This window comes from Blautia sp. HCP3S3_B11 (genome assembly GCF_052064435.1).
Lineage (GTDB): Bacteria > Bacillota > Clostridia > Lachnospirales > Lachnospiraceae > Blautia_A.
In genome coordinates this window covers 1-57,671 of sequence record NZ_JBQHVP010000007.1, presented here as the reverse complement: position 1 = coordinate 57,671, position 57,671 = coordinate 1, and the positions used below count along the sequence as shown (strand labels likewise).

The following is a 57,671-nucleotide window of genomic DNA, read 5'->3' as shown; positions in this document are numbered from 1 at the left end:
AATGTAGTGGTTGTATCTTTTAATATGGGCGATATTTGGGAAAAAAGTGCTTTTGACAGAGTGGCTGATAAACCCCTTTCAATTGGATATATTGCAGATGAAAATAACAGGATCATTTACCATCCAAATGAAGAGTACGATGGAATGACAGTGGAAAACTATAGAAAAACACTGGACAGTACCGAGAATATCAGCAGATCATTAAAATGTTTTGGATGGACAGTATATATTACCACTGATCTTGGAAAAATGCGTGCACAGGTTAATCAGATGTACACCAGAAGCATTTATGTATATTTGTTCTTATTGTGCATTTGTGGATTTTTATGGCAGTTTACAATACGAAAGATATTAAAACCAATAGATATTATCCGAGATTCTATGCAAAATATTAAACTTTCCAAAAATCTTCCTAAGATAGAAGTAAAAGGAACTAATGAAATCTGGCAGTTGGCTGGCTATTATAATGAAATGTCTGAGACTCTGGAACGGCAGTACAAGGAAATCCGCAGATACTATCGGGAAAAGAATCTTTCTATCCGTCAGAAAAATAAAGCAGAGAAAGAAGCTCTGGAATCACAGATCAATGCACATTTTCTCTGCAATACACTGACTGCAATCAATTATAATGCGATAGATAATGAAGATTATGAGGTGGCAGATCTTCTGAAAAAGCTTTCCAGTATGTTGTCGTATACATTCTCAAGGAAACTTGTGTCAGTAAGTCTGGGGCAGGAATTGAAATGGGTAGAGCAATATCTTTATCTGCAGAAGTTCAGGCTCATGGACGTATTTGATTATGAAATTGAATTTCAGGAAGAGTACGGAGAATGGCCATGCTGTAAACTTTTTATTCAGCCATTTGTAGAGAATTCTATTTTGCATGGTTTTGAGGGAAGAGAAAGAGGGGGAATGATCCGTATTACGGGGTACATTGATGGATCCAGATTCCGTCTTTGTATTGAAGATAATGGATGTGGAATGAATGAAGGTACAGAGAAGCTGATGCAGAAAATTCTTATGGAAAAACATACATTAGATCTGGCAGGAACCGGAATTGGAATTCAGAATGTAGTGACGAGACTAAGAATGTACTATGGAGAAGATCTTTCGGTAGTTCTGGAATCAGAGCCTGAGAAAGGAACTAAATTCACTTTCTGGCTTCCAATACCTGAAAACCCGGAGAAAGATATAGAATAAATACAATATGTAATGAAAGAAAAAGAGGAGGGTTATACGTTGAGGATTTTAATTGCAGAAGATGAGCAGAGAACCAGACAGGGATTAGTAAGGGTTTTGCAGAGCCTGGGGGATGAGTATGAGATTGTGGCACAGGCATCTAATGGAAAAGCAGCGCTGGAAATGATTCTGGAACAGAAGCCGGATGTGGTTTTTATTGATATCAAGATGCCGTTTATGGACGGGCTTTCAGTAATAGAAGCTGCCAGAGCTCAGGGAATTAAGGCAGAATTTGTGATTGTAAGTGCATATGCAGATTTTGATTTTGCCAAGCAGTCAATTTCTCTTGGTGTAACAGAGTATCTTCTGAAACCTCTTACAAGAGATGAGGCAGAAGCAGTACTGAAGAAAATTGAGAATAAGATCAGTGGAAAAAACAGCTATTCCCGCAGAAAATCCAGAAATTTGAGAGATAAATATCCGGATGCCCACCCTATGATTCTGCAGGCTCTGGATATCATACAGAGTGGATATGCCGGAAAAATAAGCCAGAAGAAATTGGCAGAAGATCTTGGGCTGAGCCAGGAATATTTCAGTTATCTTTTTGGAAAAAATATCGGAGAAAATTTCAGCACTTTTCTAAGGGAATATAGAATTGAACAGGCACAGTATATGTTGAGGGAAGAAATATGTGATCAGAGGGATGTTCCTTATCAGGTAGGATTTTCCGATTCTAAATACTTCAAAAAAGTCTTTCGCGAGGTGACAGGAAAGAGTCCATCTGAATATCTGTCAGAAATAAAAGAGTAAAAATATAAGAAATATATGGAAAATATCCTGAAAATCTTAAAATATTTCCTTAATCTTAAAATATTATCCGTACAAAATTCCTTTTTCCATAAAATCTTGGGTTATGCGGTGGAAATTTGAATGGTAAAATATATACAACAAAACAACAGAGAGACGACTTAAAATTGTGCAACTAATCAAAACAAAATTCAACTAAGAAGGAAAAAGGGAGGAAAAAACATGAAAAAAACATTATTTGCAGCAACAGTATTGGCGGCTTCGTTGATGGCAGCATCAACTGTACAGGCAGCTCCACAGGAAGTTACAATGTGGCATTATTTTGATCAGAAACCAGAGCAGGAAATGCTCGCAGATATGGTTGAAGAATATAACTCTTTACAGGATGATATTCACATCAATGCAACATTCGTATCCAGAACAGAGTTAATGAACCAGTACACAGTTGGAGCACTTTCAGGAGAACTTCCTGATATCGGACAGGTAGATTCACCGGATATGGAATCCTACATATCTCTCGGAGTATTCGAAGATATCACTGATGAGCTGGAATCATGGGGAGAACTGGATCAGTTCTATGATGGACCATTAAGCTCCTGTAAAGACCCTGATGGAAAAGTTTACGGACTTCCACAGAATAGTAACTGTCTTGCACTTGCTTGCAATATGGATCTTCTGAAAGCAGCCGGATATGATCATATGCCGCAGAGTCTTGATGAGTTCAAGGAAATGGTTGCAGCAACAACAGATACATCCAATGATGTATACGGATTCGCAATGTGTGCAGTATCTACAGAAGAAGGAACATTCCAGATCCTTCCATGGCTGAGATCTGTACAGAATGGAACTGGCGTTAATGTTGATAATATTACTGCTGATTCTGCTGTAAATGGATTACAGACACTTGGAGATTTTGTAGCAAACGGATACATGAGTAAAGAGTGTGTAAACTGGACACAGGCAGATGCATGGAATCAGTTCTGCGCAGGAAAAGCTGCATTTGCAGAATGTGGAACATGGCATCTGGCACAGACAGATGCAATCAACGGAGCATTTGAATATGACTTTACACTTCTTCCAACAGGCGACGAAGGAACCTCTACATCTACAATCGGTGGTGAGAACTTTGGTGTCTGCAAAGGATCAGAAAACAAAGAAGCATGTGCTAAATTCCTTGAGTGGCTCTGCTCACAGGAAAACGAAGCAAAATGGGCAGCTGTAGGCGGAAAGATTCCTACAAGACAGGATGCAACAGCAGAATATACATTTGAGGAGGATGGATTCAAAGTATTTACAGAAGAAATGAACTATGCTCAGGCACGTGGACCACATGCTGAATGGCCATCTATCTCTGAAGCAATTTATACAGCAGCACAGTCTGTGATCGTAGACGGAACATCTGCAAAAGACGCTCTTGAAACAGCAGCAGGCAAAATTAACCCAATCATAGAAGAAACACCTCTTCCTGAAAGCAACTAAAATTAATAAACAGGGAAGGATGTGGCTTTAATGGCAGCAAAGTCTAGGACTATGGCGCAGCAAAAGACAAAAGAAGCATACTGTTTCATTGTACCTGCATTTATCTATATGATCCTTGTGCTGGGATATCCAATCGTTTATAACATTATCCTCAGCCTTAAGGATGTAAATGTAAAGAACCTGAAATCAGGAACTTCCGTATTTGTCGGATTACAGAACTATATTGAATTATTCCATGACCCGACATTTCTTCTGATTTTGCGCAATACATTTATTTTTACAATAGCTTGTCTTATTTTCCAGTTTACTATCGGATTTGCATTTGCAATGTTTTTCAATCAGAAATTTAAACTTGCAGGTCCGATCAGAGGTTTGATCCTTGTCAGCTATATGATGCCGATGGCAGTAACTGGTCTTCTTGGCAAAAATATCTTTTCCAATGCAGGTCTTATCAATGACCTGCTTGGAAAAATCGGAATCAGCGGTCCAGAGTGGCTGGTCAATACCAGTACAGCACTGATCGCAGTAATTGTTATGAACTGCTGGGTAGGTATCCCGTTTAATATGCTCCTTCTTGTATCAGGACTTACAAGTATTTCACCGGATGTATACGAGAGTGCATCCATGGATGGAGCGAACTGGGGACAGCGTTTCATTTATATCACACTTCCACTGATGAAGGAGTCAATTCTCGCAGTATTGATGTTAGGATTCATTTATACGTTTCGTGCATTCGACCTGATGTATATCATGACAGCCGGAGGTCCGTTGAATTCAACAGATGTACTGGGAACATATTCCTATATGTTATCATTCACACAGTTTAACTTTTCAAAAGGTGCGGCAGTTGCGATGGTACTGTTTGCCTGCCTGTTCCTTATTGGTCTGTTCTATCTGAAACTGTTATCAAAAGAAGAGGAGGAAAGCTGATATGAATAATATGACAGGTGCTGAAAAAGCAAAAGAAATCAGAAATTCCATATTTGCGATCCTTATAGCAGCAGTTTTTTTATTTCCAATCTACTGGCTGATACAGATTTCATTTAAGTCAGATGCTGAAACATTTGGAAAGGTTCTTACATATTTTCCACATGAGTTTACATTTGAGCCATGGCTGGAAAATCTGACAGATAAAACTTTCCTGATATCATTAAAAAACAGTTTCCTTAACGGACTTCTGACAATGGCAATTGCTCTGATACTTGGTGTTCCGGCAGCTTACGGAATGGGAAGATACAAGGTAAAAGGTGGAAATGTTTTCCTTCTTACATTCCTGATCTCACAGATGCTTCCTCCGTCTCTGACATTGACACCGATGTATCTGATCTTCAGCAAACTGGGATTCCTTGGAAATCATCTGACAGCTCCGGTTGCGATTGCAGCCAGTTCGATACCTTTTGTAATCGTAACACTGAGACCTTATTTCAGAAGTATTCCGGTATCACTGGATGAGGCAGCGAGACTGGATGGCTGCGGATCAGTAAGGGCATTCCTTATGGTTATGCTTCCGGCAGTAAAGACAGGAATTATCACCATCATGGTTATCTCATTCCTGAACGGCTGGAATGATCTGGTATATTCAATGACATTTAATGTTGCAGAGACAATGAGACCTTTGACAGCGAATATCTATAAATTCCAGAGTGCATATGGTACAAGATGGAACTGTATCATGGCTTATGGTGCAATACTGGTACTTCCGGTAATTCTGATGTTTATTTTCTTACAGAAATATATTGTAGGCGGTCTTGTCGCAGGTGCGGTAAAAGACTGATAAAATAAAGCTATTATTTATATTATAAACATGTTCAGCGGATTAGAACAAAACAGATAAAACTGCAGTTCCAATTCGCTGAAACTCCATTAAGAATGAAAAGGAGAAGGCAGAAATGGCAAATCAGGAAGAAGTAAGAGACGTATATGGGTATTTTGAGCAAAAAGGAAATGCGCTGTGCTACCGTTATGAGGCTGAACGGGTAAGAATTGAGCCGTGGGGTGCTGACAGCCTTCGTGTACGTGCATGGAAAACCGCAGAGATGGATCCGGCAGACTGGGCATTGATCAAACCAGAGAAGGAAATCACACCGGAAATCGAAGTTCGCGAAGACGGAGCAACGATCCGTAATGGTAAGATCCGTGCAGAGATTAATCTGATCGGTAAAATTGCATTTTATAATCAGAAAGGAGAACTTTTACTGGATGAGTATGTCCGCAACAGAAAAGATATGTTCGGAAATACCTGCAGTTCTCTTGAAGTAGAAGCCAGAGAATTTAAGCCTATCACAGGTGGGGATTACAGACTGACAATGCGTTTTGTTTCCACACCGGAGGAGAAAATATATGGTATGGGCCAGTACCAGCAGCCATACCTTGATATAAAGGGAGCTGATCTTGAACTGGCACACAGAAATTCACAGGCAAGTGTTCCGTTCATGCTTTCTAGTCTTGGATATGGATTCTTGTGGAATAATCCGGCTGTAGGACGTGTAAATTTTGGCAAAAATATTACAACATGGGAAGCATTTTCTTCCAAGAAACTGGATTATTGGATCACAGCAGGTGACACACCGGCCGAAATCGAAGAAGCTTATGCAAATGCAACAGGCAAAGTTCCGATGATGCCTGAATATGCAATGGGATTCTGGCAGTGCAAACTTCGTTATCAGACACAGGAAGAACTTCTTGAAGTAGCAAGAGAATATAAACGCCGTAACCTCCCGATTTCTGTAATAGTTGTTGACTTCTTTCACTGGCCAATGCAGGGCGAATGGAAATTTGACCCGACATACTGGCCGGATCCGGATGCAATGATCAAAGAACTGAAAGATATGGGAATTGAACTGATGGTTTCCATCTGGCCGACAGTAGATTACAGAAGCGAGAACTTCAATGAAATGAAGAGTAAAGGTCTTCTGATCCGCGTAGATTCCGGATATCCGATATCCATGGATTTTCAGGGAAATACACTTCATTACGATGCAACTAATCCGGAAGCACGTGAATATGTATGGGAAAAAGCAAAGAAGAATTATTATGATAAAGGTGTAAAAGTATTCTGGCTGGATGAAGCAGAACCGGAATATACAGTTTATGATTTCGAGAATTATCGTTATCATCTTGGACCGGATATTCAGGTTGGAAATATTTATCCTGTTATGTATGCAAAGACATTTTTTGATGGAATGAAAGCAGAAGGACAGGAGAATATTATCAATCTTCTCCGATGCGCATGGGCCGGTTCACAGAAATATGGTGCACTGGTCTGGTCCGGAGACATCAAATCTTCCTTCCCGAGTATGAAAAATCAGGTTGCAGCAGGTCTTAATATGGGAATTGCAGGTATTCCGTGGTGGACAACAGATATCGGCGGATTTTTCGGAGCAAATATAAATGATCCGGAATTCCATGAACTTCTGATCCGTTGGTTTGAATATGGATGCTTCTGTCCGGTTATGAGACTTCACGGATATCGCTGGCCGCTTCAGCCACAGTATGGTACAACTGGTGGAGCTACATGTGTATCAGGAGCACCGAACGAAGTATGGAGTTACACAGATCAGGTTTATGAGATTCTTTCCGATTATCTGAGATTAAGAGAGCGTATGATCCCATATATTACAGAACTGATGGAAGACGCACATGAAAAAGGAACTCCTGTTATGCGTCCGCTGTTCTATGACTTCCCGGAAGACAAAGAAAGCTGGAATGTAGAGACAGAATACATGTTTGGACCAAAAGTTCTGGTAAAACCGATCACAGATGCAGATGCACGTGAGACAGATGTATATCTTCCTGGCGGAGCTTCCTGGACAAATGCATGGACAGGTGAAACATTTGAAGGTGGACAGACAGTGCATGTAGCGGCACCGATCGAGCAGATTCCACTGTTTACAAGAGACGGCTACAAACTGCCAATGGAATAATAAATATAGAATAATTTAAAGATCATAAGGGTGCCGTAAAAATTATCGAAACGGGTGATTTTCGGCACTCTTTTAAAGAGTAATTAACTGGATTGGTTTATCTGATCCAAATATATGACAGAGGAGTAGAATAAAAATGGGAAAAGCAGCAAATTCAAACATTTCTCTTAAGCAGATTCATGTTACAGACAATTTCTGGAATAAATATGTGCATCTGGTAAAGGATGTGATTATTCCTTATCAGTGGGATATTTTGAATGATAAACTGGAAGATGTGGAAACCAGTCATTGTATAGAGAATTTCAAAATTGCAGCAGGAGAAAAAGAAGGAGAATTTCAGGGTGCCGTATTTCAGGATACGGATGTAGCAAAATGGCTGGAAGCAGTTGGTTTTGTATTAAATTATGAAAGAGATGAAAAGCTGGAAGCACTGGCTGATGAGACGATTGAGCTGATCGGACGTGCACAGCAGCCGGATGGATATTTAAATACATATTTTACGATTAAGGAACCGGATGGACGGTGGAGTAATCTTATGGAAGGTCATGAGCTTTATACAGCAGGGCATATGATCGAGGCAGCAGTGGCATACTATGAAGCAACCGGAAAACATAGATTTCTGGAAATTGTATCAAAATTTGCAGATCTTATCTGTGAGACTTTCGGACCGGAAGAAGGAAAGATTCATGGATATCCGGGGCATCAGGAAATTGAACTGGCACTTGTAAAACTTTACCGTGTAACAAATGAGAAGAAATATCTGGATCTGGCAAAATATTTTATTGATCTGAGAGGAACCGGTAAAAATTATTTTCTGGAAGAGGAAAAGAGACCGGAACATAAGCGGATTTTTCCGGATTTCGTAAATTATGATACCATGTATGCACAATCCCATGAACCGGTGAGAAAACAGAAAAAAGCAGAAGGACATGCGGTAAGAGCAAATTATATGTATTCTGCAATGGCAGATCTGGCATATGAATATCAGGATAAAGAATTACAGCAGGCATGCCACAATCTGTGGAATAATATGGTGCACAAAAGAATGTATATTACAGGAAGTGTTGGATCTTCTGGTTTGCTGGAACGCTTTACAACAGATTATGATCTGCCAAATGACAGTAATTATTCTGAAACATGTGCCACGATTGCGCTTGCCATGTTTGGAAAGAGAATGGCAGATATGGAGAAAGACGCTTCCTATATGGATGTAGTGGAACGAGCTTTATATAATACTCTTTTATCCGGTATTGCCATGGATGGAAAAAGCTTTTTCTATGTAAATCCTCTGGAAGTATGGCCGGCAAACTGCATGCCAAGAACTTCACGGGAACATGTGAAACCTGTCAGACAGAAATGGTTTGGAGTTGCATGCTGTCCGCCGAACATTACCAGAACACTTGCTTCTCTTGGACAGTATATTTATTTTCAGGAAGAAAATGAGATTTATGTAAATCTGTATATTGCAAATGAAACTGAAGTTACATTTAATGGTGTTCCGTTTAAGATTACATTAAAAGGAAATTTCCCATGGGAAAATAAAATGACAGTTTCTGTGGATGGTACTCAGGAAACAGATGTGATGATCGCTTTCAGAGTTCCTGCATATGCCAAAAATTTCAAAATTTTGAGAAATGGAAAAGAGGAGAAACTGACAGCAGACCATGGATATATCAAAGTTTTCGGAAAAATGTATAAAGAAACATTTGAAATCAGCTTTGATGCACAGCCTGTATTCGTTCATGCAAATCCACAGGTAAGAGCAGACAGTGCAAAAGTGGCAGTAGTAAAGGGACCTCTGGTTTATTGTGTGGAAGAAGCGGATAACGGGGAGAATCTTTCTTCTGTTATGGTTAATACTGATCAGAAGATTGAAGAAACATATGATGACGAACTTCTGGAAGGATGCAGTGTACTCCATATAACCGGCAAAAAAATTTCAGAGAAGGGTTGGAATGAAGGAATATTGTATCAGAACAGAAAAGTAGAACTGGAAGATGTTAAATTGACACTGGTACCATATTGTTATTGGGGAAATCGTGAAAATGGAGAAATGCTTGTGTGGATGAAGGAACTTTTTTATATGTAATTCGCTGATAAAATAAAGGAAAAATAAAAGGAGATCGCAGAAAAATATGTGGTCTCCTTTTGGTCTGTTCAGTATTTGTTTGATTATAGGCTGACAATTATTTTTTCTTTTTGGAATTATGCTCCGGTTCCGGATTCATCCCGTCGATTATATGCTCAATCATCATTTTCTTTACATAGACATCAAAGCTTAACAGGCAGATAAATGAAAATCTCTTCAAATTTGCCTGATCTTCTTCATCTGCGTCCCCGAAAGTATCCTGTGCTGTTTTGTATTTGCGCAGCAGGTCTTTCTTGAGAGATTCAATCTGATCTTTCTCCATGCTGAAGACTTCGTTATAGATGTAAGTCATATCTTTCTCGGTCATGGATTTGAAATATTTTTGCGCGATCGGTGTGAGCAGAGTCTGAATATCATTAATGGAAAGAATATTCTTGAAATAATAAATAAAGATCAGCATCAGGATATGCTCACGGGAATAACGCTTCTTCTCCGGCGGAGGGAGAAGTTTATTCTTGGCATAATTGTTGATCATGGTCTTGGTGAGAATCTTGTCGTCTGCGTAACGTTTGGAAGAAACGAGCTGTTCTTCCATAAAGGTTGTCACCTGATCCATATATAAATCAATATTTGGGATGTCTTCCGGTTTAATATAGTCAATCCTGGATACACTTTCCAGAATGCTATTTATCATGTCTTTATCATCGATTGTCATCTTTTATCACCTCTGTTCTTTATTATATAGTTTTAAATACTACTTGTAAATGTTTTTTTTACTCATTATAAAATTTATTATTCAGTGTAGAGCTGCATAGCGAAGCGGATTGCGAATATCCGGTTGAATTTACAGGAATCAGTTGTAGGCGAATAGATTTTTGTGTATAATCATAAAGATATATGCCTGTTCCGGCACAAAAAATATTTTGAGAGATGTAAACGATAACCGGTACATATTTTGAACCTGAAAGATTACTGCAGGAATCAACTTGTTGATCAGCATGGTTGTTTGTAAAATAATGTACCGTACAGGAAGAAGACAGGAGAAAATATGAGTGATATTTACAGTGCATTAAATCCTCAGCAGCAGGAAGCGGTTTACCATACAGAAGGTCCACTGTTGATCCTTGCGGGAGCGGGTTCGGGAAAGACGAGGGTGCTTACCCACCGCATTGCATACCTGATAGATGAAAAGGGCGTAAATCCCTGGAATATCCTGGCTATCACTTTTACAAACAAAGCAGCCAGTGAAATGAGAGAGCGTGTAGATAAGATTGTGGGATTCGGCTCAGAGAGTATCTGGGTATCTACCTTCCATTCTACCTGCGTGCGTATCCTGCGCAGACATATTGACAGGCTTGGATTTGATAACAGGTTTGCCATTTACGACACCGAAGATCAGAAGACTCTGATGAAAGAAATCTGCAGAAAGCTGAATATCGACACCAAAATATATAAGGAACGTTCCCTTCTGGCACAGATTTCCCATGCCAAAGATGAGCTGATCACACCGGATGAGATGGAACTGAATGCAGGCGGTGATTTTAATAAGAAGAAAGTGGCTGCAGTATATAGGGAATATCAGGCATCACTGCGGAAAAATAACGCGCTGGATTTCGATGATCTGATCGTAAAGACCGTAGAACTTTTCCAGAATTGCGGAGATGTTCTTGAGAATTATCAGGAGCGTTTCAAATACATCATGGTGGATGAGTATCAGGATACCAATACCGCACAGTTTAAATTTGTAAGTCTTCTGGCTTCCAAATATGAGAATCTCTGCGTAGTCGGTGACGATGACCAGTCTATCTATAAGTTCCGTGGGGCAAACATTGGAAATATTCTTGGATTTGAGCACGTTTTCCCGGATGCAAAAGTGATTCGTCTGGAGCAGAATTACCGTTCTACCAGGAATATCCTGAGTGCGGCCAATGAAGTGATTGCAAATAATGCCTCACGTAAATCGAAGACACTCTGGACAGAGAATCCGGAAGGTGATCTGATTCATTTCCGCCAGTTTATGAATGGCTATGAAGAGGCAGAGTATGTGGTAGGTGAGATTTCCAGAGCACACAGAGAAAATGGTGCGAAGTACAAGGATTGTGCGGTTCTTTACAGAACGAATGCCCAGTCTCGACTTTTTGAAGAGAAATGCCTGCTTGCGAATATCCCGTATAAGATCGTAGGTGGCGTAAACTTCTATGCACGTAAGGAAATTAAAGATCTTTTGTGCTACTTAAAGACAATCGATAATTCCAGGGATGATCTGGCGGTGCGCCGTATCATCAATGTGCCGAAACGAGGAATCGGGGCTACGACTCTGGGAAGGATTCAGGATTATGCAGACCAGATGAGTGTCAGCTTTTATGATGCCCTGCGTGTGGCAGAAGAGGTTCCGTCTATTGGCAGAAGCCTTTCAAAGATTGACGGTTTTGTAACCTTTATTCAGGGGCTGAAGAGCAAGGCAGAATCTTATACTGTCCGTGAAATTCTGGAGGAGGTTATCCGTCTTACCGGATATGTCACAGAATTGGAAGCGGAAGGGACGGAGGAAGCAGATGCAAGAATCGAGAACATTGATGAGCTGATTTCTAAGACAGAGTCCTATCAGGAAGCTATGGAAGAGCAGGGACAGCCGGCAACCCTGTCAGGATTCCTGGAGGAGATTGCGCTGATTGCGGATATCGACAGTGTTGACCCGGATCAGGATTATGTGCTTCTTATGACCTTACATAGCGCCAAGGGTCTGGAATTTCCGAGAGTATTTCTGGTTGGAATGGAGGATGGAATTTTCCCGTCTTATATGTCAATTGTGTCGGATGATAAATCTGACCTTGAGGAAGAACGCCGCCTCTGTTATGTGGGAATTACAAGAGCCATGGAAGATCTGACACTGACTTCCGCGAGACAGCGAATGATCCGCGGAGATGTGCAGTACAATAAAGTTTCCAGATTTGTCCGTGAAATTCCGCGCGAGCTTGTAGATTTGGGACAGGAAGCGCAGGAAAAGAAGAAAATTGTTGCAGATATGATCGCAGCAGACAGCAGCCTTGCGAAAATGAAAATGACGATGGCAGCCAAGCCTTTCAAACCGAGAGAATTTAAAGTGACGAAAGCGGCATCTCTGGATTATGAAGTGGGAGATACGGTGCGCCACATCAAATTTGGAGTGGGAATTGTCAAAGATATCGTGGATGGCGGCAGAGATTACGAGGTCACTGTTGATTTTGATAAGGTCGGTGTTAAGAAAATGTTTGCAGGATTTGCGAAGTTGAAGAAATTGTAAGGAAAAGGAAAACATTATGAGTAAAAACACAAAAGATGTAGTAGAAGACAAGGATTATTCCCTTGAACGTGTACCTGTAACCGCCAGAAAAGGTTTCTGGCCGATGTTTTTTATCATGCTTGGCTTTACGTTCTTTTCAGCAAGTATGAGCGTTGGTGCAAAACTGGGAATCGGATTGAATCTGCAGGGATTTATCTGGGCGGTTCTGATCGGAAGTATTGTTCTGGGGACTTATACAGGTGTGCTTGGTTATATCGGAAGTCACACCGGTATGTCACTGGACTTACTTGCCCAGCATTCTTTCGGTAAAAAAGGTTCTTACCTGCCGTCAGCATTGATCAGTTTTACACAGATCGGATGGTTTGGTGTAGGTGCCGCTATGTTTGCTATTCCGGCAGCAGATGTGCTTCATGTATCACCGGTCGTACTTGTGGTGATCGCGGGTGCATGTATGACACTTTCTGCGTATCGTGGAATTGAAGGATTACAGATCGTAAGCTATATTTCTGTACCATTGATTGCGGTGCTTGGAATTTATTCCATGTGTCTTGCAATCAGTCAGGGCGGCGGTCTGGCATCTGTATTTGCGAAGAGCCAGGGAACGCTGACTATCGCTGGCGGAGCCGGACTTGTTATCGGTTCCTTTGTCAGTGGCGGAACTGCAACACCGAACTTCACCCGTTATGCAAAGACAAATAAGATTGCGATTGTTACAACGGTTATCGCATTCTTCCTTGGAAATGCCCTGATGTTCGCATTTGGTGCGACAGGCGGTGCTTTTACAGGAAAAGACGATATCTTCTATGTTATGATTGCACAGGGACTGACCGTTCCGGCACTGATTGCACTGGGAGCAAACATCTGGACAACAAATGACAATGCGCTCTACACTTCCGGACTTGGACTTTCCAATATCACAAAAGTCCGCAAGAAACCTATGGTAGTGATCGCAGGTATCATTGGTACTGTACTTTCTATCTGGCTTTACAATAACTTTGTAGGCTGGCTGAATTTCCTGAACGCAGCCCTGCCGCCGGTAGGTGCGCTGATCTCTCTCGATTTCTTCCTGCATAAATCTGATTATGAATCAGGTGAGGAAGCAAAGAAAGAGGTGAAATGGGGTTCTGTTATCGGCGTGATCTGCGGAGCACTGGCAGGAAACCTTATCCCTGGTGGAATTGCTTCTATTAATGCGATGATCGTGGCGGTAATCTGCTATTTTGTAGTGGGAGCAATTGCAAAAGACTGAGAAGAAAACTGATAAAATTCTATTGCAGCAGGAAAACGGAGATGAATATTATTTATACTACTGAGAATAGACAGTAAAGTATAATTTAAAGAACATGAGAATTGCGGGAGCTGCTTTGCAGCGGAGCAATTCGTAGATATCAAGTTAGGGGCAAAATGTCTTTTGACCCTAACATCAGAACATATAGTTAAAAAAGAAGTATGTGAAAGAAATAATATTGGCTTTCGACATGCTTCTTTTGACTTCATCAACTTAGTAAATTGAAACGCAAAAAAGTTATTTATATTTCTGACAGAAGTTGTGGCAGCTTAGGAAGACTGTCAAATTCATAATCCGGAATGATCTTATCAGTCTTACAGTGATTCGGGTTGAACCAGATCGTGCGGATTCCGGCATTGAGTCCGCCCTGAATATCGGATGTCAGACTGTCTCCGATGATCACAGCTGTTTCTTTGTGAAAATCTGGTATTTTGGAGAAGCAGCAGTCAAAGTATTCAATGCTTGGTTTGTTATAACCGAGTTCTTCCGAAATGAAAATATCCTCGAAGTATCGGGAGATATTGGCGCTTTTGAGGCGGCCTTTCTGGACGCTGAGAGTTCCGTTTGTTACAAGATACATGCGGTATTTTCCATAAAGAGTTTCCAGAAGTTCTTCTGCACCGTCCATAAAATAATGACCATGGGCGAGCAGGAATTCATAGATTTTGGCGGCTTCTTCGGCAGGGGCATCAATGTTTTGCTCTGAGAAAAGAAGCTGGAATCTGCGAAGCTTCACCTGTTCTCTGGAAATCTTTCCTTGTTCCAGTAATTTCCACTGGGCGAGATTTAACTCGCTGTAACGTTTTAAAATAGAAGGGGCAGGAGTAATTTGAAAATTCTCCAGTGTTTTTGAAACGGCGATACGTTCTGCCTGATTAAAATCAAGCAGGGTATTATCAAGATCAAATAAGAGCGTTTCTATCATGAGATTTGTACCTTTCTTAGTGTATTTTTTATTGTAATCTGTATTTTATACATATTATATAACGGTATCAAGTCGAAAAGTTGTTCGTGCCTGCGCGATAAAATGATACTGTTAACTACGTTTTCAGAAACGATAAATCTTTTGCATTTGATATCATTATAATGAAACAATTCTTAAAAGTATAGCAGAAACCCAAATTTAATTGAGATATTTATGGTAAAATCAGATAGAAAGTGGTATAATAATCACATTAAACAGCAGACGGCAAAAGTGTTAACAGCTATTCTATTTTAACGATAGCGTCTCGTCTGGCAGATTATTGAGAGGATGGTGCGGTTATGAATATTAAAATCGAAGAATTATTAGCAGCATTAAATAAAAAAGAAGAAGAGAAAGAAAAAAATACAGTCCTCTGGGTACTGGCAATCATTGGCGCAGTTGCAGCAGTAGCAGGTATCGCATTTGCTGTATATCACTTCTTTGCTCCAGATTATCTGGAAGATTTTGAAGAGGATTTTGACGACGACTTCGATGATTATTTCGAAGACGAAGAAGAATAATTATCGCGAGAGAATGAAAATGAGAATGGCTCCGGCTTATACCGGGGCTATTTTTATGAAAGCAATTAAGAGAAGAAGGTTTGCTATTGTTCATGGAATGGACAGTAATAAATTTTAAATAAATCTTATAGATGTTATCAGATTTATAGAGATATATGAGTAAACATAGGAGGATATATGAAGAAAGGTGAAATTTACGAGGGCGTAATTGAGAAGGTAGATTTTCCAAATAAGGGAATTGTAATGGTAGGTGACCAGAAAGTAACTGTGAAGAACGGTATGCCTGGTCAGAAGGTACGCTTTATGATCAATAAGAAACGTTCCGGACGTGCGGAAGGACGACTTCTGGAAGTGCTGGAGAAATCTTCGCTTGAGATAAGAGAACCGGTCTGCAACATTTTTCCAGAGTGTGGTGGATGCATGTACCAGACAATGTCCTATGAAAATCAGCTTGAAATGAAAGAGCGACAGGTGCGGGAATTATTGGATGGGGCGTTAAACGGTACAGAGTATCAGTGGGAAGGAATCCATGGAAGTCCGATTGAATTTGCATACCGTAACAAGATGGAGTTTTCCTTTGGGGATGCATATAAGGACGGTCCATTGACACTGGGACTGCACAAAAAAGGAAGCACCTATGATGTACTTACTGCAAATGACTGCAAACTGGTGCACGAAGATATGACAAAAATCCTGACTTGCGTTCATGAATATTTCCTGAAACGAAATGTTTCTTATTATAAAAAAATGCAGCATACCGGATATCTGCGTCATTTACTCCTGCGCCGTGGCGTAACGACAGGGGAGATTCTGGTACATGTGATCACGACCAGTCAGGAAGAACATAATCTGGAATCGCTGAAAGAGGAACTTCTTGCACTTCCGCTGGAAGGCAAGATTGTCGGAATCATGCACATTATCAATGATTCTCTGTCTGATGTGGTACAGAGTGACGAGACACGTATCCTTTACGGACAGGATTTCTTCTATGAAACTCTGTTGGGACTGCGCTTTAAGATCAGTACATTTTCCTTCTTCCAGCCAAATTCGCTGGCAGCAGAAGTCCTGTATTCAGTAGTCCGTCAGTATATCGGAGACACGAAAGACAAAGTAGTTTTTGACCTTTACAGTGGAACCGGAACGATCGCCCAGCTTGCAGCATCTGTGGCAGACGAGGTGATTGGTGTGGAAATCGTAGAAGAGGCGGTAGAAGCTGCGAAAGAGAATGCGGCATTAAATAATCTTGGTAACTGTAAATTTATAGCAGGAGATGTCCTGAAAGTTCTAGATGACCTTACGGAGAAACCAGACGTGATCATCCTCGATCCACCAAGAGACGGCATCCATCCAAAGGCATTGCCGAAGATTCTTTCTTACGGAGTGGACCACATTGTCTATATTTCCTGCAAAGCCACAAGTCTTGCAAGAGATTTACCGGCATTTCTGGCGGCAGGATATAAGGTTGAGAAGGCCTGCTGTGTGGATCAATTCTGCCAGACTGTCCATGTGGAGACGGTGTGCTTGCTTAGCAAGAAACCTTGATTTTATGCGGGTTAGCGGGCTTTTTTAGAAAATATGTACCTGTGTTTTTAACAGGAAAAAATGTATATAGAATAAAGTAATTTAAGAGGGGTGCAAAAAAAACAGAGCAGCAAAAGTTGTACGCCGGAATAGTACTGATGGAAACTTGCTGTCCGCGAATAGTTGCACCCTTGTTTTTAATTGATTTTCGGCGTCTTTCCGCTTATAATATACATAGTGGTTTATTGTTGTATTTTGTAGAGGTGAAAGATATGGAATACATGACAGTCAAGGAAGCATCTCAAAAATGGAACTTATCAGAGCGGAGGCTTCAAACGATATGTAATGAGGGGCTCATTCCTGGAGTATTGAAGTTTGGAAATGCATGGGCTATCCCGAAGAATGCTGAGAAACCAATTGACAGAAGAATTAAGTCCGGAAAATATATAAAGTCTTGATATGGGATCTTATACGTATTGTACGAGGAAGGGGGATCTTTATGGGAAATATTACACCAAATGCATCACAACTTGAAGCTATCAATTCAATTGATGGACCATTGTTGATTTCGGCAGGACCTGGAACCGGAAAGACTGCAACTCTTGTTAATCGTTATGCAAATATGGTCAATAATTATGGAATAAATCCAGAAAATATTTTAATGGCAACATTTACAGAAAAAGCAGCTAAGGAAATAGTAACTCGTATTTCAGCCGTCATTCCAGATTTTGATTTAAATGATGTTTATATAGGAACTTTCCATTCTATTTGTTTAAGGATAGTAAGAGATAATATTGCCTTTGTTCCGGGATTAAAAAAGAACTTTACTCTTATGGATGACTTTGATCAGAAGTATTTTTTGTATCAGAAATTGACATACGACTTTTCAAAGTTGCCTAATTTCAGTTACTTAGATTTTGGAAATAGAGGTATTTGGGATAAAGCCTCAATTTTGGCGGATTGGTTAAATGGATTGGCAGAAGAACAAATCGATGTTCATGAATTACTTTGCTCTAAGAATCCGCAATTTGTGGCATTGGGAGAAGCTAAACAGCTATATGATCAGCTTCTGGAAAGAACAAATCGATTAGATTTTGCAACAATACAGGCAACTGCATATAAATTACTTTGTGATAATGAAAATATACTTCAAAAATATCAAGAACTTTTTAAGTATATGATGATAGACGAGTATCAGGATACAAACTCTATTCAAGAAAAAATCATTTTCTTATTATCTAAAACTCTAAATATATGTGTAGTTGGTGATGATGATCAATCTATGTATAGGTTTAGAGGGGCAACGATAAAAAATATCTTGGGATTTCAAGAGAAGTTTGAAGAAGGAAAATGTAAAGAAGTTAAGTTGACCACAAATTATCGATCTGAGCCAGAAATCATTGAGTTATATAATAAATGGATGACTGATTATTCTGAGGATTTTTTTTCTTGGAATGGATATAGAATTGAAAAGAAAATTGTGCCAAGTGAGGGCAAGATTAGAAAAACAGGTACTCCACCAGTTTTAAGTATTTCTGGTGACTCGGTTGAGGATTGGTGTAAAAACATATATGGTTTCTTAACCAATATGCGCGAAAATGGATACATAGATAATTATAATCAGGTTGCTTTTTTGTTTAGATCTGTAACAAATGATAAAGCAAAGCACCTAGCTAACTATTTAGAAGAACATGGTGTTCCGGTATATTCTCCTCGTTCAAAAATGTTTTTTGATAGAGAGGAGATAAAAGCCTGTATTGGAATAATTCTTCATTTGTTTAGTGATTTTGAAGAAGAACTTCTTGAAGACGACAGTCCTTGGTTTGAAGACATGGTTAATTATTATAATGAGTGTTTAGATGTTGCCTATGAACTGATGGATGAAGATTCAGCTCTTGAAGAGTGGGTTTCATACAGAATGAAAGAGTTAGATGACCTAAAAGGTAACACCGATTATGCCTTCACGAGATTGCTTTATCAAATGTTCACATTTGATTATTTTAAAAAAATTATTGATACGGATTTAGCATCGGGAGTTGCAGATCAGAGAGCGATACGTAATCTTGCAATTATGACCAATATTCTTTCTAAATTTGAATCAATTGAAAGAGTAGAAGTTATTTCAAGTGAAAAGAAAATTCGTATTTTGCAAAAATTATTTAGAACTTACTTTAGATTTCTGATGAAAGGTGGAATGGAAGAGTATCAGGATGAGAGTGAGTATGCGCCAAGTGGGTGTGTATCATTTATGACTGTTCATCAATCAAAAGGAATGGAGTTCCCTATTGTTATTGTAGATTCACTTTATGATACACCAAGAAAAGAAAATGAATCAATATTGAATGCTGTATATGATACATTCTCTGACAGAAACAATTTTGAACCAGAAGAAGATATAAAATTCTATGATTTTTGGAGAAGATACTATGTAGCATTTTCAAGAGCTGAAAGCCTATTGGTACTGACAACACCGATAGTATCAAGTGGAAGAAGTCAGTCTCCAAGCAGGTATTTTTGCTCATTATGGGATTCAATTATACCATATGACACAAATATGGATTTCGATGAATTCTGTTTTAGGGATGTTAAGAAATCAAAATTGAAACAGTCTTATGCATTTACTACAGATATTTCAAAGTATGAGAGATGTTCTCTTGAATATAAGATGTTTAGAGAATTAGGATTTAGCGAAATTAGAGTTGGATCAACTTTATTTGGATCCTTAGTACATGAAACAATTGAGGATATTCATGATGCTATTTTACGTGATGAGGCTGAAACAGTATTAGACAACTTAGAAGGATGGTTTGAACAAAATTATCAGGGGCTTGTATTAACAGAACATAGTTATTTGGCTCCTTCTTCTAAGGCTGCTGCCATGAGATATGTTTATAATTATTTTAATAATTCAAGAGACATGTGGGAGAATATTCGGGAAGCTGAGGTTAGATTAAGTTATCCTAATGATGACTATATTCTAAATGGACAGGTTGATATGTTAAAAGGGCAGGGAGATACTGTAGAAATTGTTGATTTCAAAACAGGTGATAAGCCTCAAAAGATGACAGATTCAATGCTTCAAAGTTATGAAAAGCAACTACAGGTATATGCTCATTTAGTAGAACAAAAATACGGTTTAGAAGTTTCACAAATGAAACTGTATTATTTGAGTGCTACAGAGGATCCTGTAATTGCATTTAAGAAAGATGAAAAGAGAATAGCTGATATGATGGATGAGTTTTCTGGAGTAGTTCATAAAATTGAAAACCATGATTATTCTACAAGAACAAAAGATACCTCTATTTGTAAGGATTGTGATATGAGATATTATTGTGGAAAATCTAACCCCAAAAAATAGGAGGAATTGTAAATGGAATATACAGGAAATGCTATATATGATTATGTTTATAATGAGGATTTAGACTATTATTTTTCCGCTGAGCATAATTGGATGCTTGTTTATGGAAATGCAGCTAGTATACCCAAAATAATGGTTTTTGCTAGTAAAGTGACAGATATAAATAGCAATTGTACGGATAACGAAATAAAAGAGGCAAATAAGGCATTTTCTATCGCAAGATATCTAAAATTACCTTTTATATTCGTACGTTTTATGGTAAATAATGACTTGGTGGGGATTTGGGAAGAAAGCGTTGGACAGTGGCAAACTGTTACATATGATCAACTTAGAGATATCTATGAGAGATATGGTGTTGTACAGCCAGGAACAGCCAGAAAACGTGTTAATCAATATACTTCGAGTCCTTACCATGATTGGCAGCGAAATAATCTTGGAAGAATTACCGTATCTGATTTTGACTTGATAAAGTATAACAACGGTCAAGTGCAGGAAATCATTGAATTGAAGAGATCAAAAATTCCTTTAAATACATGGACACCATATACCAATGATTATCCTAATTTTGCATTATTAATAAATGCAATAGTTGGTTCCGGAAAAAAAATACCTTTTACGTTGTATTACAATTTGATGAGAGCTGGTCAAATGGGAATGAGAGTAGAAGACACATCGCAAATTAAAGTATTTGATTTTATCATTCCCCCAAATATGATTTCAAGTCACCAGGTACAGTATTGTTTTCGCGGTTATTATAAACTGGACCAATTGCTGAATTAGTAAAGAATGGGAGGAATAAGTGTGACTAATCTTTCAGAATTAAGCAGACAAAGGATGCTTAGCTTTTTAGAAACAATTAAAGATAAAACAGATGATGATGGACTTAAGGCAATAAACGAAGTTGAAAATTTCATTAATGCAAAAAGATATGGTTTAGTATGGGAGGAACATGAAGAGTTTGTGGATGTACAAATAGCTCAAAAAGTTCCGGTATTTACAGAGGATGAATCAAAAAAAATAATAAATGATTCGGAAAAACCAATGAATTTTTTGCTAGAAGGAGATAACTTACATAGTTTATATTTGCTTGAAAAGACACATAAAGGGAAAATAGATCTTATCGTAATAGATCCGCCTTACAATAGAGGAAAGGATGATTTTAGATATGACGATGCTATTGTAGATGCAGAAGATGGATTTAGGCATTCAAAATGGCTTTCATTTATGAGTAAAAGACTTGTTCAGGCAAAAAAGCTATTATCAGAGACAGGCATAATAACAATAAATATAGATGAGCATGAGGTTGCTCCTCTGCTAATGCTTATGGAGGATATTTTTGGAGCACAAAATAATTTAGGAACGATAATATGGAATAAACAGAATCCAAAAGGCGATGCTCACAAGGTTTCTACAATGCACGAATATATAATTGTATTTGCAAACAATTATGAAAAGATTAAAGAAATGGATGGATTTGCAAGTCGAAAGAAACCGAATGCGAAAGCAATGTTAGCAAAAGCAAAACAATTATACTCTCAAATTGGAAAGAAAATATTGCCAGCAGAAGTGAAGGCATTAGCAAAGGTGTATGACTACCCAAGTGAGATTTTGGAACAGATGAAGGTTGAATACGATCTTGAAATGGTGAATAGAGAATTTGCAAATTGGCTTAAAACTCAGGATTTTTCATCTGGTGAGAAAGCATATAAATATATAGATGATAATGGCAGAGTGTATCGTGGAGTTTCTATGGCATGGCCGAATAAAAAGAAGGCTCCAGATGATTATTTTATTCCGCTAATTCATCCAGTTACAGGGAAAGAGTGCCCTGTCCCAGCTAGAGGTTGGCGAAACCCTCCAAGAACAATGGAAAAATTGATGAGAGAGGGCCGTATTATTTTTGGACCTGATGAGACAAAGCAACCAGAAAGAAAATATTTCTTAGATGAAAATATGACTGAGAACACTCCATCAATTTATAATAACGCAGATAGTGCAGATAGTTATATGAGTAAAATAGGAATATCATTTGAATATCCTAAGCCGGTGTCAGAAGTAAAATACCTGATTCAAAATTTACATCCTAATCCACAAATTGTATTAGATTTCTTTGCTGGTTCTGCAACAACAGGACATGCAGTGTTAGAGATAAATGAGGAGGAAAACAAGAATATTCAGTATATTCTTTGCACGAACAATCAGGATGGAATTGCTGAGAATACAGCATATAAAAGACTTCAGGTTGAATCTCAGAATTATGGAGCAAACCTAAAGTACTTTAGAACAGACTATATTCCTCGACAGCCTGAGGGAGAATCAGAGTTATCAGAAGAATTACTAGAACATATCGCTGAAATGGTTGAACTTGATTTTGGGTTAGATATAAAAACAAGTTCGGATATTCGCCTGGTTTTTGATGAAGAAGAATTGGATGATTTGTTCACTGATGATTCAATGAGTAATCTTACGATTTTTGTACCGAATTATGTTTTACTTAGAGGTGAACACGAGTACTATGCAGAACAAAAAAATATTAAGATTGTTAGAATACCAGATTACTATTTTGCAAACGAATTAAAGGAGGCTGGTGAATTATGATAAGATTTCCTAACGGAGGAGATTTGTTTGATTTTCAGAAAGATGCGAGCAGTTGGTTATTAGATCATACGTTAAATTTATTGAATGAAAATAATACTCTTATTGTTAAGGCTCCTACAGGAAGCGGGAAGACTATTATTTTATTAAATTATATAGATCAGTACCTAGATTACACACATGATAAGGTATCTTTTGTTTGGTTATCAATAGGAGCCGGTGAATTAGAAGAACAATCAAAAGATAAGATGGACAGCCTTTTACCTGATAGAAATTCTAAAACATTAGGAGATGCCTTACTTACTGGTTTTAATGAGGGAGATGTTACATTTATTAACTGGGAGGCTGTTAACCGAGCAGGAAACAAAGCAACACGAATTGGTGAAATGAAAAATATAATTGACCGAATTGCGGAAGCTCACAAGAAGGGAATATCTTTTATTCTTATTGTAGATGAAGAACATAGAAGCAATACTGGCAATTCGGCTGAATTTATGATGCACTTTTCAGCTAGCAATGTGATAAGAGTATCTGCAACTCCTATTCAAAATGATACGGCATTAAAATATGAGATTCCAGAGTCAGAAGTAATTGCCAGTGGATTAATTACTAGTGCAATGTACGTTAATGATGGTGTTTCTGATGATGCTGAAACAGATATGAGTACAGAGTATTCATATCTACTTGATTTGGCAATTAAAAAGAGAGATGAGATTCAGGCGGAATATGAAAAAATAAATAGAAAAATAAGACCGCTTGTAATTATTCAGTTTCCTGATTCATCAAATCGTTATATTGAAGAGGTTGAAACATACTTAAAGAATAGAGGATACTCATATGAAAATGGATTTGCCGCAAAATGGTTATCTGAAGAAAAAATAAATATTGATAATATTGAAGCACCTAACGCTACGCCGGTCTTTTTGTTGTGGAAACAAGCTCTTTCAACAGGATGGGATTGCCCACGTGCAAAAATTTTAGTTAAGCTCAGAGATAATATGAGTGATTCCTTTGAAATTCAGACTATTGGCCGTATTAGAAGAATGCCAGAAGCCAGACATTATGAAAATGATTTACTTGATAATTGTTACATGTATACCTTTGATGAAGAGTGGAAAGAAAAAGCACTCAAAGATCCATCAGCGTTTGAAACTAGAAGGGTTATGATAAAAGAAGAGGGAAGAGAACTTATTCTTACAAGAGAAGTAAGAGATTCGTCTTCTAGCAATTTCGGAGAGCGTGAAGTAAGAGAAATACTTTCAAGATATTTCGTGGATAAATATGATTTAAAGGCAGGATCAAGACTTCCATTGGAAGATAAAGAAGAAAATAAAAAGAAGATGGAAGCGGATTCATGGGTTTTTGGAACAGAAATAAGTCGAATTTATCTTAAAGGAAAATTTGTAAAAGTCTCTGATATTCTTTCAGCCGATGAAACAAAAAAGGGAGTGACGACAAGAGAAGTAAACACACATGATAATGGTCGTGATCTGATGCATATCATAAATGAATTGCATGGTATAATTTCTATTAGTGATAGTGTAATTCGTTCTATTGTAAAAACATTGTTTCATAGGCAGCAGTATAGAAGAGGGGATAATGTTTTAGCCCTGGACAATAGAGAATGGTATGCGTTTGTAATCAATAATAGGGATAGATTAAAAGAAGTATTTAGGGAAGTAAAAGCCAGAAATTTGGAAGAAAATCTTAAATACAAACAATTATCACTTGATTTGGGGGATATGGAAATGTTCTATAAAGAGCGTGAATTTAGAATTCCATTATCTGAGGTTTATAGAGTAGATTCACTTAGAAGTGATTTAAAAGGAAAATATTTATCAAAGAACGTGTATGAAAAATACGAAGAAACTATGGTTACGGAGAAAACTCGTTCAAAGATTGAACAGAAATTTGAATACTATTGTGATAAATGTGATAGTATCAAATGGTTTTATAAGAATGGGGACAAGGGTGATAAATATTTCTCTATAGCGTATAGAACTGGATTTGGTCAAGTAAGTTTGTTTTATCCGGATTATATCATACAGATGAAGAATGGTGATATTTGGATTATTGAAACAAAAGGAGGAGAACGCTCAGGCCACACCGACAATATTGATAAGATGTCTCCTATTAAGTTTGATGCGTTTAAGAAATATGTAACGAAACGACATCCTGAATTAAAATGGGGATTTGTAAGGGATATTGGAGAAAAATTGTTCCTTAACAATGAAGAATGGACAGAAGCTATTGCAGGAAGTGATAATTGGAAATCTATTGAGGAATTTTTCTAAATGGGGTGATTAAATGGCAAGAGGAAAAAGTCTCAAAATATTTATGATGGATGGAGATGCTGCCGGAAGATGGGTTTGTACATTGGCAGGTCGAACTACAAAGGCATATAGAATTCCGCGAGCACTATATAAAAAGTGTTGTGATATAGATGAGTTAAAAAGACCGGCTGTTTATTTGCTTTTTGGAGATGAAGATGATACAGGGCGGCCTGTAGTTTATATTGGCGAAACAGAAGATGCTTACACTCGATTAAAGGATCATGAGGATAAGAAGGATTATTGGAGTGAAGCAGTTGTGTTTGTAAGTCAAGATGATCATTTTAATAAAGCTCATGTAAAATACATAGAAGGTCGTTTATATGAAATTGCTAATCAAGTCGATAGATACACTGTCATGAACACACAAAAACCAACATCCGCATCAATTGCAATTGATGAGCAAGCTGAGATGGAGGATTTCATCGATAATGTGTCAGTACTTACATATGGTATGGGGCATAAAGTATTTGAGCCGCTAATCAAAAAGGAGGGCACTTCTGAGGACTTGTCTGATAAACAGGTTTTTGCTATCAAAACAAAGAATAACTCAGTAGATGCTAAAATGGTAAGAACTATTGAGGGCTATGTTGTACTAAAAGGAAGTAAAATAAGAGAAAGCGATACAAAATCTACACCTTCCTGGGCAAAGAAGAAGCGTGCACAGTTAATCTCGGAGGGAACAATAAAGGATGGAATATTTACAAGAGATGAATTATTCCATTCGCCCTCAGGTGCATCTGATTTAGTTACAGGAAATAGCACTAGTGGCAATAAAATGTGGAAAACAGAAGCGGGGATTACATTAGGAGAAATACTCGAAAAAGAAAAGTAAGATTGACAACAGAACAAATGTTCGATATAATAACTCTAGGTTCGCTACCTGGAGTTATTTTTATTTTGTTAAACAGAGCCAGTCAATATGTATCCCGATATTGGAGGTGGAATAAACTATTGGAACTCGAAGAGTATATTAAAGATGGCTTTGATGATTCGTTAAGGGATTATATTCAGTCGGAAGAATATGTCTCAGCAAAGCAGCAGGAGAGAAAGGCGCTGGATTATTTAGAAAGTTTACTTACCAAGGACCAGCAGCAGGCATTTCATTCATTCCTGGATGCAGCCACAAACTGTAATAGTATGCTTTTATCAGAAAGCTATATGCATGGAGTGGTAGAAGGTATAGCACTTAGAAATAAAGTAGTATCAGAATAGGTAGTAAAGAGACCGGCTTTGATTCCCTTTTGAGCTGGTTTTTCTTTGCAGATTTGGAGGCATTATGGCAGCAGGATTTAAACCGGGCGATAAAGCCTATATTGTAGAAAATAACAGAGTTGTCAGGGAGTGTACGATTGCACGAGCTTCTGGTAACCTGTTTGTAATTAGATTTGTAGATGGTGGAGGAATACAGCTTCCGGCACATAGGCTATTCGCTACGAAGGAAGCTGCAGAAGAGAGCATACCAAAAGTAGCTGCAGCAAAACCGCAGCGTGGTTACCGTTCACCATATGATTATTGGCATTAGAAACGTCAGTAAGTGTGGTTATTAAATATCTCTATGACGAATCAATAAAAGATACGGTTGTAGATGAGAATGTTTCCTATAAAGGAGTTTACATTTTCTACTACAGGTCTAGCACAAGAATTTTGAAATCACATAACTCGGCTCCGCTGTATTATGTAACTGGAGATAGTAACTTAAAAAAATCGAACTTTTTCACAAAAGGGGGTTGACTAATAAATAAATCATGTTATAATTAAATCAATTATATAGCAGTGCCTCAGTTTCAACTTTTGCTGGCTGAGATCTACCTAGTGGTTTGATTCGCGCGTGTACGACGATTATTTTGAGTTGTGTCCTGCGGGATACGACTCTTTTTTTGTTGTTAAGTGAGGGCTGCAGAAAGGAGATAATTATTTTTTTGTAACCGTAAACTTTTCAACAATTTTTTTTTGGAGGTATTAATTTATGAACAAAGTAACTAATGTTATTTTAGCAATTTTAGGTCAGACCAAATTTGGTAAGTCAACTTTACTGGCTCTGTTATCATGTATTTTTATGAGGTTTCTTAGAATTTTCTCGAAGTCCAACGGTCGTACGAAAACTCTTACAGAATACTGGTACGACAAAGATAATGAGAACAAGGATATTTGGATTAGACACATTGACGTTCGGTGGAGTGAATGCCTGGGGGGAAATAAAAATGAGCTCGAAGCCTATAATACTAATCTGAAGAACAAACCGGCGCTGGTAAAGGGGCTTGGATTACAGCCTTTGAAAGAAGGAGATAACCCGCGTAAGTATTTGGAAGAGAAGCTAGACGAGTTGTTAGAACGTCCGATTACAGATGAGGAAATTGAAAAACTTCTCTGTACGAAGGACCTGGACTCCTGTATTCGTAAAATTGTAGTTCGTGTTCCTGCCAATGACATTCTGAAAGCATATATGGAGAAGTATGACGTCGAAATTTCGATACGTGATACGAAAGGATTGCTTGACTTCAGTGTCGACGACGAACTTGACAAATCAGACGCAAACCTGACAGAGATTGGTTTGGATAAAATTGATGGTGCTATTTTTGGATGCAGTGAAAGTTATCCAAATGTAATTCAAGAAATTTATGCAGATACATTAAAGAATGTATTTAAATCGGTTCCAACGTTCTTTATGGCTCGTGACCAGCGCATGTTTATGGCTTTTGGAAAAAAGGAATCTTTTTCAGCAGATGATGTAGATAATTTTATTACCAGTATCCAGGATAGGAGCAATCCGGATTACGAAGATATGGATGATATGTTTTTTAATGATACCAATGAATTGTTCGAGGATTTGGGCATCATGCATATGGAAAATGGGGAGTATGTGTTTTCAGAGGTATACTTTGGAAAAAATGAGACGACATTCTTGTTTCCGACATCGACAACTCTTAAAAAGTTTGGATCGGGAAGAGTGGAAGAGGACGAGCTTACCCAAGCCGCCGACGTGAGGTTTTTGCAGATGGTTGTATCGGTTTCGGTGTTAAAAATGGTTTCATTGATTATCGGTTTCCGTAAGAATATTGACAGCATTAAAAAAGATGGACACGCTAGAAGGCTTATGTATGCTGCAGCACAGAAGACAAAAGGAGAATTGTTAGTAGATTTCGATAGGTATGATAACGCATCACATGGATATTCGGCAACCGATTATTGTAAGCCACAGTTAAAATGTGCTTCAAAAGCAAGTATTTTAACAAACATTGATAATAAAGACGTGGACATTTTAGGTCCGAATGGTGGTATTACAACGCGGAATAACGGTAAATTGAAATTTTATACAGCAGCGGTAGTTGCTGTATCTGCTAGAAAGTGGCTCGACAGAATTATCAGCGCCGTTGAGGTGACAGCTGACATCTGCGACAGTACCGGAAAACCGTTGTTCTCTGGCTTATCTGGAAATTACCAGGCACAGACACAGCTTGTTAAAAGTGTATTGCGTAACTGCCTCTATAAGGAATACACCGATACACAGGCGACGTTACAGTATCACTTGTGTGTCGATAGATACAAGGCAGAATTTGGTATTCAGGAAAGACGTAATGCTCCTACATTACAGAATGCTTTTGAACAGACAGTAGAAATCATTGTTAACGATTTTTGTAACTCTCTTCATTGAGCGTAATCATAATGATTGAGTTAGAAAGTTAGTGAAATTGTCGAGGCGAGCTGATAAGAATTAGCTTATCAGCTCGGCCTATAGAAGGTGAGGAATTGTTATGAATACAGAGAAAATTACACTTGATTTGGGCGAAGAAGCAAGACGATTGGCAGAGATAACAGGTTTGTCAGAGGAAGTAACATATGCCTATGTGATTGCAGAAGATAAGTATTGTGACCAGATTGGATTAAATGTGTATGGTGATGAGGAACACAGCATGAATGGTAATTATGTGCTTGATGTTGAAAAAATGTTGCAATTCATCTCAACGGAGACAGGTATTGAATTGAAAACATGTGAAATGCTTGATGCTGCTGAAATGCAATATTATGAAGAAATAGGACTTGTTAGCTAAATATTACCGGGAATGATAATCAAACAGAAAATTTATTTTGATGTGGGAGGTAATGAATGGTAAAAGAACAAGAAGCATTGTACATTGGCGACCATAAGGTGGGATATCGGGCCATCAAGAACAATGAACGCGGTGTTATGTACAAGAAAAATAATGAGGAGATTTTTCAACCGTGTTCGACGTTTATACAGGATATTCTTACTGGACCTTGTATTATTGTTAATCAGGGAAAAGAATAATTAAATATGTATGCACATAAAACTTGGTATATCGAATGCGTATATATCAGTAACGCTCTAGTATATTAATTTGCTTGAAGGTGCTGCCTATATAAGTGGTAAGCCGGAGTAAAAGTGGACAGATAATGTCTATTTTACTCCGGCTTATTTTTTTTTGAATCAGTTCATAAAGAGCACCTATAAAAAAGTGAAATTTTTTTTCTAATGGTTCATTACATGAACCGTTTGAAGTTTATCTTTTAGAAAACGAAGCAAAGAAAGGAGGGGACAGGCTGATGACGGCGAATGCGCGACGTCAGGAGATCGTTGAGATTCTATCTGACAGACGCTCTGAGAAAATTGAAAATCTAATGTCAGAATTTAATGTAAGTCGTAGCACTATAAAGCGCGATATTGAAGAACTCAGCCTGTCCTATCCGATCTACTCTGTTTCAGGGAATGGGGGAGGCATTCGTGTAGCTGACGGATGGTACTCAAATCGCAGATATCTGAAACCGGTGCAAGAAGAACTCTTGATCAAGTTAAAATCTGGACTGCAGCCAGATGACATACAAGTGATGGAAAGCATTCTTGCTGCTTTCGCAAAACCTAAAATTGATAGAAAGGATTGTAAAGCATGGTGAAAATTTTTGTGTGTTCCCCATATAGAGGGGATACAAAAGCTAACATCGAACAAGCATGTGGGTATTGTCGACAGGTGATTGACGCCGGCAACATTCCAATTGCACCGCATGTAATGTTTTCAAATTGTCTGGATGACAGCGTTCTAGAGGAAAGGACCGTTGGAATTCAGATGGGCTTGGAGCTTATGGAGCTCTGTTCAGAAGTTTGGGTGTTTGGCCCACCAACAGAAGGTATGAAGTTTGAAATTGCGAAGGCTGAGGAGCTTGGCATTACGATTAAGTTCCACGACCAGAAAGGACAGGTGGATTATGACAATCATTGAAGCAATAAACAATACAGCGAAGGCACTAACAAATTTGTCTAAGGTGTTGGTAGCTGTTGCAGAACAGACAGAAGGAATTCCTGCTAAGGAAGCAGTAAATATTCCGGCTAAGAAGGAAGAGAAAAAGGCTGCATCTTCTGAAGAAACAGTAACCATTGAACAGGTTAGAGCTGTATTAGCTGAGAAGTCACAGGCAGGATTAACTGCACAGGTTAAGACATTGTTGGAGTCTTTTGGCGCTAATAAATTATCTGCGGTAAAACCGGAAGATTATGCAGCAGTATTGGCTGAAGCAAAGAAATTGTAGGAGGACATAATGATGAGTGAATTTAGTAGAGGCGACATTATTTTTGTGGAAAAACCTATTCAGGGTAAGCATGGACACGTGACAGCAGGAAATCACCCTGCGGTGATTGTTCAGAATCAGGCGGGTAATACATTTTCAGACAATCTCATTATTGCTTATTTAACTTCACAGCTTAAGAGATTGGAGATGCCAACTCATGTAGTGCTTCAGTGGTACCCAGGTTTGAAGAAAACGTCTGTTGTTCAGACTGAGCAGCTTGCGACAATTTCAAAAGGAGACGTGCTTTCTGTTATTGACCATTTAACAGATGCAGATATGGCGAGAGTGGATGCTGCACTTGTTGCATCACTCGGATTGGCCGGATAGGAGGGAATATGGCAACACCAGAGATACACAGTATCCTTGGTGCCTCATCAGCGGACAGATGGATGCATTGTACTCCATCTGCTCGCTTGACTGAAAGCATGGAGGATGAAGGAAGCGTGTTTGCTGCGGAAGGTACAGCGGCGCATGCATTAGCGGAATGGAAGGTCCGCAAATTTTTGAAAATGAGAGCCGGTAGAAGACCAGCCAGTGATTATTGGACAGATGAGATGGAGGAAACAACATCTGACTACTGCGAATATATCATGGATTTAGTTGGACAGGCAAAGACACATTGTAAGGATCCAGTCACACTCATTGAACAGCACTTAGATTTTTCCTGTTATGTTCCAGATGGTTTTGGCACCGGAGATTTTCTCTTGGTAGCTGATAAGGAATTAAATGTAGTGGATTTCAAGTATGGAAGGGGTGTGGCTGTGTATGCAGACCATAATCCGCAGATGATGTTATATGCGCTGGGTGCATTAAATCTGTTTGATTGTTTGTATGACATTGAGCAGGTAACGATGACTATTTTTCAGCCAAGATTATCGAGCATCAGTACTTGGACTATTTCCACAGAAGAACTTTATCAGTGGGCCGAGGAGGAATTAAAGCCTAAGGCAGAGCTTGCAGCAAAAGGTGAGGGCGACTTCGTTTCAGGCTCTTGGTGCAGATTTTGTAAAGCAAGAAACACTTGTCGCGCAAGAGCTGAGAGCTTTTTAGAACTTGCAAAGATGGAGTTTCAGCCGCCAGCACTTTTATCGGATGAAGAAGTAGCTGAGGTTATGGAAAAAGCGGATGAGCTTAATAAATGGGCCAGTGATGTTATGGCATATGCACAAGCAGAGGCTATTGAAAATGGTAAGCACTGGAATGGTTATAAGCTCGTGGAAGGTAGGTCGGTTCGTAGGTTTACCGATGAGAGCAAGGTAGAAGCTGCTGCAAAGGAAGCTGGGTATACAGATATTTATAACAAGTCACTTATTACCTTGACTGCTTTTGAGAAGCTCATGGGCAAGGAGAAGTTCAGTGAAATCTTAGGAAAGTTTGTCACAAAGCCTGCAGGTAAATTAACGCTTGTTCCGGTGAGCGATAAAAGACCGGAAGTATCCGTAAATACAGTAAATGATGAATTTCAGGAGGACTAGGAATTATGGCTAAGATTATGAATGGTAACAGAGTAGTAACAAATGAAGTAAGACTTTCATACGCAAATGTATGGCAGCCAAAGAGTATCAATGGAAGTGATGAGAAGTACAGTGTTTCTCTTATTATTCCTAAGAGTGATACAGAGACGATTGAACTTATCAATAAGGCAATTGACCAGGCAATTACAGATGGTATTTCTAAGTTTGGCGGTAAGAAGCCGAATAAGGCTGCTTTAAAGTTGCCTTTGAGAGACGGTGACGTAGAGAAGGATGATGAAGCATACGAGGACGCATATTTTATTAACTGTAATTCCAAGACTGCACCTCAGATTGTAGGTCTTGATAGAATGCCTATCACTGACGAGACAGAGGTTTATAGCGGCTGCTATGCAAGGGTATCCATCAATTTCTATGCGTTTAATACAAATGGAAATAAAGGTATCGCGTGCGGTCTTGGTAATATCCAGAAGACCAGAGACGGTGAGAGCTTAGGTGGAGGTAGAGTTTCGGCGGCGGACGATTTTGGCGGAGCTGATGATGACGATTTCTTAAGCTAAGCAGAAGATGCAATTAAAGCAGGAGGCCCGGAGGGTTACTCCCTCTGGGTGCTTCCAATCAACCACTTAAAACTAAGAAAGGTGATAGAAAAATGGAAAGATTGAATATTGATATAGAAACTTATAGTGAAGCAGATCTTACGAAGTCGGGTGTCTATAAATACGTAGATAAATCTTCCGGCTTTGAAGTTCTGCTTTTTGGTTATGCAGTTGATGGAGGTCCTGTTAAGGTTATTGATCTTGCAAGTGGTGAAATGATACCGCAGGAGATTATAAAAGCCCTTCAGGATCCAAAGGTTCTAAAGTATGCATTTAATGCACAGTTTGAACGTGTGTGTTTGAGCGCATATCTTGGTAAGTATTTAGAACCGGAGAGTTGGCGCTGCACAATGGTGGCTTCTCTATATTTAGGACTGCCGGGTTCTTTAGCACAAGTGGGTACGGTGCTTGGTGTGGAAAAACAGAAGTTGGAGTCTGGTAAGGATTTAATTAAATACTTCTCAATTCCATGTAAGGCAACAAAGACCAATGGTGGTCGGACCAGAAATATTCCAGAGAATGCTCCTGACAAGTGGCAGCAATTTAAAGAATATAACAAGCGCGATGTGGAAACCGAAATGGAGATATTTAACCGAGTAAATATGTTTCCGGTGCCTGATTTCCTTTGGAAGCAGTATGCAGAGGACCAGAGAATAAACGACTTAGGCATTGAAATGGATATGGATTTAGTATCTCAGGCTATCAAATGTGATGAAGAGTTCAGAGCTAAATATTTAAAAAGAGCGCAGCAGCTTACAGGACTTGAAAATCCGAACTCACCTATTCAGCTAAAGGAATGGATTCAGTCAAAAGGTGTGGAAATGGAGTCACTTGCTAAGGCGGAAGTTGCTGAGGTTATGGATACAGTAACTGGTGATGTCAAAGAGGTATTAGAGCTAAGACAGCTTCTTTCTAAATCTTCAGTGAAGAAATATGCGGCTATGGAAAATTGCCGGTGTAGTGATGGCAGGGCACATGGACTTTTGCAGTTTTATGGTGCTAATAGAACTGGACGCTGGGCAGGGAGACTTATTCAGGTGCAGAACCTTCCACAGAATCACATTCCTGATTTAAAGGTAGCAAGGGACCTGGTGAAGAATGGTTGCTTTGAAGCAATAGAGCTTTTATATGATTCCATTCCAGATACTTTATCTCAGCTTATCCGTACAGCTTTTGTACCGAAAAGTGGTTGCAAGTTTATTGTTGCTGACTTTAGTGCAATTGAAGCGAGAGTAATTGCATGGCTCGCGGGAGAAGGTTGGCGTCAGGAGGTGTTCAAAAATAATGGTGATATATATTGTGCTTCCGCTTCACAGATGTTTGGCGTTCCTGTTGAGAAGCATGGTAAAAATGCGCACCTTCGTCAGAAAGGTAAAATTGCGGAGTTGGCTTTGGGCTATGGAGGCGGAAAGGGTGCGATGATTTCCATGGGCGCACTTGATATGGGAATAGCCGAGGAGGAAATACAGCCAATTGTCGATTCTTGGAGACAGGCCAATCCGAACATTGTATCTCTTTGGTGGGATATTCATAAATGCGTGATCAAGGCAGTTCGTGAACGTAAACCGCAGCAGTATAAGTGCCTGAGCTTTATATATGAAAAGGGCATTTTGTTTATTGGACTTCCAAGTGGCAGACGCTTGGCTTATGTGAAGCCTTCTGTTTATAGAAATGAATATGACAGAGACGAGATTTCATATATGGGAGTAGATGCATCAAAGAAGTGGGGGCCTATTTCATCATACGGACCAAAATTTGTTGAGAACATTATCCAGGCCATGAGCCGCGATATTTTAGCAGAAGCGATGAGCAGACTTATGGCAGCGGGATATAAGATTGTAATGCATGTACATGACGAGGCAGTAGTTGAGGCGCCAATGGACGCGAGCCTTGAGGAGGTTTGCCAGATTATGTCGATAACACCGGATTGGACCCCGGGCCTCATATTAAATGCAGCCGGGTATGAATGTGAATTTTATCAGAAGGATTAGGAGGATTTTATTATGAATACAGAGTTACAGATTTTTAATAACAGTGAGTTTGGCTCAATAAGAACAACAGTAATTGATGGAAAGCCATATTTTTGTGGAAGTGATGTTGCATCAGCGCTTGGATATAAAAGACCAAATGATGCAATTTCAGCACATTGTAGGGCTACGGTGAAATGCAGTACCCCTATAAGTGGAAAGGTTCAGGAAATTAACTTTATTTCAGAAGGTGATGTGTATCGGTTGATTATTAGAAGCAAACTTCCTAATGCAGAGCGTTTTGAAGGTTGGGTATTTGATGAGGTGTTACCTTCTATTAGAAAACATGGAATGTATGCAGCGGAGGAGCTTCTTAATAATCCAGATTTATTTATCAGTGCGTTACAGCAGTTGAAAATAGAAAGGGAACGTACGAAAAATCTGCAGTTACAGATTGCACAGAATCAGCAAATCATTAATGAAATGAAGCCAAAGGCAAGTTATTATGACATGATTTTGCAAAATAAAAGTACAGTTCCGATTTCACAGATAGCAAAGGATTATGGTATGTCCGGCAGAGCATTTAATGCGATGCTTCATGATTTGGGAGTTCAGTTTAAGCAGGGGAATACCTGGTTGCTTTATAGCAAATATCAGAACAATGGTTATACACAATCAAGAACGCATGCTATTGATGCTGAGAGAAGTGTGATGCATACCTATTGGACACAAAAGGGACGTCTGTTTTTATATGATCTTTTGAAAAACCAGAAGAACCTGCTTCCTGTAATTGAAAGAGATGTTGCGGCATAAGGAGGAGATTAGCATGAAAGAAGTAATTAGAGAGTTAAATACAATTAAGTCTCGTATTCCACAGCAGACTTATCGCACCATCATCGGCCAGTTACGTGCCGGTGATTTGGGCGGAGCTACTGTTGGAGTAGAGCGATTAAAAAGAAGACTTGCAAAGGAGGATGCAGCCAATGAGAATCGCAGTAGGAAATAGTCGAATGGACAAGAAGTGGAAGAATAAAGATATGAGCTGGGAGGATTTTAAAGCAAAATGCTCACAGACGATTCGTACGACTGAAACGGTATCTGAGTATCGAAAAATGAGTAAGCCTGCTCAGGATGCAGCCAAAGACGTAGGCGGTTTTGTAGGTGGTGCGCTTAGGGAAGGAAAAAGGAAGAATGGATATGTGGAAGGTCGTTCACTTCTTACCTTAGATCTTGACCATGCAGTTGTTGGTGTGTGGGATGCTGTGACTATGCTTTTTGATTTTAAGTGTCTTATGTATTCTACTCATAAGCATACACCGGAGGCACCACGCGTTAGACTTATTATTCCTCTTTCTCGTGAAATTAGTGCCGAGGAATATGCTCCGGTATCAAGAATGGTTGCAAAGGATATCGGTATGGAGATGGTGGATGATACCTGCCATGAAGCAGCCAGACTTATGTATTGGCCTTCCACTTCATCAGACGGTGAGTTCTTGTTTGAGTCACAGGATGGTCCTATGCTTAATCCGGATGTTATTCTTGCTCGTTATAAGGATTGGCATGATACCAGTGAGTGGCCTATGAGCTCACGCCAGTCTGAGATTGTAAAGCGTACCATCGCAAAGCAAGCGGATCCACTGGAAAAGGAAGGAATGGTGGGTGCTTTTTGTAGAGCCTATTCTATCCAGGAAGCAATCGATACTTTTATTCCAGATATTTATAAGCCTTCTGCTATGGAAGGAAGATATGATTATATCCCTGCTGATAGTAGCGCGGGGGTTGTAATTTACGATGATAAGTTTGCGTACTCACATCATGCAACGGATCCTGCCTGTGGGCAGCTTATGAATTCCTTTGATGTGGTAAGAGTGCATAAGTTTGGCACTCTTGATGATAAAGCAAAACTTGATACAACACCTACCAAGTTACCTTCTTACAAGGCAATGGTGGAGCTTGCTATTAAAGATGAAAAGGTAAAGCTGCAGCTTGCAAAAGAGCGAGAGCTTCAGGCAGCAGATGACTTTAGCGATGGAAATGACAGTAATTGGCAGGCGAAGCTGGAACTGGATAAGAATGGTGGTATAAGTGAATCGCTTACTAATTTTGTTACGATTTTACGTCATGACCAGCGCCTGCAGGAGATTTGTTATAACGAGCATTCTTGCGGTATTTCAGTAAGGGACAGTGAGTTGCTTCCTTGGGAGCCATTAAAGTCTGGTTGGAGTGACGCAGACCTTGCTTCGCTGACTGCTTATTTGGATCGCGTGTATCACATTTTTAGTCCTTCCAAGTTAAAGAATGCTTTGCTTACAGTTACAGCCGAGCGTTCCTTCCATCCAATTAAGGAATATCTGGAGGGATTGCCTGCGTGGGATGGCAAGAAGCGCCTGGAGTCGCTGCTTATCGACTATTTAGGTGCAGAGGATTGTTCCTATGTTAGAGCTGTTACCAGAAAGACTTTAGTGGCAGCAGTTGCAAGAGTGTATGAACCGGGAATTAAGTTTGATACTGTGTTAGTTCTTTCGGGCCCGCAGGGTATTGGAAAGAGTATGTTTTTTGCAAAGCTCGGTGGAGTTTGGTTTTCTGATTCACTTACCATTTCAGATATGAGAGATAAGACCGGCGCTGAGAAGCTGCAGGCGTTCTGGATTATGGAGATTGGCGAGATGAATGGTATCAAGAAGGTGGAGGTTGAGACCGTAAAGAGTTTTGCATCTCGCCAGGATGATAAGTTTCGTGTGGCTTATGGAACTGTGGTGGAGAGCCATCCACGCCAGTGTATTATTTGTGGCACTTCAAACAGCCAGCACTTCCTTCGTGACGTTACAGGTAACAGACGTTTCTGGCCGGTACAGGTAACTGGAGAATGTGAGAAGCATCCTTGGAATATGGATAAAGCGCTTATTGAACAGTTATGGGCAGAGGCTATGGTTTTATACAATGCCGGTGAGGAGTTAATTCTTAAAGGTGATGATGCAGAGGCGGCAGCAGAGAAGCAGCAGGAGGCGTTGGAAAATGATGATAGAGAGGGCTTAGTGCGTGCATATCTGGATAAGCTCCTGCCAGAAGACTGGTCAAAGTTATCATTATCGGAAAAGCGCATGTACTTATCTGGCGATGAGTTTACTACGCAAAATAGAGCTGGTATTGTGCAAAGGGAGAAGGTCTGCAATCTGGAAATCTGGGCTGAGTGCTTTGGCAGAGAGCCGGCGAATATCAGAAAGCAGGATAGCTATGAAATTAATGCTATTATGGCAAAGCTCGAAGGCTGGAAGCGTTATGACGGAAATAAATCGGGCAAATTGTCGTTTAAGGACTATGGCTCACAGGTTGCTTATGTGAGATTGGAAATAGTAAATGACGACGAGGCGCTTCCGTTCTGCTAAAAGAGTAGGTATTGCCGATAGGCATTTTCGTTGCCAAGAAATGAGCAATAGAAATAGCAATAGCAATAATGAAAGTTCAGTATTTACAAGGCTTACAGATATACTATTGCTTATATTGCTTATTACTTTATTAAATGAAAATGAGTAAATAAAGGATACGCAATAGTACGTGTATATACCCTATATAGCACATAAAGAGTTTTGAACTCATTGGAAATAGACATGAGCAATGGAGGTTTTTATGAGAGAAAAAGAAATCGAGGCAGCTCTTGTAAAGGCTGCAAAGAAAAGGAATGGCATGGCATTAAAGTTTGTAAGTCCAGGCATGAGTGGAGTACCAGATAGATTGGTGCTGCTTCCAGATGGAAAGCTCGGATTTATTGAGCTGAAGGCGCCAGGTAAAAAAATGAGACTTCTGCAGGTAAAGAGAAAAAGACAATTAGAAGCATTAGGCTTTTTAGTTTTCTGCATAGATAGCAAAGAAGAAATTGAGGTGATGTTAGATGCAATCGTACAAGCCGCATGATTATCAGGAGTATGCAACGAACTTCATTTTGTCGCATCCAGCTTGTGGGCTGTTACTTGATATGGGCCTTGGAAAAACAGTGATTACACTGACCGCATTATGGTTGCTACTTCTGGATTACTTTGAAGTTGGCAGGGTGTTAATCATAGCGCCGCTTCGAGTAGCAAGAGATACCTGGCCAAAGGAAATCGCAAAGTGGGATCACTTAAATGGGCTGACCTATTCGGTAGTTGTTGGTTCCGAAAAGGAACGAAGGGAAGCCTTAGCAAAGCGGGCATTTATTTATATCGTGAATCGTGAGAATGTTTGCTGGCTTATCGATAATGGATATTTCAGATTTGACTGCGTAGTGATTGATGAGCTGAGCTCTTTTAAGAGTCATCAAAGTAAACGCTTTAAGGCACTCAGGAAAGCAAGGCCAACTGTAAAAAGAGTAATCGGTCTTACCGGAAGTCCTACGCCGAATGGCCTGATTGATTTGTGGGCCCAGATAAATCTTCTTGATATGGGTGAGCGCTTTGGAAGATTTATAGGAGGCTTCAGGGAAAGATACTTCATGCCGGATAAACGCAATCGTGATGTTATATTTTCCTACAAACCAAGAGAAGGTGCAGAGGAAGCTATCTACGAAAAGATATCTGATATCTGTGTAAGCATGAAGGCAGCAGACCATTTGAATATGCCAGAGCTTATTTTTTCAAATGTTGAAGTGGAAATGAGCGAAAAGGAAAAGCAAATGTATGATGGTTTGAAGGCTGATTTAATCATACCACTTGAGGGTGGTGATATTGATGCGCAGTCAGCAGTTGGACTTTCCAATAAGTTACATCAGATGGCAAACGGTGCTGTTTATGATGAGAATGGAAAAGTTCGTAGGATTCACGACAGGAAGCTGGATGCAGTGGAAGACTTAATTGAAGCTGCAAATGGAAAACCGGTAATGATTGCATACTGGTTTAAGCATGACAGAGAAAGACTTATCGAGCGCTTCGGTGCAATACCGATTGATAAATCAGAGGATATCACCAAATGGAACAAGGGTGAAATTCCAGTAGCGATTATTCATCCTGCAAGTGCAGGTCATGGATTAAATTTGCAGGAGGGTGGCTGTCATTTGATATGGTTCGGACTTACCTGGAGCCTGGAGCTGTATCAACAATGTAATGCGAGGCTTTGGCGCCAGGGCCAGAAGCATACAGTTACCATTCAACATGTAATCACCAAAGGAACAATAGATGAAGATGTATTACTTGCTTTGGAATGTAAGGAGGTAACGCAGGAGGCATTGCTTCAGGCAGTAAAGGCAAGAATCTTAGACGGAAAGGAGTAAGATTTTTCATGAAAGGATACGTGGAAAAAATGATAAGTGAATATCCCGAGATGGTGAGAGAACGCGAGCATTTAAAGAAGCAAATTGAAACTCAAGAGTTCCTTTCAGCAGATGAACTTATATGTGCTATGAGTTTCTCTCACCCAGATGGGGAACGAGTACAGAGTAGTGATTTGTCTGATAAAACAGCTCGTATTGCAATGGGGTATCGTGAAAAGTTAGACAGAATCAATAATGAACTGGTGGCACCAATGCAGAAAAGATATGCGGCACTGGATACCGAGATTTCATTCCTTGAAGCTTCGATTGATGAACTACCAGAGGATATGACCATTGCAATGCATGAGCTGGTTATTGATGGTTTTTCATGGGAGGAGGTTGCGGCGAATTTGTATATCAGTATTACCAAACTTCAAAAACTGAGAAGAGCTGCAATTGAATATTTAGTGAGAGCTTATCAGAAAAGGGAATCACAATTAGCTGGAGAATTACTTAGCTGATTTTATGAGCTTGCTGCAAACGAATGTGGCGGGCTCTTTTTTCTTTGTCTCTTACATTAATTTGAAAATCATCGTGGGATTTAATATCTTGAATAGCTTTTTTAAGATTCGGTCTGTTACGATGAGAATGAAACTGGTCAGAATAATTATGTTTGTGAGATATCCGGCAGGTTGAGAATGTAGGATATTCTTCGTGCTGAATACACCAGTAATGTTTGGTATTTTTCGATTGGAGCGTTATTGAGTAGCAGCCGGCAAAAATCACATTGAAATAGCTGCGATCAATGCTTTGTATTTCTTTTTGCGTAAACAATAGGTTCCTCCTTTGGGTACAAAAACTGCGAGTTACAAAAACGTAGCACGATAGCCTAATACAAAATTTCAATAGTTCAAATAATCGGATAATTTGGAATGAAGTATTCCTAAGATTCAGCTTCTGCCTGAATTACGGGTTCTAATTCGACAATGAGCTTACCTTGATCGTAAGATACGATTACGTGGTCACCGACTTGGTAACCGAGATTAGATAACCATTCACCTTGGAGGTTTATTCTTGGAATATTCCTCTTTTGGCCTGGTGCTTCATAAATCTTCAAATGTCTTTCTTTCATTGGCGCCTCCTTTCTGGCTACCAATGCTACATGAATCATTATAACAGAAATTTTCTATATGGGAATATTTTTCTTTACTTTGATGCCGATATACAATATGATAGAGTGTTTTTTGGAGGTGGTATCCATGAATGTTGGAGACGAAGCAACAGTTAGTTTAATGAAAAAAATAAAAGACAATGTGTATATAGTTACGAATACTCAAACTGGCGAAGAGGGATTATTGAGTGTAAAAGGAAGACTAAAAGTATCTAAGGATAACACCGTAAACGCTTGGGTAATCAGATATGATAAAACAAAAGAAAAATATGTTTATGGAAATGCGTATTTTGGAAAATTTTCAATTTCAGCAGGTATATCAGAGAAATACATAAAAATTATAGATTTACTTTACACTGACGATTCGAAAATAACTGATGCAGATATAAGTCAATTAAAAGGAATGGTGAATAGATGCTTAAAAAGAGACCAGTGGGACTGGTACACAACATTTGAGTATATCGGGTATCCTGCCAGTAAGGTTATGCATGAATTTGTACATGATTCGTTTTACTTGAGAAATGAACTGAGAGAAGGCCATAGAGAAAACCTGCCTGCGTACAAGGAAAAGTTTTATTATATATTTAACAGTATGATGTACCATCTTGGAGCAAAACTTGAAGATAAGGTGGATGACTATATTGTTCCAATAAAAAGCTTTGATAAAGAGCTATGGAATAAATTATCATATGATTCAAAAAAGAATATTAAAATGCTGGAACATCTTGAGAATAGTACGTCAATTTATATTTTGATGCATTATTTTGTTACTCTTGAGCAGGAATTTTTTAACCATCTTGTGTCTCCTTTTGTTGAGCGATATAGAGAAGAACTAAAAACTGCTACGTGTAATGACAGATATCTTACAACGACACACGAAATACTAACGGGAAAAACTCATTTTTCACTTGGTTCAATATTTCACTTGGGTAAGAATGTAATAGATAAAAATTCAAGGAGAAAGAGTATAGCAATTGATAAATATGCGCAATTCTTGGGTGAGGATATTTATCAATTTGTAGATATTTGTAATATGATAGGGAATACAAGAATAGGAAATCTTACTTTAACAAATATGAGAAATGGATTAGCGCATGGAAATGCAGAGCTAATAAATCAGATTGATAAAAATGCATATTACAAGCTCAGAAGTTTTTTACTTGAAGCGCCTGATTCGGTTGTGGTTAGAGTGCTTAATATCTCTAAAAAATAGTATTGCCGATATTGCTATTGCCGAAGGCAACTCTTGTGAGCACTTTTTCAAAAAATCGGAAATGTTTTTCTAAAATAGGTGTGATATTATTAAACTGCGAAGAATTGTAGGAAGCCTACTGGACCAAATCCAGCGGGCTTTTTTCTTTGCTTTCTTTGGTGCGGGGAGATGTGGAGTTTCCTATCCTTTCGCCGCACCTCCCTTTAGGAAGGAGTGATGGTATGCCATACAGACCAAGCGTACCTTGTAAGCACCCAAGGTGTCCTGCACTGGTTCCTTATGGAAGTGGCCCGTATTGTGACGAGCACAAGGCCGCCCACCAAGGCGACAGAGAAAGTGCCAGCAGGCGTGGGTACAACAGTCGTTGGCAGAAGGCTCGCGTTAGGTACCTGCACAGTCATCCACTGTGTGTGGAGTGTAAGAAGCAAGGCAAGCTAACACAGGCCACCGTCGTTGACCATATTGTACCGCATCGTGGTGACCAGAAGCTGTTCTGGGATGAGAGTAACTGGCAGCCGCTTTGTAAACCTTGTCATGATAAGAAGACCTGGAACGAGGATAACAATCCAACTTATAAATTCTGATAGTTGAGGCGGTTATCCTTCTGCAAGGGTGTAAGAGTGACAGGGGAGGGGCGGTCTTAATCTCTACAGGGCAAAAGCCTGAAGACCGATGCCCCCTCAAACGCGCATTTTCGCGAAATTGAAAAGGGGCAAGTGTAGGTGTACGCGAATGATAACGGGTAAGACCGCAGTAAATTAAAGAAATAGTAAGAAATCAGGGTGAGAACTGTGCGTTGGGATTGTTTATTCCAGCGCTATTTTATTGCCCGGAAAGGAGTGCTCATGTTAACAGACGAACAGAAGAAACGAATCACAGAAATGCGACTTGAAGGTATGGGTTATCAGGCGATAGCAAATGCTTTAGGTGATGGAGTGGGAAAAGGAAATGTCAGATATTTTTGTAAGACCAGAGGTCTGGTGGGTACTCCGGAGTTAATCAAACTTAATTATGATACGCACAGGGATAATCCAAAATTCTGTAAGCAGTGTGGCACCAGACTGATTCGAAATAGGCATTCTGGTGTGAAGCTCTTTTGTAATGATAAGTGCAGACGTGAGTGGTGGAAGGCAAACCCGAATGACAATGAGGCAACCAGGAAGACTCCGATAGAGCTTACCTGTGAGTATTGTCACGAGAAGTTCATCTCGTATGGGAACCCGAATCGTAAATATTGCAGTCATGATTGCTATATAAAGCAGCGCTTCTGGACTGATCCAGACGCAAAAGTCACTGCTTCTGAGATAAAAAAGAGACAAGCTGCAAAGGGTAAAACCAATGAAGCGAAGGAAATTGTAATGAAAAGAATATCGTAGGAGGCAGGAATGCGGATAGCAATTATTGATGCAGACCTGATAGGAAGGAAACGACATAGATTTCCGAATCTGGTTTGTATGAAGCTATCAGGTTTCTACAAAGAGCAGGGCGCTCTGGTCCACTTGAAGTTAGATTATGAAGCCTTGCAGGAATACGACAAAGTTTATATATCGAAGGTGTTTACGGATACGCCGGTGCCAAGTGAAGTGCTCGAACTATCAAATGTAACTTATGGTGGTACAGGCTTTTTTTATGACAAGGCACCAAGGCTTCCGGAGGAAATAGAACATCACATGCCAGATTATCATTTGTATGATGATTGGGTAGCAAAGCAGCTAGTAGCAGGTGGCAAGAAATGTGAATACACATATTACACAGATTATTCCATTGGCTTTTTGACCAGAGGCTGCTTTCGTAAATGTTCCTTTTGTGTGAATCAAAATTATGACAGTGTGCATGTACATTCTGCGCTTTCAGAATTTCTTGATGTAAGTCGCAAAAAGATATGTATGCTGGATGATAACTTTTTGGGCTGTCCTTCCTGGAAAGAAATGCTTGATGAGCTTAAGGCAACTGGTAAGCCATTTCAATTTAAGCAGGGACTTGATGAGAGGCTACTTACGGATGAGAAATGTGAAGCATTATTTTCAGGAAAGTATGATGGCGATTTTATTTTTGCATTTGATAATGTTGCGGATGCCGAGCTCATTGAAAAGAAGATGGTACTGGCGAGAAAGTATACAGACCGAGTGCTTAAGTTTTATTGCTTTACCGGATTTGATAGGGCTGATAAATGGGATGATAATTTCTGGAAACAGGATATCTTTGATTTGTTTACCAGAATTGAAATTCTAATGAAGCACAAATGCCTGCCATATGTGATGCGCTTTAATCGATATGAGGAAAGCCCATACCGAGGTGTTTATATCAGTATTGCAAGATGGTGCAATCAGCCATCGTTTTTTAAGAAAAAGAGCCTGCGAGAATTTGCAGACTTAAATGGCAAGTCGAGTGCTTGCTATAAATATCTAAGCGATTTCGAGGAGAAGTTTCCTGAAGTCGCTTATTTTTATGATTTGAAATTTGAAAGGAGTAGCAAAGATGGAGTTCAAGAAACTAAAGATTGCTGATCTGGTACCAGCTTCTTACAATCCCAGGAAGGCACTAAAGCCTGGTGATGCTGAGTATGAGAAAATCAAAAACAGTATTACTGAGTTTGGCTATGTGGATCCGGTAATCGTAAATGATGATATGACAGTCATTGGTGGTCACCAGAGACTTACAGTTCTTAAGGACCTGGGATATGAGGAGATTGATTGTGTTGTAATCTCAATCGATAAGACAAAGGAAAAGGCACTGAATATTGCACTTAACAAAATTACTGGTGAGTGGAATAAAGAACTTTTGGCAGATTTGATTAAGGACCTGCAGGAAGCAGACTTTGATGTATCCTTCACTGGTTTTGATCCACCGGAGGTTGAGCAGCTTTTCAATAGCGTGCATGATAAGAAAATCACAGAGGATGATTTCGATGTTGATGAGGAGCTAAACAGTCCAGCATTTTCAAAGGCAGGTGATGTGTGGCTTCTTGGTAGACATAGAGTTTGTTGCGGAGATAGCACACTGCCAGAAACCTATGACACTTTGATGGATGGGGCGAAGGCCAATATGGTGCTTACGGATCCGCCTTACAATGTAAATGTTGAGGAGACTGCCGGAAAGATTAAAAACGATAACATGGCTGACGAGGACTTTTATAATTTCCTCTTTGCGGCTTTTGTAAATATGGAGCATGCAATGGAACAGGATGCTTCGATTTATGTTTTCCATGCGGATACGGAAGGTCTCAATTTCAGAAAAGCATTCAAGGCAGCAGGTTTTTATTTATCAGGCTGTTGCATCTGGAAAAAGAACGCATTGGTTCTTGGAAGAAGTCCATATCAGTGGCAGCACGAGCCTTGCCTCTATGGATGGAAAAAGGGTGGAAAGCATAACTGGTATTCGGACAGAAAGCAGACTACCATTTGGGAATATGATCGCCCGAAAGCAAGTAAAGACCATCCTACTATGAAACCGGTAGCTTTGATGGCTTATCCAATCCAAAATTCTTGTATGAGTAACTGCATTGTTCTTGATCCATTTCTTGGTTCTGGTTCGACCTTAATTGCCTGTGAGCAGACGGGCCGCATTTGTTACGGTATAGAATTGGATGAGAAGTTCATGGATGTAATTGTAAAGCGTTTCATTGAGCAGACCGGTTCAGAGGATAATATTTTCGTTATTCGAGATGGTGTGAAGATACCATATGCCGAGGTAAAACCTGCTGATGAAAATATCTTAGAAAATACACAGAATTAACTTGCTATTTCTGCCGGGTAGAGTGATATATGTACTACCAAAGGAAAAGGAGGAACACAGCATGGAAATTATGTGTTTAGTAGCAGACAGAAAAGAGTTAGTAGCCGCCATTGAAAACTTAAGCGGCAAGATGAAGTACCAGGGACCACCTACATTTGCTTATAAGAATGAGGTGGCAACGGTGCTTAGAGATGGAACCTTGGTAATCGATGAAATGGAAGCAAACAGAGAGTTACTTCTTAGCCTTGCAGACCAGAAGCTCATTGATGATTCTTGGAATGAGGACAGAGAGGTGCTTAGCATTTCACTTCCTTTGGAGAAGCATACAGCCCAGAGCCTTATCAACCTGGTATCCATTTTCTACACCAAAGCTGCAATCATCAACAAAGCAATCGGTGCACCAAGAGCCTTTGAAATAAACGAGCGCTTCATTGAAGCCATTATGGAGGAACCACCAACAGAAGTTAGTGAGTTCCTTTCTTTATGGGAAGAATGCGGAAGCGACAACATGACAAAAGGCATTGACTTTGAGGAGGACAAGATAAACTTCATAGGCTTCCCGGTTACTGAAAACAGCGACTGGATAAAAGCCTTCACAGAGCTTGCGGCAGCAATCAATAAGCTGGCCCTGGAATCGAAGTATATCAAAATCAACCCGGAGCCAATTGAGAATGAGAAGTATTCCTTCCGAGTTTGGCTGGTACGCATAGGCTTTGGCGGAACAGAGCATAAGACTTCCAGAAAGCTCTTACTTTCGAACCTGAGTGGCCACACAGCCTTCAGAACGGAAGAACAAAAGGAACTGCACAAGCAGAAGTACCTGGCAAAGAAAGCGGAAGCTGCAAATGAAGAATCTTAAGTATGGCGTGGAGATAGAGTTCCTGGGTATTACCAGAGAAGCTGCCGCAGAGGTTGTGGCAGACTTCTTTAGTACAGGTTATTTCTATGAAGGCGGCGAGCTTAGAGAAAGAGATATTGCAGATAGTAACCAGCGACTTTGGAGAGTGGTACGAGATGCCAGTATTGAAGCCTACTCGGATGAAGAACAATGTGAGTTGGTTACACCGATTCTTACGTATTCTGATTTGGAGATTTTGCAGCAGTTGGTTGCAAAGTTAAAGGCAGCAGGGGCTAGCGTAAATAGAAGTTGTGGTTTGCATATTCATGTTGATGCAAAGGGATTTACTCCACAGGCGATTGTCAATTTGGTTACCTTGGTGGGAAGTAAAGAGCAGATTTTGTATCGGGCCCTTGGAATACCAAAGGACCGAATGCGATATTGCAAGCGAATCAATGATGAACTGGTGGAGAGTATTCTTAAGAAGAAGCCGGAAAGCCTGGAGGAACTTAGGAAAGAGTGGTATTTGGAATCGCCCTATGAAACGGTAGCAGGAAAATACCATAGCACCAGATATCATGGTTTGAATTTGCACGCTATGTTTACCAAGGGAACGGTAGAGTTTCGACTGTTCAATTCAACACTTGAGAAGAAGGAAGTAAAAGCCTATATCCAATTTGCATTAGCTCTTTGCAAGCAGGCGCAGGTTCATAAAAAGGCAGTTATGAAGAAAACCAACAGTTACAATGACAAGTATTTATTCCGGTGCTTTTTACTAAGGCTTGGACTAAGTGGTGATGAATTTAAGGATTGCCGCCAGGTTCTTCTTAGCAAGCTAACCGGTGATAGTGCATGGAAAGGATGAGATTATGTTTGGAGCACCAAAGCATGTAGTTGATAGATTAAAAGCAGAGTATCCTGCAGGTACCAGAGTAGAGCTTATTCGAATGGAGGATGAATATAGCAGATTAAAGCCGGGTGACAAGGGAACTGTTACTGGCGTGGATGATATTGGAACGATTCATGTTTCATGGGACTGTGGTTCCTCACTTGGAATCGCTTATGGCGAAGATTTGTGTAAGAAAATTTCAGAATAAACTGCACAAAAGCAGGTACCTATATTTGTTTAATATATGCTCCGAATTAACTGGATATATATGTAGTTTAGAGCGAATATGTACCTACCAAAAGAAAAGGAGGCACATAGCCATGATGAAAAGAATTGAAGTTTTAGACAAAGCCGCAGAGGTAGGAACAAAATATTGCGATATTAATGTTAATCCAACTTTTGGCGCAGCCTACTTCTATAGTCAAGAAGCAGGAAACGATCTTATTAATTTCGGGGAGGTCATTTGGGATTATGACATAGATGAGATTTTAGAAAATTGTAGAAGATTTGGAATTACCGAATTTACCATTTCGAGCACCTTTTCTAGCCTGATTGTTACAATCGCAGAGCTTCAGAAAAAAGGCTGCAAGCTGGAAGGGTTGATTGAAATTAACAGCCGATTTGATGATTGGAAGTCCTGCTTTGAAGGGGAAACCAAAAAAGAGAGAATTCCAGCCTTTAAGATTAGCCTATCATAAAAGGCAAAAGCCAGGGAGCCCGGCGGGGCTTTTTGGTCGTAGTAATATACACAATAAAGCTCGTACATATTTGTCACTATTATGGTGCAGATATGAGTTGATAATAGTCGTGAGTAGAGCGAATATGTACCTACCGAAAGGGAAAACAAAGAAAGCGGAGGAAAGCAAAATGAGATTTATTGACAAGACAGGATGCAAAAGCGCATTTGAAAAGGGAAACAGCAAAGAGGTTACAAGCCTTGGAAAACTAACAAAAGAGGCTTGTAAGATTGCAAAAGCAAACGGGCTCGGAGTTCTTAAGACAAGACAGGGAGCATTCAGAATCATCAAAGAATGCGGCCTTGGAGCTTACGAAGATTTCTTGACAGACCTGGCAGAGGTTGATGCATTTTTCAAAAATCTCGAAGCACACCAGGGGACCAGATATTAAGAAAGGCAGGAACGAAGATGAGCAAAGGATTTCATGAAGGAACAATTGGAATACCACAGAAGGATGGAAGCAGCAAGATAGCGCATTATTGGGTGAAGGCTTATGAAGAAGGAAGCGCCTACGGAATTGACGAAGGCAGGATTTCAAAGCTCCTGATTACCATTGGGGGCAAGACGGTTGCAAATTACGATAGGGGCTGGGACATAAAGCCAGCAGAGGATGACGAGGCAGCGCAGATTGCATACGCCATTTTATTAAACGAATACAACTAAACTTGGAAAAAAAGAAAATTCCAGGGAGGCGGGCCATGAGGCCTGTTTCTCGTTACAGATACATAAGGGCCGAGAGGTTCTTTTTTTAATGCTTTGAAAGGAGAGATTGATATGGCTACAAGAGGAAGAAAACCGAAGCCAACTGCGGTTAAGGTTCTGGAGGGAAATCCAGGAAAGAGACCACTTAATATGTTTGAGCCTACGCCAGAAAAAGTCGCACCAGAGTGCCCTGACTGGCTAAATGAGGAAGCAAAAGCCGAGTGGGACAGATTAGTAGACAAGATGGTAGAGCTTGGTACCTTGACTGAGATGGATATGGCAGCTTTTGCCGGATATTGTCAGTCCTATGCCAGATGGAAGGAAGCTGAAGAATTCATTGAGAAGCATGGTACTATCGTGAAAACTCCGAGTGGATACTGGCAGCAGGTTCCACAGGTATCTATTGCACAGACAAATCTTAAGGTCATGCTTAAGTTTTGTAGTGAGTTTGGTCTGACACCATCATCACGAAGCAGAATGATTGCTGGAAACATTAGTCAGGATGCAGCGGTGGATGAGATGGAGTTTTTGCTTTTAGAGGGTAATAGCTAATGGCTGAAACAAGGCCAAAGAATTATCCGAAGTTAAAGAACTATCAGCCGACAAGATTTATGCTGCCGACATCTCATTATGATGAGAAGAAGGCTGATAGGGCTGTTAAGTTTATAGAGAATTTAAAACACACGAAGGGCAAGTGGGCCGGAAAACGCTTCTGGCTGTTACCTTGGCAGGAACAGATTATACGAGATGTTTTTGGTATCGTTGATGATAACGGGAACCGGCAGTTTCGTACCGCATTTGTTGAGATAGGTAAGAAGAATGGAAAGTCTGAGCTTGCAGCGGCAGTTGCCTTGTATCTTTTATATGCGGACAATGAGCCAAGTGCTGAAGTGTATGGCGCTGCAGCCGATAGAGGCCAGGCCAGTATTGTTTTTGATGTTGCAAACCAAATGGTGAAAATGACACCGGCACTTATGAAGCGTAGCAAAATAATGGGTGCTACAAAACGTATCGTCAATTATGATAACGCAGGCTTTTACCAAGTCCTCTCTGCCGAGGTTGGAACCAAGCATGGTCTTAATGTATCGGGCTTGGTGCTGGACGAAGTGCATGCCCAGCCGAATAGACGATTATATGATGTTCTTACCAAAGGCTCCGGTGATGCCAGAGAGCAGCCACTGTTCTTCCTTATTACAACAGCGGGAACCGAAAAGGAAAGCATCTGCTATGAGCTTCATATGAAGGCCACAGATATTCTTGCTGGAAGGAAAGTGGATCCAACGTTTTATCCGGTTGTATTTGGACTTACGGATGATGACGATTGGCATGACGAGAAGAATTGGTACAAAGCAAATCCCTCTCTGGGACAGACGATTCAGATTGAAAGGGTACGAGATGCTTATAAAGAAGCACTTCAAAATCCAGCGGAGGAGAACGTGTTCAAGCAGCTACGACTTAATATGTGGGTTTCAAGTTTGACGAGGTTTATTCCTGAACAGATATATGATTTAGGAAATGAACCGATTGATATGGAATCTTTGCTTGGTAGAGAGTGCTATGGTGGCCTGGACCTTTCCAGCACTGGTGATATTACAGCATTAGTCCTTGTGTTTCCTCCGAGGAATGAGAATGAAAAATATATTTTATTACCGTTCTTTTGGGTACCGGAAGATACCATTCCAATAAGGGTGAGACGTGCTAGTGTTCCGTATGATGTTTGGTATCAGCAAGGGTACCTGCTTGCGACGGAAGGGAACGTTGTAAATTATGACTTTATTGAAAAGTTCATAGAGGACTTGGGGACAAAGTATCACATTTTGGAAATTGCAGTGGATAGGTGGAATGCGACAATGCTTACTCAGCATCTTATGGATGATGGATTTACAATGGTTCCTTTTGGACAGGGATATAAAGATATGTCACCGGCTACGAAGGAATTTAGCAAGCTACTATTTGAAGGGAAAATTATTCATGGTGGGAATCCAGTCCTTCGATGGATGAGTGGAAATGTTGTAGTAGAAACTGATGCAGCAGAGAACATCAAAGTTACAAAGGCAAAGTCGCCGGAGAAGATAGATGGTATTGTTGCTGCTATTATGGCTCTTGATCGAGCCGTTAGAAATCAAGGTGAGCAGGGAAGTGTTTATGATGAACGCGGAATCTTAGTATTTTAGGAGAGCTTATGATTTTGATATGTATTATTGGTCTTTATGTTTTTGCAGAGGCTTTAAATCAGATGGAGGTGTAGCACATGGGAATAAAGAGTTTGTTTGGTTTTGGTCAGGCGAGAGATAAGCCTACCGACAAGGCGGCGGATGCAGGTTATTCTTTCCTTTTTGGAAGGACCACAAGTGGTAAGCCTGTTAATGAAACGACTGCAATGCAAACTACTGCAGTTTACGCTTGCGTAAGAATTTTATCAGAAGCTGTTGCTTCTTTGCCAATCCATGTATACAGGTACAAGGAGGGTGGTGGAAAAGAAAAGGTCTGTGACCATTCCTTATATCAGGTGCTTCATGATGAGCCCAATCCGGAGATGACTTCATTTGTGTTTCGAGAGACACTTATGAGTCATCTTTTAATTTGGGGGAATGCATATGCACAGATTATTCGTGATGGTGCCGGCAGGGTGCTTTCCTTGTATCCGTTGCTTCCTAATAAGGTGGATGTACAGCGTGATGAAAAGGGTGAGATTTATTACGTGTATGCCAGAAGCTCAGAGGAAAATCCGAACTTCAAAGAGTATGGAAACATCATCCTTAAGAAGGAGGATGTACTTCATATTCCAGGGCTTGGGTTTGATGGATTGATTGGATATTCACCCATTGCTATGGCAAAGAACGCAGTAGGAATGACACTTGCCTGCGAGGAATATGGTGCCAGCTTTTTTGCAAATGGCGCAAATCCGGGTGGTGTATTAGAACATCCTGGAGTTTTGAAGGATCCAGCGAAGGTACGAGAGTCATGGAATGCAGTGTATCGAGGAAGTAATAATGCGCACAAGATTGCTGTTTTGGAGGAGGGAATGAAATACCAGCAAATTGGTATCCCACCAGAGGAAGCTCAATTCTTAGAAACTAGGAAGTTTCAAATAAATGAAATTGCTAGGCTGTATCGAATCCCGCCACATATGATTGGTGATTTGGAGAAGTCGAGCTTTTCCAATATTGAACAGCAGTCGCTTGAGTTTGTGAAATATACTTTGGATCCTTGGGTAATCAGGTGGGAGCAGAGCTTACAAAAAGCACTCTTACTTCCAGGAGAAAAAGGAAAGTATTTTATTAAGCTAAATGTCGATGGATTGCTTCGCGGTGATTATGCTTCACGTATGCAAGGTTATAGCATTGGCAGACAAAATGGGTGGTATTCCACAAATGATATTCGTGAGATGGAGGATCTGAATCCTTTATCTGATGAGGAAGGTGGAAATTTATATCTGATAAACGGTAACATGTGCAAACTTGCTGACGCAGGTATTTTTGCAGGAGGCCAGACTGCACCGGAACCTACACCAGAAGAACCACCACCAGAAAATAGAAAGAGAGGTAAGCGATGAAACGTAAGTTTTGGAACTGGGTAAAGAATGAGGGCGAACTTTCTGTAGAAAGAACGCTCTTTTTAAATGGAGAAATTTCAGATGAAACCTGGTATGGAGATGAAGTGACTCCGCAGCTTTTTAAGGATGAGCTGAATGCAGAAAGCGGTGACATTACGGTTTGGATTAACTCGCCGGGTGGTGACGTATTTGCTGCAGCTCAGATTTACAACATGCTTCGTGATTACAAAGGGCATGTCACAGTGAAGATTGATGGTCTAGCTGCAAGTGCTGCTTCAGTGATTGCAGTGGCAGGCGATACCGTTTTGGTTAGTCCAGTGGCCATGATGATGATTCACAATCCAGCGACCATAGCAATGGGTAACACCAAGGATATGGAAGCTGCAATCGCAATGCTGAATGAGGTGAAGGAATCTATTTTAAATGCCTATGTCGATAAGACCGGTCTCTCCAGAAATAAGTTATCCAAGATGATGGATGACGAGACCTGGTTTAATGCAAAAAAGGCTGTAGAGCTTGGCTTTGCAGATAAGGTTTTGTTTGACAAAGAGGAAGAAAAGAAGTCAGCTACAAAGCCGGCAGAGGAACCGGAACCTGATGAGGGCAAAGAGGGAGAAGGCACTAAAGAAGGCGAGGAAGAAGAAAAGAAGAAGCCTCCATTCCAGCAGAATTCGTATGCATATTCTGCAAGAAATGTAGCGGATTCCTTTCTAAGCAAGGTGAAAAACACTGCACCTAGCGAACCGCAGATACCAATTGACCAGTTAAGAAAGAGACTTGATCTCTTAAAACGATAGGAGGATTTTATTATGAGTAAAGTATTAGAATTAAAGGAAAAAAGAGCAAAGGCATGGGAGGCAGCAAAGGCTTTCTTGGATTCTAAGCAGGGTTCCAATGGACTTATGTCAGCAGAGGATGCTGCAACCTATGACAAAATGGAAGCAGAGGTTGTGGATTTAGGTAAGGAAATCGACAGACTGGAGCGACAGGCGGTAATTGATGCCGAACTTGCCAAGGCAACCAGTACACCGATTACCAATAAGCCAAATGCACAGGTTGCTGGCGAGACAAAGAACGGTAGAGCAACAGATGAGTATAAGAGAGCGTTTTGGAATAACATGAGAAACAGAAATTCTTATGAAATCCAGAATGCTCTTTCTATTGGTACCGATTCTGAAGGAGGATATCTTGTCCCGGATGAGTACGAGAAGAAGTTGGTGGAGGCCCTGGAGGATGAAGTATTCTTCAGAAGTCTTGCAACTGTCATTAAGACCTCATCCGGCGATAGAAAGATCCCAATTGTTACTTCCAAGGGAGAGGCAGCTTGGATTGACGAGGGTGGTCAGTTCCCTGAAAGCGATGATAGCTTCGGACAGACTTCTATCGGTGCTCATAAGTTAGCAACCATGATTAAGGTTTCTGACGAGCTTCTTAATGATTCTGTTTTCAATATTGAGCAGTACATCTCTAAGGAGTTTGGTCGTCGTATTGGTACAAAGGAAGAGGAAGCCTTCTTTATCGGTGATGGTACTGGAAAGCCTATCGGTATCTTCAATAAGACCGGCGGCGCTGAGACTGGTGTAACTGCTGCGACAACAGGAATTACATTTGATGATGTAATGGACCTTTACTACAGCTTAAGAGCACCATATCGTAACAAGGCCATCTGGATCCTTAACGATTCCACTGTCAAGGCAATTCGTAAGCTCAAGGATGGTAACGGAAATTATATCTGGCAGCCTTCTGTAAGAGAGGGAGAACCGGATAGAATTTTAAATCGCCCTTATAGAACATCTATTTATGTTCCTGAGCTTGCGGCAGGTAGTAGAGTAATGGCCTTTGGTGATTTCTCTTATTACTGGATTGCAGACCGCCAGGGTAGAAGTTTCAAGAGACTCAACGAGCTCTATGCTACAACCGGACAGGTTGGGTTCCTAGCATCTGAGCGTGTGGACGGTAAGTTAATCCTTCCGGAAGCAGTAAAGACTCTTGATATCAAGGCAAAGACAACCACTTAGGAGGGATAAGCAATGCAGGTAACGCTTGAAAAAGCTAAGAATTATTTGAGAGTTGATTCTTCAGATGATGATGCATTGATTGAAAGCCTCATCACCACTGCGGAGACACTGGTGAAGGAAACCAGCCGCATGAGTGATGAGGAGCTTACTCCTTATAAAGAAGTAGTTGAGATAGCTGAGCTTTTCACTATTGCGTACCTGTATGAACACAGGGAAGAGGCAGATTACAAAAACCTAACAGAGACGGTGAAGTATCTGCTTTTTCCAATTCGTAAGGAGGTCTTTTAGTGATAGAAACGATGCGGGATAGAATCACCATCCAGAAGAGTAGAACCGGTAATGACAAGAATGGGAACCACACATTAATTTGGGAGGATTATTTTTCTTGTTATGCCTACGTGAACAATTTATCCGGAAATGAATACTGGGCTGCTGCACAGGTTAATGCACAGACAGATTTGTATTTTGTGGTCCGCTATTGTAGTGAGATTAAGGGAATGGATAGTGAGCATTACCGTATTATCTTCAGAGATCAGATTTACAACATTTCATTTGTCGATAACGTGCAGTTTAAGAATAAATCCATAAAGCTGCGTGCAAGTTTGGTGAAGAGGTGAGAATATGGCACAGACAGTATCAGTAGACCGATTAGCAGAAAACATTATGACAGGACTGACGGAATACGCAGATGCCACCGCTGAGTTGGTGAAGCAAAGCGTGCAGGAGGTTAGTAAAGAGGTTAAAAAGGAAATTTCTGCAAATGCTCCTAAGCGTACTGGTGCCTATAAAAAGAGCTGGGCAACGAAGAAAACAAAAGAAACCAGTAATTCTCTTATAATGACAGTCCATTCCAAGAACCGATACCAGATAGCACACCTTTTGGAGTATGGGCATGCAAAACGTGGTGGAGGTAGAGTTGCTGCGATACCGCATATTGAGCCAGCAGAGGCAGCCGGTGCTAGCTTGCTACAACAAAAAATAGAAAGGGGGCTTAGGTCATGACACATCAAGAAGTGTTAAAGATGATGGATGAAATGATATTACCACATGCTTATCATCATTTTGTGGAGGGTGAGTCACCAGAGCCTCCTTTTTTAGTATTTTTGTATTCGAACAGCGATAACTTTGCTGCGGATGGTATGGTTTACTTCAAAGTAAATCGATTAAATATAGAGCTTTACACAGACCTTAAGGATGTGGAGATGGAAGAAACTGTAGAAGCTGTGCTGGATAAGCATGGCATTTTTTATGAAAAAAGCGAAGTATGGATTGAGTCAGAAAATCTGTATGAGGTGCTTTATCAAATGGAGGTATAGAAATGGCAAATAAAAAGAACAAGGTAAAATTTAATATCCGTAATGTGCATTATGCTTTATTGCAGAAAGCCGATGACGGCACAGTAACCTTTGGTACACCTGTAGCAATGCCGGGAGCTGTTTCCCTGTCGCTTGATCCAAATGGTGAGCCAAGTGTGTTCTATGCAGATGGGTATGCGTATTATACGATTAATAATAATCAGGGTTATGAGGGGGATTTGGAGCTTGCGCTTGTTCCTGAGTCATTCCGCACAGATGTGCTGAAAGAGTCCCTGGACGATAACAATGTGCTTGTGGAGGATGCTACTGTAGAAACAGGGGCGTTTGCACTTCTTTTTGAATTCGACGGGGATATCAAGAAAATCCGTCATGTGCTTTATAACTGTACGGCTGCCAGACCTACCATCGAATCATCCACGAAGGAAGATGAAATTGAGGTTAAGACAGAGAGCCTTTCCATTACCGCATCCCCATTGGATGGTGGCTATGTAAAGGCGAGAACATCTGACAGCACATCAGAGACAGCATACAATAACTGGTATAAAGCAGTGTATCTGCCGTCATCAGTATCAGCGTCAACATATGCATATGAAACGACTGCAGAGGAGTGATAAAATATGAGTATTGTAAAAAAGATTGATATAGATGGAAAGCAGGTGCCTTTTAAGGCATCTGCAGCCATTCCAAGAATTTACAGAATTAAATTTAACAGGGACATTTATAAAGACCTTCGTTCCTTGGAGAAGGCTGTGGGAGAAGGGGATGAGGAAAACTCAAATCTTGATTTGTTCTCCCTTGAGATGTTTGAGAACATTGCCTATGTAATGGCCAAACACGCAAACCCGAATATCCCGGATACCCCGGAAGAGTGGCTTGATGAATTCAATACCTTTTCTATTTACCAGGTACTGCCTTCCATCATTGAACTCTGGGGTCTGAATGTGCAGACAGAGGTTGAATCTAAAAAAAACTTCGCCCAACTGACCGCCCGATGACAACACCTTTATTTCTTCTACGATGCGTACAGCTTGGCATAAGCATTCGTGACCTTGACCTTCTTACGATTGGTCTTGTGAACGATATGTACGCAGAAAACGGGAATGATGATTATAAGGGATATAAGGAACTGGCAACACAGGAAGACTTCGATAGATTCTGATTGAGAAATCAGCCTTTTTCTGCTATACTTTTCTATGGAAAAAGGCTGATGTTCGTCAGCGACAAATTTGAATTTGAGGAGGTGATAAGATGACAGCATATATGAGATTAAGATAATACCGCGAGTTGTGTTGCGGTACATCCGTATTACATAACTCG

62 protein-coding genes (1 of these 62 running past the window's edge) are annotated in these 57,671 nt (G+C 40.0%); 58 read left to right on the top strand and 4 right to left on the bottom strand.

Annotated features, from left to right (window positions below):
* The 7 genes from ACTNC0_RS06870 to ACTNC0_RS06840 form a co-directional block, all read left to right on the top strand.
* On the top strand, positions 1-1,200 hold the 3' portion of the coding sequence (locus ACTNC0_RS06870) for a sensor histidine kinase (protein ID WP_291817399.1). Its footprint begins 645 nt before the window's first position; 1,200 of the gene's 1,845 nt are visible here — the last part of the coding sequence; the start codon falls outside the window, past its left edge; the stop codon is at positions 1,198-1,200.
* Between the two features lie 39 nt (positions 1,201-1,239).
* The gene (locus ACTNC0_RS06865) at positions 1,240-1,989 is read left to right on the top strand and encodes a response regulator transcription factor (protein WP_291817397.1); all 750 of its coding nucleotides are present in this window, start codon (positions 1,240-1,242) and stop codon (positions 1,987-1,989) included.
* A gap of 219 nt (positions 1,990-2,208) precedes the next feature.
* On the top strand, positions 2,209-3,465 hold the full coding sequence (locus tag ACTNC0_RS06860) for an ABC transporter substrate-binding protein (RefSeq protein ID WP_291817395.1): 1,257 nt from the start codon (positions 2,209-2,211) through the stop codon (positions 3,463-3,465).
* A 30-nt stretch (positions 3,466-3,495) separates the two neighbouring features.
* On the top strand, positions 3,496-4,395 hold the full coding sequence (locus ACTNC0_RS06855) for a carbohydrate ABC transporter permease (RefSeq protein ID WP_441086831.1): 900 nt from the start codon (positions 3,496-3,498) through the stop codon (positions 4,393-4,395).
* Position 4,396: 1 nt separating this feature from the next.
* A complete protein-coding gene (locus ACTNC0_RS06850) occupies positions 4,397-5,239 on the top strand; it encodes a carbohydrate ABC transporter permease (protein ID WP_300336090.1) in 843 nt (280 codons plus the stop codon).
* Positions 5,240-5,354: 115 nt separating this feature from the next.
* Positions 5,355-7,388, top strand: coding sequence for a glycoside hydrolase family 31 protein (locus ACTNC0_RS06845; protein WP_300336088.1), 2,034 nt, complete (start codon positions 5,355-5,357; stop codon positions 7,386-7,388).
* A 136-nt stretch (positions 7,389-7,524) separates the two neighbouring features.
* Entirely contained in the window at positions 7,525-9,477 is a 1,953-nt protein-coding gene (locus tag ACTNC0_RS06840; RefSeq protein ID WP_441086830.1) for a glycoside hydrolase family 127 protein, read from the top strand.
* A gap of 97 nt (positions 9,478-9,574) precedes the next feature.
* On the opposite strand, the gene ACTNC0_RS06835 is transcribed toward ACTNC0_RS06840, so the two are convergent.
* Positions 9,575-10,192 (bottom strand): DUF1836 domain-containing protein, encoded by a 618-nt coding sequence (locus ACTNC0_RS06835; protein WP_441086829.1) that lies wholly within the window; start codon positions 10,190-10,192, stop codon positions 9,575-9,577.
* Positions 10,193-10,525: 333 nt separating this feature from the next.
* Here ACTNC0_RS06835 and pcrA point away from each other — a divergent pair, with 333 nt between their 5' ends.
* Both pcrA and codB read left to right on the top strand, forming a co-directional pair.
* Positions 10,526-12,760, top strand: a complete 2,235-nt coding sequence (gene pcrA / locus ACTNC0_RS06830) for a DNA helicase PcrA (RefSeq protein ID WP_441086828.1) — start codon at positions 10,526-10,528, stop codon at positions 12,758-12,760.
* A 16-nt stretch (positions 12,761-12,776) separates the two neighbouring features.
* On the top strand, positions 12,777-14,009 hold the full coding sequence (gene codB, locus ACTNC0_RS06825) for a cytosine permease (protein ID WP_441086827.1): 1,233 nt from the start codon (positions 12,777-12,779) through the stop codon (positions 14,007-14,009).
* Between the two features lie 280 nt (positions 14,010-14,289).
* Here codB and ACTNC0_RS06820 read toward each other — a convergent pair whose 3' ends face one another.
* Positions 14,290-14,973, bottom strand: a complete 684-nt coding sequence (locus ACTNC0_RS06820) for a YjjG family noncanonical pyrimidine nucleotidase (protein WP_441086825.1) — start codon at positions 14,971-14,973, stop codon at positions 14,290-14,292.
* Positions 14,974-15,311: 338 nt separating this feature from the next.
* On the opposite strand from ACTNC0_RS06820, the gene ACTNC0_RS06815 reads away from it, so the two are divergent.
* From ACTNC0_RS06815 to ACTNC0_RS06690, 26 genes are all read left to right on the top strand, one after another.
* Positions 15,312-15,533, top strand: a complete 222-nt coding sequence (locus ACTNC0_RS06815; RefSeq protein ID WP_117674416.1) for a hypothetical protein — start codon at positions 15,312-15,314, stop codon at positions 15,531-15,533.
* Between the two features lie 177 nt (positions 15,534-15,710).
* A complete protein-coding gene (gene rlmD / locus ACTNC0_RS06810; RefSeq protein ID WP_441086824.1) occupies positions 15,711-17,075 on the top strand; it encodes a 23S rRNA (uracil(1939)-C(5))-methyltransferase RlmD in 1,365 nt (454 codons plus the stop codon).
* Between the two features lie 251 nt (positions 17,076-17,326).
* Positions 17,327-17,512, top strand: a complete 186-nt coding sequence (locus ACTNC0_RS06805) for a helix-turn-helix domain-containing protein (protein ID WP_441086823.1) — start codon at positions 17,327-17,329, stop codon at positions 17,510-17,512.
* Between the two features lie 41 nt (positions 17,513-17,553).
* Positions 17,554-20,412, top strand: a complete 2,859-nt coding sequence (locus ACTNC0_RS06800; RefSeq protein ID WP_441086822.1) for an ATP-dependent helicase — start codon at positions 17,554-17,556, stop codon at positions 20,410-20,412.
* A 12-nt stretch (positions 20,413-20,424) separates the two neighbouring features.
* The gene (locus ACTNC0_RS06795; RefSeq protein WP_441086821.1) at positions 20,425-21,192 is read left to right on the top strand and encodes a hypothetical protein; all 768 of its coding nucleotides are present in this window, start codon (positions 20,425-20,427) and stop codon (positions 21,190-21,192) included.
* Between the two features lie 21 nt (positions 21,193-21,213).
* Complete coding sequence (locus ACTNC0_RS06790; protein WP_441086820.1) at positions 21,214-23,010, top strand: site-specific DNA-methyltransferase; 1,797 nt, start codon at positions 21,214-21,216, stop codon at positions 23,008-23,010.
* Complete coding sequence (locus ACTNC0_RS06785; RefSeq protein ID WP_441086819.1) at positions 23,007-25,301, top strand: DEAD/DEAH box helicase; 2,295 nt, start codon at positions 23,007-23,009, stop codon at positions 25,299-25,301. Before ACTNC0_RS06790 ends, ACTNC0_RS06785 begins: the two co-directional genes overlap by 4 nt.
* Before the next feature lie 13 nt (positions 25,302-25,314).
* Positions 25,315-26,172 (top strand): GIY-YIG nuclease family protein, encoded by an 858-nt coding sequence (locus tag ACTNC0_RS06780; RefSeq protein WP_441086818.1) that lies wholly within the window; start codon positions 25,315-25,317, stop codon positions 26,170-26,172.
* Positions 26,173-26,291: 119 nt separating this feature from the next.
* Entirely contained in the window at positions 26,292-26,552 is a 261-nt protein-coding gene (locus ACTNC0_RS06775; RefSeq protein ID WP_441086817.1) for a DUF6809 family protein, read from the top strand.
* Positions 26,553-26,616: 64 nt separating this feature from the next.
* Positions 26,617-26,862, top strand: a complete 246-nt coding sequence (locus ACTNC0_RS06770) for a hypothetical protein (RefSeq protein WP_441086816.1) — start codon at positions 26,617-26,619, stop codon at positions 26,860-26,862.
* Between the two features lie 444 nt (positions 26,863-27,306).
* Entirely contained in the window at positions 27,307-28,992 is a 1,686-nt protein-coding gene (locus ACTNC0_RS06765; protein ID WP_441086815.1) for a hypothetical protein, read from the top strand.
* Between the two features lie 100 nt (positions 28,993-29,092).
* Positions 29,093-29,389, top strand: a complete 297-nt coding sequence (locus tag ACTNC0_RS06760; RefSeq protein ID WP_441086814.1) for a hypothetical protein — start codon at positions 29,093-29,095, stop codon at positions 29,387-29,389.
* 56 nt (positions 29,390-29,445) lie between these two features.
* On the top strand, positions 29,446-29,628 hold the full coding sequence (locus tag ACTNC0_RS06755; protein WP_441086813.1) for a hypothetical protein: 183 nt from the start codon (positions 29,446-29,448) through the stop codon (positions 29,626-29,628).
* 275 nt (positions 29,629-29,903) lie between these two features.
* The gene (locus ACTNC0_RS06750; protein WP_441086812.1) at positions 29,904-30,251 is read left to right on the top strand and encodes an HTH domain-containing protein; all 348 of its coding nucleotides are present in this window, start codon (positions 29,904-29,906) and stop codon (positions 30,249-30,251) included.
* Positions 30,245-30,574 (top strand): DUF7768 domain-containing protein, encoded by a 330-nt coding sequence (locus ACTNC0_RS06745; protein ID WP_441086811.1) that lies wholly within the window; start codon positions 30,245-30,247, stop codon positions 30,572-30,574. Before ACTNC0_RS06750 ends, ACTNC0_RS06745 begins: the two co-directional genes overlap by 7 nt.
* Positions 30,561-30,881, top strand: a complete 321-nt coding sequence (locus tag ACTNC0_RS06740; protein WP_441086810.1) for a DNA ligase — start codon at positions 30,561-30,563, stop codon at positions 30,879-30,881. The genes ACTNC0_RS06745 and ACTNC0_RS06740 overlap by 14 nt, the downstream gene beginning before the upstream one ends.
* Positions 30,882-30,893: 12 nt before the next feature.
* Positions 30,894-31,247, top strand: coding sequence for a type II toxin-antitoxin system PemK/MazF family toxin (locus ACTNC0_RS06735; RefSeq protein WP_441086808.1), 354 nt, complete (start codon positions 30,894-30,896; stop codon positions 31,245-31,247).
* An 8-nt stretch (positions 31,248-31,255) separates the two neighbouring features.
* Positions 31,256-32,395: a DUF2800 domain-containing protein gene (locus tag ACTNC0_RS06730; protein ID WP_441086807.1), complete on the top strand. Its 1,140-nt coding sequence runs from the start codon at positions 31,256-31,258 to the stop codon at positions 32,393-32,395.
* Between the two features lie 5 nt (positions 32,396-32,400).
* A complete protein-coding gene (locus tag ACTNC0_RS06725; RefSeq protein ID WP_441086806.1) occupies positions 32,401-32,952 on the top strand; it encodes a DUF2815 family protein in 552 nt (183 codons plus the stop codon).
* 92 nt (positions 32,953-33,044) lie between these two features.
* Positions 33,045-34,982 carry a DNA polymerase gene (locus ACTNC0_RS06720; protein ID WP_441086805.1) on the top strand — a complete coding sequence of 646 codons (1,938 nt, stop codon included), beginning with the start codon at positions 33,045-33,047 and terminating at the stop codon, positions 34,980-34,982.
* A 12-nt stretch (positions 34,983-34,994) separates the two neighbouring features.
* Positions 34,995-35,771, top strand: coding sequence for a phage antirepressor (locus ACTNC0_RS06715; RefSeq protein ID WP_441086804.1), 777 nt, complete (start codon positions 34,995-34,997; stop codon positions 35,769-35,771).
* Positions 35,772-35,784: 13 nt separating this feature from the next.
* Positions 35,785-35,964 (top strand): hypothetical protein, encoded by a 180-nt coding sequence (locus ACTNC0_RS06710; RefSeq protein WP_441086803.1) that lies wholly within the window; start codon positions 35,785-35,787, stop codon positions 35,962-35,964.
* Positions 35,942-38,344 carry a VapE domain-containing protein gene (locus ACTNC0_RS06705; protein ID WP_441086802.1) on the top strand — a complete coding sequence of 801 codons (2,403 nt, stop codon included), beginning with the start codon at positions 35,942-35,944 and terminating at the stop codon, positions 38,342-38,344. The genes ACTNC0_RS06710 and ACTNC0_RS06705 overlap by 23 nt, the downstream gene beginning before the upstream one ends.
* A gap of 241 nt (positions 38,345-38,585) precedes the next feature.
* On the top strand, positions 38,586-38,870 hold the full coding sequence (locus ACTNC0_RS06700; protein WP_441086801.1) for a VRR-NUC domain-containing protein: 285 nt from the start codon (positions 38,586-38,588) through the stop codon (positions 38,868-38,870).
* Positions 38,848-40,200: an SNF2-related protein gene (locus tag ACTNC0_RS06695; protein WP_441086799.1), complete on the top strand. Its 1,353-nt coding sequence runs from the start codon at positions 38,848-38,850 to the stop codon at positions 40,198-40,200. Before ACTNC0_RS06700 ends, ACTNC0_RS06695 begins: the two co-directional genes overlap by 23 nt.
* 8 nt (positions 40,201-40,208) lie before the next feature.
* The gene (locus ACTNC0_RS06690; protein ID WP_441086798.1) at positions 40,209-40,700 is read left to right on the top strand and encodes a hypothetical protein; all 492 of its coding nucleotides are present in this window, start codon (positions 40,209-40,211) and stop codon (positions 40,698-40,700) included.
* On the opposite strand, the gene ACTNC0_RS06685 is transcribed toward ACTNC0_RS06690, so the two are convergent.
* Together ACTNC0_RS06685 and ACTNC0_RS06680 are read right to left on the bottom strand one after the other, a co-directional pair.
* Positions 40,693-41,013 (bottom strand): hypothetical protein, encoded by a 321-nt coding sequence (locus ACTNC0_RS06685; RefSeq protein WP_441086797.1) that lies wholly within the window; start codon positions 41,011-41,013, stop codon positions 40,693-40,695. The two genes, ACTNC0_RS06690 and ACTNC0_RS06685, sit on opposite strands and share 8 nt — an antisense overlap.
* 109 nt (positions 41,014-41,122) lie before the next feature.
* Entirely contained in the window at positions 41,123-41,311 is a 189-nt protein-coding gene (locus ACTNC0_RS06680; protein WP_441086796.1) for a SymE family type I addiction module toxin, read from the bottom strand.
* 127 nt (positions 41,312-41,438) lie between these two features.
* Here ACTNC0_RS06680 and ACTNC0_RS06675 point away from each other — a divergent pair, with 127 nt between their 5' ends.
* The 23 genes from ACTNC0_RS06675 (at position 41,439) to ACTNC0_RS06565 (ending at position 57,513) form a co-directional block, all read left to right on the top strand.
* Positions 41,439-42,563, top strand: a complete 1,125-nt coding sequence (locus ACTNC0_RS06675; protein WP_441086795.1) for a hypothetical protein — start codon at positions 41,439-41,441, stop codon at positions 42,561-42,563.
* A gap of 221 nt (positions 42,564-42,784) precedes the next feature.
* A complete protein-coding gene (locus ACTNC0_RS06670; RefSeq protein ID WP_441086793.1) occupies positions 42,785-43,147 on the top strand; it encodes an HNH endonuclease in 363 nt (120 codons plus the stop codon).
* A 261-nt stretch (positions 43,148-43,408) separates the two neighbouring features.
* Positions 43,409-43,939, top strand: a complete 531-nt coding sequence (locus ACTNC0_RS06665; protein ID WP_441086792.1) for an RNA polymerase subunit sigma-70 — start codon at positions 43,409-43,411, stop codon at positions 43,937-43,939.
* A 9-nt stretch (positions 43,940-43,948) separates the two neighbouring features.
* On the top strand, positions 43,949-45,070 hold the full coding sequence (locus tag ACTNC0_RS06660; RefSeq protein WP_441086791.1) for a hypothetical protein: 1,122 nt from the start codon (positions 43,949-43,951) through the stop codon (positions 45,068-45,070).
* On the top strand, positions 45,042-46,298 hold the full coding sequence (locus ACTNC0_RS06655; protein WP_441086790.1) for a site-specific DNA-methyltransferase: 1,257 nt from the start codon (positions 45,042-45,044) through the stop codon (positions 46,296-46,298). Before ACTNC0_RS06660 ends, ACTNC0_RS06655 begins: the two co-directional genes overlap by 29 nt.
* A 61-nt stretch (positions 46,299-46,359) precedes the next feature.
* On the top strand, positions 46,360-47,157 hold the full coding sequence (locus ACTNC0_RS06650; RefSeq protein WP_441086788.1) for a hypothetical protein: 798 nt from the start codon (positions 46,360-46,362) through the stop codon (positions 47,155-47,157).
* Positions 47,144-48,001 carry an amidoligase family protein gene (locus ACTNC0_RS06645; RefSeq protein ID WP_441086787.1) on the top strand — a complete coding sequence of 286 codons (858 nt, stop codon included), beginning with the start codon at positions 47,144-47,146 and terminating at the stop codon, positions 47,999-48,001. The genes ACTNC0_RS06650 and ACTNC0_RS06645 overlap by 14 nt, the downstream gene beginning before the upstream one ends.
* Before the next feature lie 4 nt (positions 48,002-48,005).
* A complete protein-coding gene (locus ACTNC0_RS06640) occupies positions 48,006-48,233 on the top strand; it encodes a DUF4314 domain-containing protein (protein WP_441086786.1) in 228 nt (75 codons plus the stop codon).
* A gap of 112 nt (positions 48,234-48,345) precedes the next feature.
* On the top strand, positions 48,346-48,723 hold the full coding sequence (locus ACTNC0_RS06635) for a DUF7698 family protein (RefSeq protein WP_441086785.1): 378 nt from the start codon (positions 48,346-48,348) through the stop codon (positions 48,721-48,723).
* A gap of 169 nt (positions 48,724-48,892) precedes the next feature.
* The gene (locus ACTNC0_RS06630; protein ID WP_441086784.1) at positions 48,893-49,153 is read left to right on the top strand and encodes a hypothetical protein; all 261 of its coding nucleotides are present in this window, start codon (positions 48,893-48,895) and stop codon (positions 49,151-49,153) included.
* A gap of 17 nt (positions 49,154-49,170) precedes the next feature.
* Positions 49,171-49,425 (top strand): DUF7678 domain-containing protein, encoded by a 255-nt coding sequence (locus tag ACTNC0_RS06625; protein WP_441086783.1) that lies wholly within the window; start codon positions 49,171-49,173, stop codon positions 49,423-49,425.
* Positions 49,426-49,536: 111 nt separating this feature from the next.
* A complete protein-coding gene (locus ACTNC0_RS06620; RefSeq protein ID WP_441086782.1) occupies positions 49,537-50,016 on the top strand; it encodes a phage terminase small subunit P27 family in 480 nt (159 codons plus the stop codon).
* Positions 50,017-50,075: 59 nt separating this feature from the next.
* On the top strand, positions 50,076-51,638 hold the full coding sequence (locus ACTNC0_RS06615) for a terminase large subunit (RefSeq protein ID WP_441086901.1): 1,563 nt from the start codon (positions 50,076-50,078) through the stop codon (positions 51,636-51,638).
* A gap of 77 nt (positions 51,639-51,715) precedes the next feature.
* A complete protein-coding gene (locus ACTNC0_RS06610) occupies positions 51,716-53,020 on the top strand; it encodes a phage portal protein (protein ID WP_441086781.1) in 1,305 nt (434 codons plus the stop codon).
* Positions 53,017-53,817, top strand: coding sequence for a head maturation protease, ClpP-related (locus ACTNC0_RS06605; RefSeq protein WP_441086780.1), 801 nt, complete (start codon positions 53,017-53,019; stop codon positions 53,815-53,817). The genes ACTNC0_RS06610 and ACTNC0_RS06605 overlap by 4 nt, the downstream gene beginning before the upstream one ends.
* 12 nt (positions 53,818-53,829) lie before the next feature.
* The gene (locus ACTNC0_RS06600; RefSeq protein ID WP_441086779.1) at positions 53,830-55,038 is read left to right on the top strand and encodes a phage major capsid protein; all 1,209 of its coding nucleotides are present in this window, start codon (positions 53,830-53,832) and stop codon (positions 55,036-55,038) included.
* A gap of 12 nt (positions 55,039-55,050) precedes the next feature.
* A complete protein-coding gene (locus ACTNC0_RS06595; protein WP_441086778.1) occupies positions 55,051-55,326 on the top strand; it encodes a head-tail connector protein in 276 nt (91 codons plus the stop codon).
* The gene (locus ACTNC0_RS06590; RefSeq protein WP_441086777.1) at positions 55,326-55,655 is read left to right on the top strand and encodes a phage head closure protein; all 330 of its coding nucleotides are present in this window, start codon (positions 55,326-55,328) and stop codon (positions 55,653-55,655) included. The genes ACTNC0_RS06595 and ACTNC0_RS06590 overlap by 1 nt, the downstream gene beginning before the upstream one ends.
* A gap of 4 nt (positions 55,656-55,659) precedes the next feature.
* Entirely contained in the window at positions 55,660-56,040 is a 381-nt protein-coding gene (locus ACTNC0_RS06585) for an HK97 gp10 family phage protein (RefSeq protein ID WP_441086776.1), read from the top strand.
* A complete protein-coding gene (locus tag ACTNC0_RS06580; RefSeq protein ID WP_441086775.1) occupies positions 56,037-56,354 on the top strand; it encodes a hypothetical protein in 318 nt (105 codons plus the stop codon). The genes ACTNC0_RS06585 and ACTNC0_RS06580 overlap by 4 nt, the downstream gene beginning before the upstream one ends.
* A gap of 2 nt (positions 56,355-56,356) precedes the next feature.
* Positions 56,357-56,965 carry a major tail protein gene (locus ACTNC0_RS06575; protein WP_441086774.1) on the top strand — a complete coding sequence of 203 codons (609 nt, stop codon included), beginning with the start codon at positions 56,357-56,359 and terminating at the stop codon, positions 56,963-56,965.
* A 6-nt stretch (positions 56,966-56,971) separates the two neighbouring features.
* On the top strand, positions 56,972-57,349 hold the full coding sequence (locus ACTNC0_RS06570) for a hypothetical protein (protein ID WP_441086773.1): 378 nt from the start codon (positions 56,972-56,974) through the stop codon (positions 57,347-57,349).
* Positions 57,346-57,513, top strand: a complete 168-nt coding sequence (locus ACTNC0_RS06565) for a hypothetical protein (protein WP_167958502.1) — start codon at positions 57,346-57,348, stop codon at positions 57,511-57,513. The genes ACTNC0_RS06570 and ACTNC0_RS06565 overlap by 4 nt, the downstream gene beginning before the upstream one ends.
* The last annotated feature ends 158 nt before the right edge of the window (positions 57,514-57,671 follow it).

Excerpts from the sequence above, each read along its gene's own strand:
- ACTNC0_RS06860 (WP_291817395.1), top strand. The coding sequence starts at position 2,209 with ATGAAAAAAACATTATTTGCAGCAACAGTATTGGCGGCTTCGTTGATG.
- ACTNC0_RS06855 (WP_441086831.1), top strand. The coding sequence starts at position 3,496 with ATGGCAGCAAAGTCTAGGACTATGGCGCAGCAAAAGACAAAAGAAGCA.
- ACTNC0_RS06850 (WP_300336090.1), top strand. The coding sequence starts at position 4,397 with ATGAATAATATGACAGGTGCTGAAAAAGCAAAAGAAATCAGAAATTCC.
- ACTNC0_RS06845 (WP_300336088.1), top strand. The coding sequence starts at position 5,355 with ATGGCAAATCAGGAAGAAGTAAGAGACGTATATGGGTATTTTGAGCAA.
- ACTNC0_RS06840 (WP_441086830.1), top strand. The coding sequence starts at position 7,525 with ATGGGAAAAGCAGCAAATTCAAACATTTCTCTTAAGCAGATTCATGTT.
- ACTNC0_RS06835 (WP_441086829.1), bottom strand. The coding sequence starts at position 10,192 with ATGACAATCGATGATAAAGACATGATAAATAGCATTCTGGAAAGTGTA.
- pcrA (WP_441086828.1), top strand. The coding sequence starts at position 10,526 with ATGAGTGATATTTACAGTGCATTAAATCCTCAGCAGCAGGAAGCGGTT.
- codB (WP_441086827.1), top strand. The coding sequence starts at position 12,777 with ATGAGTAAAAACACAAAAGATGTAGTAGAAGACAAGGATTATTCCCTT.
- ACTNC0_RS06820 (WP_441086825.1), bottom strand. The coding sequence starts at position 14,973 with ATGATAGAAACGCTCTTATTTGATCTTGATAATACCCTGCTTGATTTT.
- ACTNC0_RS06815 (WP_117674416.1), top strand. The coding sequence starts at position 15,312 with ATGAATATTAAAATCGAAGAATTATTAGCAGCATTAAATAAAAAAGAA.
- rlmD (WP_441086824.1), top strand. The coding sequence starts at position 15,711 with ATGAAGAAAGGTGAAATTTACGAGGGCGTAATTGAGAAGGTAGATTTT.
- ACTNC0_RS06805 (WP_441086823.1), top strand. The coding sequence starts at position 17,327 with ATGGAATACATGACAGTCAAGGAAGCATCTCAAAAATGGAACTTATCA.
- ACTNC0_RS06800 (WP_441086822.1), top strand. The coding sequence starts at position 17,554 with ATGGGAAATATTACACCAAATGCATCACAACTTGAAGCTATCAATTCA.
- ACTNC0_RS06795 (WP_441086821.1), top strand. The coding sequence starts at position 20,425 with ATGGAATATACAGGAAATGCTATATATGATTATGTTTATAATGAGGAT.
- ACTNC0_RS06785 (WP_441086819.1), top strand. The coding sequence starts at position 23,007 with ATGATAAGATTTCCTAACGGAGGAGATTTGTTTGATTTTCAGAAAGAT.
- ACTNC0_RS06780 (WP_441086818.1), top strand. The coding sequence starts at position 25,315 with ATGGCAAGAGGAAAAAGTCTCAAAATATTTATGATGGATGGAGATGCT.
- ACTNC0_RS06770 (WP_441086816.1), top strand. The coding sequence starts at position 26,617 with ATGGCAGCAGGATTTAAACCGGGCGATAAAGCCTATATTGTAGAAAAT.
- ACTNC0_RS06765 (WP_441086815.1), top strand. The coding sequence starts at position 27,307 with ATGAACAAAGTAACTAATGTTATTTTAGCAATTTTAGGTCAGACCAAA.
- ACTNC0_RS06760 (WP_441086814.1), top strand. The coding sequence starts at position 29,093 with ATGAATACAGAGAAAATTACACTTGATTTGGGCGAAGAAGCAAGACGA.
- ACTNC0_RS06755 (WP_441086813.1), top strand. The coding sequence starts at position 29,446 with ATGGTAAAAGAACAAGAAGCATTGTACATTGGCGACCATAAGGTGGGA.
- ACTNC0_RS06750 (WP_441086812.1), top strand. The coding sequence starts at position 29,904 with ATGACGGCGAATGCGCGACGTCAGGAGATCGTTGAGATTCTATCTGAC.
- ACTNC0_RS06745 (WP_441086811.1), top strand. The coding sequence starts at position 30,245 with ATGGTGAAAATTTTTGTGTGTTCCCCATATAGAGGGGATACAAAAGCT.
- ACTNC0_RS06740 (WP_441086810.1), top strand. The coding sequence starts at position 30,561 with ATGACAATCATTGAAGCAATAAACAATACAGCGAAGGCACTAACAAAT.
- ACTNC0_RS06735 (WP_441086808.1), top strand. The coding sequence starts at position 30,894 with ATGAGTGAATTTAGTAGAGGCGACATTATTTTTGTGGAAAAACCTATT.
- ACTNC0_RS06730 (WP_441086807.1), top strand. The coding sequence starts at position 31,256 with ATGGCAACACCAGAGATACACAGTATCCTTGGTGCCTCATCAGCGGAC.
- ACTNC0_RS06725 (WP_441086806.1), top strand. The coding sequence starts at position 32,401 with ATGGCTAAGATTATGAATGGTAACAGAGTAGTAACAAATGAAGTAAGA.
- ACTNC0_RS06720 (WP_441086805.1), top strand. The coding sequence starts at position 33,045 with ATGGAAAGATTGAATATTGATATAGAAACTTATAGTGAAGCAGATCTT.
- ACTNC0_RS06715 (WP_441086804.1), top strand. The coding sequence starts at position 34,995 with ATGAATACAGAGTTACAGATTTTTAATAACAGTGAGTTTGGCTCAATA.
- ACTNC0_RS06710 (WP_441086803.1), top strand. The coding sequence starts at position 35,785 with ATGAAAGAAGTAATTAGAGAGTTAAATACAATTAAGTCTCGTATTCCA.
- ACTNC0_RS06705 (WP_441086802.1), top strand. The coding sequence starts at position 35,942 with ATGAGAATCGCAGTAGGAAATAGTCGAATGGACAAGAAGTGGAAGAAT.
- ACTNC0_RS06700 (WP_441086801.1), top strand. The coding sequence starts at position 38,586 with ATGAGAGAAAAAGAAATCGAGGCAGCTCTTGTAAAGGCTGCAAAGAAA.
- ACTNC0_RS06695 (WP_441086799.1), top strand. The coding sequence starts at position 38,848 with ATGCAATCGTACAAGCCGCATGATTATCAGGAGTATGCAACGAACTTC.
- ACTNC0_RS06690 (WP_441086798.1), top strand. The coding sequence starts at position 40,209 with ATGAAAGGATACGTGGAAAAAATGATAAGTGAATATCCCGAGATGGTG.
- ACTNC0_RS06680 (WP_441086796.1), bottom strand. The coding sequence starts at position 41,311 with ATGAAAGAAAGACATTTGAAGATTTATGAAGCACCAGGCCAAAAGAGG.
- ACTNC0_RS06675 (WP_441086795.1), top strand. The coding sequence starts at position 41,439 with ATGAATGTTGGAGACGAAGCAACAGTTAGTTTAATGAAAAAAATAAAA.
- ACTNC0_RS06670 (WP_441086793.1), top strand. The coding sequence starts at position 42,785 with ATGCCATACAGACCAAGCGTACCTTGTAAGCACCCAAGGTGTCCTGCA.
- ACTNC0_RS06665 (WP_441086792.1), top strand. The coding sequence starts at position 43,409 with ATGTTAACAGACGAACAGAAGAAACGAATCACAGAAATGCGACTTGAA.
- ACTNC0_RS06660 (WP_441086791.1), top strand. The coding sequence starts at position 43,949 with ATGCGGATAGCAATTATTGATGCAGACCTGATAGGAAGGAAACGACAT.
- ACTNC0_RS06655 (WP_441086790.1), top strand. The coding sequence starts at position 45,042 with ATGGAGTTCAAGAAACTAAAGATTGCTGATCTGGTACCAGCTTCTTAC.
- ACTNC0_RS06650 (WP_441086788.1), top strand. The coding sequence starts at position 46,360 with ATGGAAATTATGTGTTTAGTAGCAGACAGAAAAGAGTTAGTAGCCGCC.
- ACTNC0_RS06645 (WP_441086787.1), top strand. The coding sequence starts at position 47,144 with ATGAAGAATCTTAAGTATGGCGTGGAGATAGAGTTCCTGGGTATTACC.
- ACTNC0_RS06640 (WP_441086786.1), top strand. The coding sequence starts at position 48,006 with ATGTTTGGAGCACCAAAGCATGTAGTTGATAGATTAAAAGCAGAGTAT.
- ACTNC0_RS06635 (WP_441086785.1), top strand. The coding sequence starts at position 48,346 with ATGATGAAAAGAATTGAAGTTTTAGACAAAGCCGCAGAGGTAGGAACA.
- ACTNC0_RS06630 (WP_441086784.1), top strand. The coding sequence starts at position 48,893 with ATGAGATTTATTGACAAGACAGGATGCAAAAGCGCATTTGAAAAGGGA.
- ACTNC0_RS06625 (WP_441086783.1), top strand. The coding sequence starts at position 49,171 with ATGAGCAAAGGATTTCATGAAGGAACAATTGGAATACCACAGAAGGAT.
- ACTNC0_RS06620 (WP_441086782.1), top strand. The coding sequence starts at position 49,537 with ATGGCTACAAGAGGAAGAAAACCGAAGCCAACTGCGGTTAAGGTTCTG.
- ACTNC0_RS06615 (WP_441086901.1), top strand. The coding sequence starts at position 50,076 with ATGCTGCCGACATCTCATTATGATGAGAAGAAGGCTGATAGGGCTGTT.
- ACTNC0_RS06610 (WP_441086781.1), top strand. The coding sequence starts at position 51,716 with ATGGGAATAAAGAGTTTGTTTGGTTTTGGTCAGGCGAGAGATAAGCCT.
- ACTNC0_RS06605 (WP_441086780.1), top strand. The coding sequence starts at position 53,017 with ATGAAACGTAAGTTTTGGAACTGGGTAAAGAATGAGGGCGAACTTTCT.
- ACTNC0_RS06600 (WP_441086779.1), top strand. The coding sequence starts at position 53,830 with ATGAGTAAAGTATTAGAATTAAAGGAAAAAAGAGCAAAGGCATGGGAG.
- ACTNC0_RS06595 (WP_441086778.1), top strand. The coding sequence starts at position 55,051 with ATGCAGGTAACGCTTGAAAAAGCTAAGAATTATTTGAGAGTTGATTCT.
- ACTNC0_RS06585 (WP_441086776.1), top strand. The coding sequence starts at position 55,660 with ATGGCACAGACAGTATCAGTAGACCGATTAGCAGAAAACATTATGACA.
- ACTNC0_RS06580 (WP_441086775.1), top strand. The coding sequence starts at position 56,037 with ATGACACATCAAGAAGTGTTAAAGATGATGGATGAAATGATATTACCA.
- ACTNC0_RS06575 (WP_441086774.1), top strand. The coding sequence starts at position 56,357 with ATGGCAAATAAAAAGAACAAGGTAAAATTTAATATCCGTAATGTGCAT.
- ACTNC0_RS06570 (WP_441086773.1), top strand. The coding sequence starts at position 56,972 with ATGAGTATTGTAAAAAAGATTGATATAGATGGAAAGCAGGTGCCTTTT.
- ACTNC0_RS06565 (WP_167958502.1), top strand. The coding sequence starts at position 57,346 with ATGACAACACCTTTATTTCTTCTACGATGCGTACAGCTTGGCATAAGC.